Source organism: Mycobacterium gordonae (assembly GCF_017086405.1).
Classification (GTDB): domain Bacteria; phylum Actinomycetota; class Actinomycetes; order Mycobacteriales; family Mycobacteriaceae; genus Mycobacterium; species Mycobacterium gordonae_D.
This window is the reverse complement of the sequence record NZ_CP070973.1, coordinates 5,239,984-5,296,310: the sequence shown is the minus strand read 5'-3', so window position 1 is coordinate 5,296,310 and position 56,327 is coordinate 5,239,984. Positions and strand designations below refer to the sequence as shown.

Below are 56,327 nucleotides of genomic sequence, written 5' to 3'. Positions count from 1 at the left end.
CGACCAGCTCGATCAGCACGCCGCCGGCGTCCTTGGGGTGGATGAAGTTGATGCGCGAGTTCGCGGTGCCACGGCGGGGCTTCTCGTAGACCAGCCGCACGCCCTGCGAGCGCAACTGCTCGCACATGGCATCGAGGTCCCTGATCCGGCAGGCGAGCTGCTGGATGCCGGGTCCGCGCTTGTCGATGAATTTCGCGATCACCGACGTCTCATCCAACGGCGCCATCAGCTGGATCTGTGCGCTGGTGCCCGGGACGGCCAGCATCGCTTCGCGAATGCCCTGGTCATCGTTTATTTCTTCGTGCACCAGGATCATGCCGAGGTGGTCGTTGTACCACTCGATGGCAGCATCAAGATCGGCGACTGCAATGCCGACGTGATCGAGTCCTGTCACCAGTGACGTAGCCAGGGTGGGACGGGCGTCAACTTGATCGGTCGTCATTACATAACGGTAACCTCATCAGAAAGAATCCGCTTCTCCGGGTTGGCCCGATCAGCCGTTCCCGTGCCGTTTAGGAGGTTTCATGACGACGTCGGTGATCGTTGCTGGGGCTCGGACGCCCATCGGCAAACTGATGGGTTCGCTGAAGGACTTCAGCGCCAGCGACCTCGGTGCCATCGCGATCAAGGCCGCGTTGGACAAGGCCTTCCCCAACCAGGAGGCGCCGGCATCGCTGGTCGAGTACGTGATCATGGGCCAGGTGCTGACCGCGGGCGCCGGGCAGATGCCCGCGCGCCAGGCCGCCGTCGCGGCGGGCATCGGCTGGGACGTGCCTGCGCTGACCATCAACAAGATGTGTCTGTCCGGGATCGATGCCATCGCCCTGGCCGACCAGCTCATTCGTGCCGGTGAGTTCGACGTCGTGGTCGCCGGCGGCCAGGAGTCGATGACCAGGGCGCCGCACCTGCTGATGGACAGCCGGGCCGGCTACAAGTACGGCGACGTCACGGTGCTCGACCACATGGCCTACGACGGCCTGCACGATGTCTTCACCGATCAGCCGATGGGCGCGCTGACCGAGCAGCGTAACGACGTCGACAAGTTCAGCCGCCAGGAGCAGGACGAGTACGCGGCGCAGTCGCACCAAAAGGCCGCCGCCGCATGGAAAGACGGTGTTTTCGCCGACGAAGTGGTCCCGGTGGACATCCCGCAGCGGAAGGGCGACCCGCTGCAGTTCAGCGAGGACGAGGGCATCCGGGCGAACACCACCGCCGACTCGCTGGCCGGTCTGAGGCCTGCCTTCCGCAAGGACGGCACCATTACGGCAGGTTCGGCGTCGCAGATTTCCGATGGCGCCGCGGCGGTCGTTGTGATGAACAAGGCGAAGGCCCAGGAGTTGGGGTTATCCTGGCTGGTCGAGATCGGAGCCCACGGCGTGGTGGCCGGGCCGGATTCCACGCTGCAGTCCCAACCCGCCAACGCGATCAAGAAGGCGCTCGGCCGCGAGGGCATCTCGGTCGATCAGCTCGATGTCGTCGAGATCAACGAAGCGTTTGCGGCGGTGGCCCTCGCGTCCACCAGGGAACTCGGCGTCAACCCCGAGATCGTCAACGTCAACGGAGGCGCGATTGCGGTCGGGCACCCCATCGGGATGTCGGGAGCGCGGATCACGCTGCACGTGGCTCTGGAATTGGCGCGTCGCGGATCGGGCTACGGTGTGGCGGCGCTGTGTGGGGCCGGTGGCCAGGGCGACGCGCTGATTTTACGGGCCGGCTGACCGGAGCCATCGGCTCGGCGCGTTTGCTGGGGAAGTGTCGAGGTCAATACTGTCGGTATTACTGTGAGATTGGTCATATCACCGTCCCGGGAGACCAGGAGCGCGAATTCCGGCCACTTTTTGTCGGGCCAGGAGGTCGCCGCGAGCGGATCGTGACGTCGTGACAGACTTGGCGGTGTGACACGTCCCCGACCCTCGATCGGGCCAGCGTTGGCCGGTGCGGTCGACCTGTCCGGTCTCAAGCAACGCGCTCAGCAGAAGGCCAGTGCGCCGCCGGGCGGTCCTGGTGGCCCGGGTGACCCGGGTGGCCCGGGGATCATCCAGGTCACCGAGGCCAATTTCGAGGACGAGGTGATCAACCGGTCCGACGAGATCCCGGTCGTGGTGCTGCTGTGGTCGCCGCGCAGCGAGGTGTGTGTCGACCTTCTCGAGACGCTGGCCGGCCTCGCCGCTGACGACAACGGCACCTGGGCCCTGGCAGTGGCCAACGTCGACGCCGCGCCCGGCATCGCCCGGATCTTCGGCGTGCAGGCGGTCCCGACCGTCGTAGCATTGGCTGCGGCGCAACCGGTTTCAAGTTTCCAGGGTCCACAGCCCCCCGATCAGTTGCGGCGCTGGATCGACTCGCTGATCGACGCCACCGCAGGAAAGCTCAAAGGCGCACCCGGCTCCGGACAACCGGAGAAAGTCGACCCGGTGGTCGCCGCGGCGCGTCAGCACCTGGAGGCTGGTGACCTCGACGCGGCGAAATTGTCCTATGAGGAGGTCCTGGCGGCCGATCCGGCCAGCGCGGAGGCCAAAGCGGCCATCCGCAAGATCGGGTTCCTCGCACGCGCGACCGCGCTTCCGCCGGACTCGGTTCCGGCGGCCGACGCGGCGCCCGACGACATCGACGCGGCCTTCGCCGCCGCCGACGTCCAGATTCTCAACCAGGATGTCACCGGGGCGTTCGACCGTCTGATTGCGTTGATACGCTGTACATCTGGTGATGACCGCAGCACCGTGCGCACCCGGCTGATCGAGTTGTTCGAGCTCTTCGACCCCGCCGACCCTGAGGTGGTTGCCGGTCGCCGCAACCTCGCCAACGCGTTGTACTGACGCCCGATCCGCGAAGTTCCTTTCGCGAGCAGACACAAAAGCACCCGGAGCGTCCGCTCCACGGTGCTTTAGTGTCTGCTCGCCGGGCATCCCGGGGCAATCCGGGACCTAGGCGGGCTCCAGCCAAATCGCCGACGAGGGCGGCAACACCAGCACCGCTGACGCCGGCCGGCCGTGCCACGGGTCGTCGGTTGCGTCGACGCCGCCGAGGTTGCCGATTCCGGTGCCGTTGTAGTCGGTCGCGTCGGTGTTGAGCACCTCACGCCAGCGGCCGGCCTGCGGCAGGCCCAACCGGTAGTTGCTGTGCTCGGCCCCCGCGAAGTTGAACACGCAGGCCAGCGCCGATCCGTCGTCGCCGTAGCGCAGGAAGCTCAGCACGTTGTTGGCCGAGTCGTTGGCGTCGATCCACGAATAGCCCTCGGGTGTGGTGTCCCTGCTCCACAGCGCCGGGTGGGTCGAGTAGATCCCGTTGATGTCGCGGACCAGCCGCAGCACACCGTTGGAGAATCCCTGCTCGTCGAGCTGCCACCAGTCCAGCCCGCGTTCCTCCGACCACTCGGCACGCTGTCCGAACTCCTGGCCCATGAACAGCAGTTGCTTACCCGGGTGTGCCCACTGATAGGCGAGCAGACTGCGTAACCCGGCCGCCTTGGCGTGGTTGTCCCCGGGCATCCGCCCCCACAACGTGCCTTTGCCGTGCACTACCTCGTCGTGGCTGAGCGGCAGCACGTAGTTCTCGCTGAACGCATACAGCATCGAGAACGTCATCTCGTGATGGTGGTAGGTGCGATAAATCGGATCCCGGCTGAAGTAGTCGAGCGTGTCGTGCATCCAGCCCATGTTCCACTTCATCGAAAAACCAAGGCCACCGAGACTCGTCGGACGTGTGACGCCGGGCCACGACGTCGACTCTTCGGCGATGGTGACTATTCCCGGGGCGGCTTTGTGGGCGGTCGCGTTCATCTCTTGCAGGAACTGCACTGCTTCGAGGTTCTCACGTCCGCCGTAGATGTTGGGGGTCCAACCACCCTCGGGGCGCGAATAGTCCAGGTACAGCATCGACGCGACCGCATCGACCCGCAGGCCGTCCACGTGGAACTCCTGCAACCAGTACAGGGCGTTGGCCACCAGGAAGTTTCGCACCTCGGGACGTCCGAAGTCGAATACGTAAGTGCCCCAGTCTAACTGCTCACCGCGCTTGGGGTCGGAGTGTTCGTAGAGCGGGGTTCCGTCGAAGCGCCCCAATGCCCACGCGTCTTTGGGGAAGTGCGCCGGCACCCAGTCGACGATGACCCCGATGCCGGCTTGGTGCAGTGCGTCGACCAAGGTCCGGAATTCGTCGGGCGTGCCGAAGCGTGACGAGGGCGCATAGTACGACGTCACCTGGTAACCCCAGGACCCGCCGAATGGGTGCTCGGCGACGGGTAGCAGCTCGACGTGCGTAAAACCTTGCTCTGCAACGTATTCGGTCAGCTGTACGGCGAGTTCCCGGTAACTCAGACCCGGCCGCCAAGAGCCGAGATGCACCTCGTAGGTGCTCATCGGCTCGAAGACCGGGTTGCCTTGCGCACGCAGCTCCAGCCACTCCTGGTCGTCCCAGGTGTAGTCGCTCACCGTCACCCGCGAGGCGGTCTGCGGCGGCACCTCGGTGCCGAACGCGAACGGATCGGCACGATCGGTCACGGCGCCGTCGGCGCCGTGCACCCGGAACTTGTACAGGCCGTCGATCGGAAAGTCGGGCCAGAACAGCTCCCACACGCCGGACGAGCCCAGCACCCGCATCGGCGCGTCGGTGCCGGTCCAGCCGTTGAAATCGCCGATCAGGCTGACGCCCTTGGCATTCGGCGCCCACACGGCGAACGACACCCCGCTCACCACGCCGTCGGGCGTGGTGAACGAGCGGGGATGGGCGCCAAGTACCTCCCAGAGGCGTTCGTGGCGTCCTTCGGCGAACAGGTGCAGGTCGACCTCGCCCAACGTGGGCAGGAAACGGTAGGGGTCGGCGATGGTGTGGGGTTCCGAACCGTCGTAGGTCACCTCCAGTCGGTAGTCGACCAGGTCAACGAAGGGCAGCGCCACGGCCCATACCCCGGAGTCGATGTGCTGCAGTGCAAATGTGTCTTCGCCGACGAGAACGACGACGCTGGCGGCGTGCGGGCGAAATGCCCGGATGACGGTGTGGTCGTCGTACTCGTGCGCGCCCAGAATGCCGTGCGGATTGTGGTGGGTGCCGGCGGTGAGGCCGGCCAGGTCAGCGGGGTCGGGCGCCAGATGCGTATTGGCGAGTTCATCGGTGCGATTCACTTACCCTCACCTCCTGCGTAGCAGCGTAATTCGGGATTCTTCGGGTACGAGCGGCATGTTGACGACATGGGCGACCGCGCGTCCCGGATCGATGCGGATGTAATTGGATTGCCCCCATTGATATTCCTCGCCGGTGATCTCGTCACGCACCCAGAAACGTTCATAGGGCTCCATGCCCAACGCCGCCATGTCCAGGTGCAGAGTCGCTTGCTCGGGACCGAACGCGTTCAGCGTCACCACCACCAGGACACAGTCGCCGGTCTCCGCGTCGAACTTGCTGTAGGCCAGCAACGCGTCGTTGTCGATGGTGTGGAAATGGATGGTGCGCAATTGCTGCAGAGCCGGATGCAGCCGGCGAATCTCGTTGAGCCGCCCGATGAACGGCTCCAGTGACCGACCTTCGGCCAGCGCGCCCGCGAAGTCGCGGGGACGCAATTCGTACTTCTCCGAGTCCAGGTATTCCTCACTGCCTTCGCGCACCGCCCGGTGCTCGAACAGCTCGTAGCCGGAATACACGCCCCAGGCCGGACTCATCGTCGCCGCGAGCACCGCGCGAATGGCGAACATACCCGGCCCATGGTGCTGCAGCACTTCGTGCAGGATGTCCGGGGTGTTCACGAAGAGGTTGGGGGTGCGGAAGTCGGCGAGTCTGGCGATGTCGTTGCCGAACTCGGTGAGCTCCCACTTGGCGGTGCGCCAGGTGAAATAGCTGTAAGACTGCGTGAAGCCGAGCCTGGCCAGCCCGTACTGGCGTGCCGGCGGGGTGAACGCCTCGGACAAGAACAGCACATCGGGGTCGACGGCCTTCACCTGAGCGATCAGCCAAGCCCAGAAGTCCGGTGGCTTCGTGTGCGGATTATCAACCCGAAACACCTTGACCCCGTGGTTGATCCAGTGCTTTACGATCCGCAGCACCTCGTTGTAAAGCCCGCTGGGATCGCTGTCGAAGTTCAGTGGATAGATGTCCTGGTACTTCTTCGGCGGATTCTCCGCATAGGCGATGGTGCCGTCCGGCAGTTCGGTGAACCAGTTGCGGTGGTCGCGGGCCCACGGATGGTCCGGGGCGCACTGCAGCGCCAGGTCCAACGCCACTTCCATACCGAGTTCTCTTGACGCGGAAACGAAATCGTCGAAATCGCCGATCGTGCCAAGTTCGGGATGGACGGCGTCGTGGCCACCCTCGTCGCTGCCGATCGCCCACGGCGACCCCACGTCACCGGGAGCGGCGGTCGGATTGTTGTTGCGGCCCTTGCGGTGCACCTTGCCGATCGGGTGGATCGGCGGCAGGTACACGACGTCGAAACCCATCTCGGCAATCCGGGGCAGCGCCGCCGCGGCGGTGGCGAAGGTGCCATGCACCGGATGACCGTCGGCGTTCCAACCACCGGTGGAACGCGGGAACATCTCGTACCAGGACCCGAAGCGGGCCAGCGGCCGGTCCACCCAGATCCCGTGCTGCTGGCCACGGGTGACCAGCTCCCGCAACGGGAACTGATCGAGCAACTCCTCGATCTCGGGGGCCAATGCCAGCGCGGTTCTGGTCAAGGGATCACCGGGCTCACGCAGGGCCGCGGCCGCGTCCAGCAGTGGGTGGCGCTGCTGGCGCGGCGTCCCGGTGGCGGCGCGCTCGAAAAGCGCGGCACCCACCAGCAGGTCGTTGGACAGTTCCTTTTCGCCCTGGCCCGCATCGAGTTTGGCAACCAGCCCGTGGCGCCAGGAATCAATCGGGTCACCCCATCCGTCTACCCGGAAAGTCCACAATCCCACCTTGTCCGGGGCGAATTGTCCGTGGAACACAAACGGCTCCAAGCCCATCGTCATTGGAAGATGGCGCGGTTTCACCTTCTCGGCGACCGCCGCATCGGGATCGGCGGCTTGCACGGCCTTCAGTCCGCGGGCGTCGGCGACCCGCGGATAGTGGGTGCCCAGATACCGCACCACCAACGTCGCAGCCACGGCCTCGTGGCCTTCGCGCCACACCGCGGCGCTGACCGGGATCACCTCACCGACCACCGCCTTGGCGGGATACGTACCACACGAGACCACGGGTTGAACGTCGTCGATCTCGATACGACCGGGCACCAATCACTCCATTCCATTGCCCGGCTCCGCGGCGGCCCATCGTTGCACCGCATCGTCGCCGGGGAACTCCGGATCCATCACCCCAGGCGGCCGAACTCTGGTCGTCGTTGAGGTGTCATTCGTCAGCGCGATGTCTGTCGCCTCTTTGCGCCCCATACCCACCCTAGTGTCCGGCTACACCGACGGGTGTTGAAGCGCACTGCACAAGCGGTTGCCGTGGAACGCTGCACGCAGCGAAAACCGCACTAAGGTTGAGATGCGTGAAAGCCCTTCGCCGCTTTACCGTCCGTGCTCACCTTCCCGACCGCCTGGCCGCGCTGGACCAGCTCTCCACCAACCTGCGCTGGTCGTGGGAGAAACCCACGCAGGACCTGTTCGCGACCATCGACCCCGACCTGTGGTTCAAGTGCGGCAAGGACCCGGTTGCGCTGCTCGGTGCGGTGAAGCCCGCCCGGCTCGACGAGCTCGCTGGCGACGAGGAATTCTTGCGCCGCCTCGACGAGCTTGCGGCAGATCTAAACGACTACCTCAGCCGCCCGCTGTGGTACCAGCAACAGGAAGCCGCCGGGGTCCAGATGCCCACCGGAATCGCGTACTTCTCGATGGAATTCGGCGTCGCCGAAGTGCTGCCCAATTACTCCGGTGGTCTCGGGATTCTGGCCGGTGATCATCTGAAGTCGGCGTCGGATCTCGGGTTGCCGCTGATCGCGGTCGGTCTCTACTACCGCTCGGGGTACTTCCGGCAATCCTTGACCGCGGACGGCTGGCAGCAGGAGACCTATCCTGCGCTGGATCCGCAGGGATTGCCGCTGCGGCTGCTCACCGACGCCACCGGTGAGCCGGTGCTGGTGGAGCTGGCTTTGCCGGATTCCGCGCGGCTGCGGGCTCGTATCTGGGTGGCCCAGGTCGGCCGGGTGCCGCTGCTGCTGCTCGATTCCGACGTCCCGGAGAACGAGCATGACCTGCGCAGCGTCACCGACCGCCTCTACGGCGGCGACCAGGAACACCGCATCAAACAGGAGATCCTGGCCGGCATCGGCGGTGTCCGAGCGATTCGCGCCTTCACCGCCGTTGAGGGCCGCCCGGCCCCCGAGGTGTTCCATATGAACGAGGGGCACGCCGGGTTTCTGGGCGCCGAACGTATCCGCGAGTTGGTCACCGATTCCGGATTGGATTACGACACCGCGTTGACGGTGGTGCGGTCCAGCACGGTCTTCACCACCCATACCCCAGTGCCCGCCGGCATCGACCGGTTCCCCGTGGAGATGGTGCAGCGCTACTTCGACGACACAGGCGACAGCGTGAGCACGCTGCTGCCCGGCGTACCGACGCAAAGAATCCTCGCGCTGGGCGCCGAGGACGATCCGGCCAAGTTCAACATGGCCCACATGGGGCTGCGCTTGGCGCAGCGCGCCAACGGGGTGTCGCTGCTGCACGGCCAGGTGAGCCGGGCGATGTTCAACGAGCTCTGGCCGGGGTTCGACCCCGACGAGGTGCCGATCGGATCGATCACCAACGGCGTGCACGCCCGCACCTGGGCCGCCCCGCAGTGGCTGCAGCTGGGCCGCGAGTTGGCCGGATCCGACTCGTTCAGTGAGCCCGCGGTCTGGCTGCGGCTGCAGCAGGTCGACCCTGGGCACCTGTGGTGGATCCGGTCGCAACTGCGCGCGCTGCTGGTCCAGGATGTCCGGGCCCGGCTGCGCCAGTCGTGGTTGGAGCGGGGTGCCTCCGAAGCCGAACTAGGTTGGATCGCAACGGCATTCGACCCCAATGTGCTCACGGTCGGGTTCGCCCGGCGGGTTCCGACGTACAAGCGGTTGACCCTGATGCTGCGCGACCCCCACCGGCTGGAACGCCTGCTGCTCGACGATGAGCGGCCGATTCAGCTGATCGTCGCCGGCAAGTCCCACCCCGCCGACGACGGCGGCAAGGCGTTGATCCAGCAGGTGGTGCGGTTCGCCGACCGGCCGGAGGTGCGGCACCGGATCGCCTTCCTGCCCAACTACGACATGTCGATGGCGCGGTTGCTCTACTGGGGCTGCGACGTATGGCTCAACAATCCGTTGCGGCCGCTGGAAGCCTGCGGCACCTCGGGCATGAAAAGCGCGCTCAACGGCGGGCTGAATCTGTCGATCCGCGACGGTTGGTGGGACGAGTGGTACGACGGGGAAAACGGTTGGGAGATACCGTCGGCCGACGGGGTGGCCGACGAGGACCGGCGCGACGACCTGGAGGCGAGCGCGCTGTACAACCTGTTGGAGCAGGCCGTGGCGCCGAAGTTCTACGAGCGCGACGACCACGGGGTGCCGCCGCGCTGGATCGAGATGGTGCGCCACACCCTGCAGACGCTCGGCCCCAAAGTGCTGGCGTCCCGGATGGTCACCGATTACGTGGAGCGCTACTACACCCCGGCGGCGCAGTCGGTGCGCAGCACCGTCGCAGGCGGGGCGTTCGAGCCGGCGCGCGAACTGACCGCTTACCGCAGGCGGGTCGAGGAGGCGTGGCCGCGAATCGTGGTGAGCGATGTGGACAGCACCGGCCTTCCCGATACGCCGTTGCTCGGGTCGAAGCTCACCTTGACCGCGACCGTGCAGTTGGCGGGGCTAGCGCCCGACGAGGTGACGGTGCAGGCGGTGCTGGGTCGCGTCGACAACGGTGACGAGTTGCTTGACCCGCTGACGGTCGAGATGACGTACACGGGCAGTGCCGAGGGCGGCAACCAGGTCTTCTCGGCGACGACGCCGCTCCCGCTGGCCGGGGCGCTGGGGTACACGGTGCGGGTGCTGCCGCGGCATCCGATGCTGGCCGGCGGCAACGAGCTGGGCCTGGTCACGCTGGCCTGAGTCCAAGCGCGAGCAGACACGAAAGCACCGATTTTCACTCAATAACGGGTGCTTTTGTGTCTGCTCGCGAGGGGGAGTCGCGCAGGCGGCGCAGCGCGGCGCGCACCTTCTCGGTGTTGGTGGTCTGCCAGAACGGCGGCAACGACGCGCGCAGATAGTCGCCATAGCGTGCCGTCACCATGCGCGAATCCAGCACCGCCACCACGCCGCGATCGCTGACCCGGCGCAGCAGCCGACCCGAGCCCTGCGCCAGCAACAGCGCCGCGTGGCCGGCCGCCACTGCCATGAAGCCATTGCCGCCGCGAGCGGCCACCGCGCGCTGACGGGCGCTCAACAGCGGGTCGTCCGGGCGGGGAAACGGGATGCGGTCGATCAGCACCAGCGAGAGCGACGGTCCCGGAACGTCGACGCCCTGCCACAGCGACAGCGTCCCGAATAGTGAGGTCTCGGGATCGTCGGCGAACTGCTCGACCAGTGCTGAGGTGCTGTCATCGCCCTGACACAGCACCGGGGTGGACAGTCGATCCCGCATTGCCTCAGCGGCTGCCCGCGCAGCGCGCATCGATGAGAACAGACCCAGCGTGCGACCCCCCGCCGCGGTGATCAACTCCTCGATTTCGGTCAGTTGCTCGGCCGTGCCGGTGCCGTCGCGACCGGGCGGCGGCAGGTGCGCGGCGACGTAGAGGATGCCGGATCTGGCGTGGTTGAACGGTGATCCGACATCGACACCCCGCCATGCGGTCTCCGCCTCACTAAGGCCCCACGCTTCGGCCATCGCGTCGAACGCGCCGCCGATCGTCAGGGTCGCCGACGTCAGCACCGTCGTTGACCTCGAGAACACCTTGGCGGCCAGGAGTCCGGCCACTGACAACGGTGCCACGCGCAGCACCGCACGTGGCGAACCCCGGTTCTCTTCGTGATCCAGCCAGACGATGTCGGTGCGGTCAGGGATGGCAGGTCCGAACGAGTCGAGGATCCGCGTGGCCGTGTCAGAAATCTCGATCAGCGCGGTCGCCGCCTCGGCGCGTGCCGCCGCCGCCCGCGCGTCGCTGGTGCTCTCGATCGCCGACCGGGCAGCGTTGGCGGCGTCGCGCAGCGCGGTCAGGTACGCCGCCAGCTCGTCGTCGAGGTGGTCGATACGTCCCGACTGGGCGTCGTGGAGGGCCGAGGAGAGCGTGGCCGATGCTGCCTCCAGGCGATCGACCAGTTCCGGGCTGACCAGCCGTGCGACGCGGCGTGCGGCCACGCCCAGGGTCGCTGACGTCAGCTCCGCGGTGGCCACCGAGGTCACCCGGTCGGTCAGCTCGTGCGCCTCGTCGACCACCAGCAGAGAGTGTTCCGGCAACACCGCGGAGTCGGACACGGCGTCGATCGCCAACAGCGCATGGTTGGTGACGACGACGTCCGCGGTACCGGCACGCGCGCGCGCCCGCTCCGAGAAACACTCCGAGCCGAATGGGCAGCGAGCCACGCCGATGCATTCGCGCGCCGAAACGCTGACCTGAGACCAGGATCGGTCCGGCACACCGGGCTTGAGATCGTCGCGGTCGCCGGCGTCGGTTTCCGCCGACCACTCGGTGAGACGCTGCACATCGCGGCCCAGCGCGGTGACGGCCATCGGGTTGAACAGCTCCTCCTGCGGCCGGTCGTCGGTATCGTCGGTCCCGCCGCCGTTGTGAATCTTGTTCAGACACAGATAATTTCGACGGCCCTTCAGCAACGCGAACTGGGGCCGGCGGGGCAACGCGTCTTCGAGCGCATCGGCCAGCCGGGGCAGATCGCGGTCGACGAGTTGACGCTGCAAGGCAATGGTGGCGGTCGACACAACGACTGGTGCGTCGTTGTCGACCGCCTGCACGATCGAGGGCACCAGGTAGGCCAATGATTTCCCGGTACCGGTGCCTGCCTGTACGACCAGGTGCTCACCGGTGTCGAAAGCCCGGGCCACCGCGGTGGCCATGTCGACTTGACCGGGACGTTCGCTGCCACCCAGCGCCGCCACCGCGATCGCCAGTAACGCCGGGACGGAATCGGTCACAGCCACATCAATCGTCAGACCGCAATCGTCTGGGTCGGAATGGCTGGATCGCCAGGCGACAAGGCCAACCCCTCCCAGGGCAGGCTGCGCAGGCCCGACGCCACCAGCTCCCGGGCGGCCGCGAGGTCGTTGTCGGCGAGGATCTCACCGGCACGGACCAACGGCGTCGTCAGCACCCGGTGCGGCTCGCTGATGGTTGGTGGCCGCCCGAAAGGATGCACTACTTCCTCGGTTACGGTGCCGGTCGGCCGAGACAGCCGCAGCCCGGCCTTGCGCCCGCCGTGCGACTCTTTGTGGCTACTGCGCTTCTGCACCGGGATTCCGTCGACCTCCACCAGCTTGTAAACCATGCTCGCAGTCGGCGCACCCGAGCCGGTGACGAGCGCGGTGCCGACGCCGTAACTGTCCACCGGCGCGGCGAGCAACCCGGCGATGGAGAATTCGTCGAGGTCGCTGGACAGCACGATATGCGTCTCGTGTGCGCCCAGCTCATCGAGTTGGCCCCGCACCTGGTGGGCCAGCACCGCAAGATCGCCGGAGTCGATTCGGACCGCTCCCAGCCGCGGGCCTGCCGCGGCCACCGCGTTGGCCACTCCAGTGGTCACGTCGTAGGTGTCCACCAGCAGCGTGGTGTCCGCCCCCAACGCCTCGACCTGCGCCCGGAACGCCGCCAACTCGTCGGGCCCCTCATCGGTGGTGTGCACCATGGTGAAGGCGTGCGCGGCGGTGCCCACCGACGGCACCCCGTATCGCCGCTGCGCCTCGAGATTGGACGTGCCGGCGAAACCGGCGATGTAAGCGGCTCGCGCGGCTGCCACCGCGGCCTGTTCGTGGGTGCGCCGCGAACCCATGTCGATCACCGGGCGGTCGCCGGCAGCGCAGACCATGCGTGCCGCCGCTGATGCGATCGCGGTGTCGTGGTTGAAGATCGACAGGACCAGGGTTTCGAGCAGCACGCATTCGGCGAAGCTGCCATGCACCGACAACACCGGCGAGTGCGGGAAATACAGTTCGCCCTCGGCATAGCCATCGATGTCGCCCTGGAAGCGGAACTCCCGCAGATACCCCACCGTGCCGGCGTCCAGAAATTGCCCCAACAGGTCACACGCGTCGTCGTCGAACCTGAACTGCGGCAAGGTTTCCAGCAGCCGGCCGGTTCCGGCGACCACCCCGTAACGGCGGCCCGCCGGGAGCCGCCGGGCGAAGACTTCCCAGCTGGTGCGGCGGTGCGCGGTACCGTCGCGCAGGGCTGCGGCCAGCATCGTCAACTCGTATTTGTCGGTCAGCAGCCCAGCTAGTACCGAGTCGTTCACATCGCAAAGGTATCGGCTGGCTGCAATGCAGACCTGGCTCGGTATCCTTGGCCCATGGTTGTAGCGATCGCGCCGGCCAAGCCAGGCGGCACCGGGCAACGGGAATCTGCTCCGGTCGAAGCTACGACGAGTCCGTGGGTGACGATCGTCTGGGACGACCCGGTCAACTTGATGACCTACGTGACGTACGTCTTCCAGAAGCTGTTCGGTTACAGCGAGCCGCACGCCACCAAGCTGATGCTGCAGGTGCACAACGAAGGAAAGGCCGTGGTGTCGTCGGGCAGTCGAGAGTCCATGGAGGCCGATGTGTCCAAGCTGCACGCCGCGGGATTGTGGGCGACGATGCAGCAGGACCGCTGAGTTCTGATAGTGCGCAAATGGAAGCGCGTTGACACCCGCAATGGCCCCCGTTTCCGGTCGTCGTTGGCCCCGCATGAGGCGGCGCTGCTCAAGAATCTGGTAAGCGCGATGGTCGGCCTGCTCGACGAGCGTCAGGCCACGTCGCCCTCGGACGAACTCGAAGAGATCACCGGCATCAAGACCGGGCATTCCGAGCGCCCGGCCGACTCGACGCTCGGGCGCCTGTTGCCGGACTTTTACCGCAACGACGAAGGCGATCCGCTGACTCTCGAGGCGTCTGAAGCCCTCAATTCGGCGCTGCGAAGCCTGCACGAGCCGGAGATCATCGCAGCCAAACGTGGTGCTGCACAACAATTGTTGGATACGCTGCCGGCCAACGGCGGCAGGTTCGAGCTGTCCGAGGACAGCGCCAACGCCTGGATATCGGCGGTCAACGATCTTCGGCTGACCCTGGGCGTGATGCTCGAGATCGGCCCGCAGGGTCCGGAGCGGTTGCCCGCCGACCACCCACTGGCCGCGCACTTCGACGTCTATCAGTGGTTGACGGTGCTGCAGGAGTACCTGGTGCTGGTGCTGATGGGGCCACGATGACCCCTACTGCGGCAGACAAGCCGGCCGGATGAGTTCCATCACCGACGTCGGCGGGATCCGCGTCGGCCATCACCACCGGTTGGACCCCGATGCTTGCCTCGGCGCCGGATGGGCCTGTGGGGTGACCGTGGTGCTGCCCCCGCCGGGGACGGTGGGTGCCGTGGACTGCCGCGGCGGCGCGCCGGGAACCCGGGAGACCGACCTACTCGACCCGGTCAACAGCGTGCGCTATGTGGACGCCGTGTTGCTGGCCGGCGGCAGTGCGTTCGGCCTCGCCGCCGCCGACGGCGTCATGCGCTGGCTGGAAGAACAGCAGCGGGGCGTGGCGATGGGCGACGGTGTGGTGCCGATCGTGCCGGGCGCGGTGATCTTCGACCTGCCGGTGGGGGCTTGGAACTGTCGGCCGACGGCCGAATTCGGGTACGCGGCGTGTGTCGCGGCCGACGGGTCCGGTGACGCGGCGCCGGTGGCCGTGGGAACGGTCGGTGCCGGGGTAGGGGCGCGGGTCGGAGTGCTGAAAGGGGGCGTGGGGACCGCATCGGCGACCTTGCCCGTGGGCGTCACCGTCGGCGCGCTGGCTGTGGTCAACGCCGCCGGCGAAGCCCTGAATCCGACCACGGGTTTGCCGTGGATGTCCGAACTGACCGATGAGTTCGGTCTCGCGCCGCCACCTTTGGAGCAGATCGAGGCGCTGGCGCAGCTTCCGTCCCCGTTGAGCGAGCTGAACACCACGATCGCGGTGGTGGCGACCGATGCGGCGCTGAGCCCTGCGGCGTGCCGTCGCGTAGCGATCGCTGCGCACGACGGTCTGGCCCGGACGCTGCGGCCCGCGCACACCCCGCTGGACGGTGACACGGTGTTCGCATTGGCCACTGGCGCCGTCGAGGTGCCCCCGAGTGCCAACACCCCGGCCGCGCTGTCGCCGGAGACCGGTCTGGTCACCGCGGTGGGAGCGGCGGCCGCCGACTGCCTGGCCCGGGCCGTACTGGGCGGGGTGCTTGCCGCGAAGTCGGTGGCCGCGATACCGGCTTATCGCGACGTGCTGCCGGGCGCATTCGGGAATTGACGCGGCGCCGATGTTGGTGATCCGGGCCGATCTCGTCGAGGCGATCGTCGCGCATGCCCGTCGTGATCATCCGGACGAAGCCTGCGGCGTGCTGGCCGGTGCGGCAGGCTCGGATCGGCCGGAGCGGCACATCCCGATGGCCAATGCCGAACGCTCGCCGACGTCCTATCGATTCGACTCCGGTGAGCAACTTCGGGTGTGGCGGGCCCTGGAACGGTCGGATGACGTGCTCGTCGTCATCTACCACTCGCACCCGAGCACCGAGGCGTATCCGAGCCGGACGGACATCGATCTGGCTGCCGAACCGGACGCGCACTATGTGTTGGTGTCCACTCGCGATCCTCATTGCCACGAGCTGCGCAGCTACCGCATTGTCAACGGGGTCGTGAGCGAGGAACCTGTTGACATCGTCGAACAGTACTGAGCTCACACCAGGAGAAAGGCCAGCATGACCGTCAACGTCTCCATTCCGACCATCCTGCGACCCCACACCGGCGGCGAGAAGCGCGTCTCTGCGAACGGCGACACGCTGGGAGCGGTCATCAAAGACCTGGAGGCCAACTACGCGGGAATCTCGGATCGACTCCTCGATAATGACCGGCTGCACCGCTTCGTGAACATCTACGTGAACGACGAGGATGTGCGCTTCTCCGGAGGTCTGGACACCGCCGTCGCCGACGGCGACTCGATCACGATCCTGCCGGCGGTCGCGGGCGGATAGTGGCGTTGACTACCGGTAACCTGGACATTTGGTGGTAGTGCGATGAGGAGCGGCGCAGATGAGCCCGCCGGCGACGATGCAGAGCGGAGCGATGAGGAGGAGCGGCGCAGATGAGCCCGCCGGCGACGATGCAGAGCGGAGCGATGAGGAGGAGCGGCGCAGATGAGCCCGCCGGCGACGATGCAGAGCGGAGCGATGAGGAGGAGCGGCGCAGATGAATAAGCGCGCCCCGGCGACTGAGTCGAACAAGAAGCCTGGCTGGGTGATCGGCGCGACGACGGTCATCACCTTCGTCGCCCTGCTCTACGTCATCGAGCTGATCGATCAACTCAGCGGCGGCCGGCTGGACCGCAACGGCATCCGGCCGCTCACCACCGACGGCTTGTGGGGCATCGTGTTCGCCCCTGTATTGCACGCCAACTGGCAGCATCTGATCGCCAACACCGTGCCGATGCTGGTGCTGGGCTTTCTGATGACACTGGCCGGGTTGTCCCGGTTCGTCTGGGCGACGGCGATCATCTGGATTCTGGGCGGCTTCGGGACCTGGCTCATCGGCAATGTCGGGAGCAGCTGTGGCCCCACCGACCACATCGGCGCCTCCGGCCTGATCTTCGGCTGGCTGGCGTTCCTGCTCGTGTTCGGGATTTTCGTCCGCCACGTCTGGGACATCATCATCGGCTTGGTGGTGCTGTTCGTGTACGGCGGCGTGCTGCTCGGCGCCCTGCCGGTGCTTGGTGTGTGCGGCGGCGTGTCCTGGCAGGGGCACCTGTGCGGCGCGATCGCCGGGGTCGTGGCGGCGTACCTGCTGTCGGCGCCCGAACGCAAATCCCGCGAGCGGAAGAAGGCTCTTCGTTCGCCGCATCCCAAGATATGAGTTCGCCGCTGGCTCCCGTCGGGGTCTTCGATTCCGGCGTGGGAGGGCTCACCGTCGCGCGGGCGATCATCGACCAACTGCCCGACGAGGACATCATCTACGTCGGCGACACCGGCAACGGCCCGTACGGGCCGCTGGCCATCCCCGAGATCCGCGCGCACGCGCTGGCCATCGGTGACGACCTGGTCAGTCGTGGCGTCAAAGCGTTGGTCATCGCCTGCAATTCAGCATCGGCCGCCTGCCTGCGCGACGCACGTGAACGGTACGACGTGCCCGTCGTCGAAGTGATCCTGCCGGCTGTGCGCCGTGCGGTCGCAGCCACCCGTAACGGCCGAATCGGCGTGATCGGCACGCGGGCGACGATCACTTCGCACGCCTACCAGGACGCCTTCGCCGCAGCCCGGGACACCGAGATCACGGCGGTGGCATGCCCCCGTTTCGTCGACTTCGTCGAGCGCGGCGTCACCAGTGGGCGGCAGGTCCTGGGCCTGGCCGAGGGTTACCTGGAGCCGCTGCAGCGCGCCGAGATCGACACCCTGGTGCTGGGTTGTACGCACTATCCGCTGCTGTCCGGGCTGATTCAGCTCGTGATGGGCGAGGAGGTCACTCTGGTCTCCAGTGCCGAGGAGACCGCCAAGCAAGTTGTCCGCGTCCTCACCGAACTCGACCTGTTGCGTCCCCATGACGGCCCGCCGGCTACCCGGCTGTTCGAGGCCACCGGCGACCCCGAGGCGTTCACCAAACTCGCATCGCGTTTCCTAGGTCCCACAGTGGTCGGCGTCGAACCGGCCCGCCAGACTCCCGTCTCGTGAAAATGCCGACGATTCTGATGGCCCAATGCGGCGATGTTTTCCCCATCGTGGTAACGGGCATGGCACAGTGGTGTCCGTGCGACTAACCGTGCTCGGATGCTCCGGCAGCGTGGTGGGTCCGGATTCGCCCGCGTCGGGTTATCTACTCCGGGCACCGGACACTCCGCCGCTTGTCATCGACTTCGGCGGGGGTGTGCTGGGGGCGCTGCAAAGACATGCCGATCCCGGGTCGGTTCATGTGCTGCTGTCGCATCTGCACGCCGACCACTGCCTGGATGTGCCGGGCTTGTTCGTCTGGCGCCGGTATCACCCGACGGCGAAACCCAGCGGCAAGGCGTTGCTGTACGGCCCGAGCGACACCTGGTCGCGGCTCGGGGCGGCCTCGTCACCGTACGGCGGCGAGATCGACGATTGTTCGGACATCTTCGATGTGCGCCACTGGGTCGACGGTGAGCCAGTGACCATCGGCGCGCTGAGCGTCCTGCCCCGGGTTGTGGCGCACCCGACCGAGTCTTTCGGACTGCGGTTCACCGATCCGAGCGGGGCGTCGCTGGTCTACAGCGGTGACACCGGTGAATGCGACCAACTGGTCGAGTTGGCCCGCGGCGCCGACGTCTTCCTGTGCGAGGCGTCGTGGACGCATTCGCCCAAGCACCCACCCGCTCTGCACCTGTCCGGCACCGAAGCCGGGCGGGCCGCGGCGCAGGCCGGCGTGCGGGAGTTGCTGCTGACGCATATTCCGCCGTGGACCTCTCGCGAGGACGTCATCAGCGAGGCCAAGGCCGAGTTCGACGGACCCGTGCATGCGGTCGTTCCCGGAGAGACGATCGAAGTCCGGCGGGCCGGCTGAGTGCGCACACACGCGCCGGGTGGTGCACTGACGGCGCGATTTTCGGCCCAGCGCCGCCGTGGCCGCACCCCCGAAGCAGTGGCCGCACACTGAACGCCGTCATCGCACCACCGATAGGGTGGACGACGTGTCCAAACGAGAAGACGGCCGTCTTGACGACGAGCTTCGCCCCGTAACCATCACGCGGGGTTTCACCGACCATCCGGCGGGTTCGGTGCTCATTGAATTCGGCGGCACGAAGGTCATGTGCACCGCTAGCGTCACCGAAGGGGTGCCGCGCTGGCGCAAGGGTTCGGGCTTGGGTTGGCTCACTGCGGAGTACGCGATGCTGCCGTCGGCTACGCACACCCGATCGGACCGGGAGTCCGTGAAGGGCCGTGTCGGTGGGCGCACGCAGGAGATCAGCCGGTTGGTCGGCCGGTCGCTGCGGGCGTGCATTGATCTGGCAGCGTTGGGCGAGAACACGATCGCCGTCGACTGTGACGTCTTGCAGGCCGACGGCGGTACCCGGACGGCGGCCATCACCGGCGCGTACGTGGCCTTGGCCGATGCGGTCACCTACCTGTCGGCGGCAGGCAAGCTGTCGGATCCCAGACCCCTGTCGTGCGCGATTGCGGCAGTGAGCGTCGGCGTGGTCGACGGCCGGGTCCGCGTCGACCTGCCCTACGAAGAGGACTCCCGCGCGGAGGTCGACATGAACGTCGTCGCCACCGACACGGGCACGCTCGTCGAGGTGCAGGGGACCGGCGAGGGCGCGACGTTCCCGCGGTCGACCTTGGACAAGCTGCTCGATATGGCCCTGGGGGCGTGCGACAAGCTGTTCGCCGCCCAGCGTGAAGCGTTGGCGCTGCCCTATCCGGGCGTGCTTCCCGAGGGGCCGAAGGCGCCGAAAGCGTTCGGGAGCTGACCGGGTCGGTAGGTGATGACCCGCTGCGCCCGGCTTCGCCGCGCTTGCGATCATCACGGCTGCTGGTGGCCAGCCGCAACCGCAAGAAGCTGGCCGAGTTGCAACGAGTGCTGGACAGCGCCGGCTTATCCGGGCTGACGTTGGTGTCGCTGGATGACGTGCCGACGTTCGACGAGGCGCCGGAAACCGGAGCGACTTTCGAGGACAACGCGCTGGCCAAGGCCCGGGACGCGTTCCGCGCCACCGGATTGCCAAGCGTCGCAGATGATTCGGGGCTGGAAGTCGACGCTCTGAACGGCATGCCCGGCGTGCTGTCCGCACGCTGGTCGGGCAGCCATGGCGACGACGCCGCGAACACCTCATTGCTGCTGGCGCAGCTGCGCGACGTGCCCGACGAGCGGCGCGGCGCGGCGTTCGTCTCGGCCTGTGCGCTGGTCTCCGGTACCGACGCGGTCGTGGTGCGCGGCGAGTGGCCCGGCAGCATCGCTCACGAGTCGCGCGGGGACGGCGGATTCGGCTACGACCCGGTCTTCCTTCCCGCCGACGCCGATGGCCGGACGGCTGCGCAACTCAGCCCGGCCGAGAAGGACGCGGTTTCGCACCGCGGTCGCGCGCTGGCCCTGTTGCTGCCGGCGCTGCGGGCGCTGTGAGCGATCAGACGGGGAAGTTCGCCTTGACCTCTTTGGTCTGCCGGTGCTCGACGATGATCCCCAGCAACGGGATGGTGCCGGCGAGCAGCACGCCGATGGTCTTGCCGATCGGCCACCGGACCTTGATCGCGAGGTTGAACGCGGCCAGTACGTAAACGAAGTACACCCAGCCGTGGACGACTTCGATCCACCGGATCTCATGGTGGTAGACCAGGTGCGAGACAACCTCGCCGCACAACACGATCAGCCAGATACCCGTCGTCCACGCCAGCACCCGATACGCCAGCAACGCGGTGCGGATCTTTTCGACGGGGAACGCCGGAGCACTGCGTTCGGGCGTCTCAGGTGTGCTCATGCGGTCGTCCTTTTCTGCTGTGCAGCGTCTTGCTTGGCGAGTTCGGCCAGGTAGGCGTTGTACTCGCGCAGTGCGGGATCATCAGGCTGTTGCGGTTCGGGTTGCGGTCGCTCAGGAAGCAGGCCGGGAGGAATCTCGGTGACCGTGTCCCGCGGGGCCGGTGGCACGTCTTCGTAGCGAACGAATTTACGGTACGCGTAGACGCAGAAGGCGGCGAACATCGGCCACTGCAGCGCATAGCCGAGGTTTTGGTAGCTGCCGGACACCGACTGAAATCGGGTCCACTGCCACCACCCCAGCGCCAGGCACCCGCACGCGGCAAAGACGACCAGAGCTATCGCCGCCGGTCGGCGGCGTCTCGTGCGGACGGGGGTGGACACCCTACGACGGTACCGCGTTGGTGATTTCCGACGGCTCTGAGCGGGGCGTCGAACTCCTCAGCTGATCGCCTGGCCGGGCCCTTGTGGTCACGGGGATGCGGTACAGGCTGTGGAGAGCCACACTGACGATCGGGTGCCCAAGCCGGGCGGTACGATCGGGCAACGTAGCGGGCGTGATGAAATTGGCAGACATGCCGGCTTTAGGTGCCGGTGCTCGTAGAGCGTGTGGGTTCGAGTCCCTCCGCCCGCACTCATCTTGCTAAGCGCTCTGCTCATTTGAGCGAACAAGTGTTTATCGAAAGCTCGGATCGGGAAGTCGGATGGTTACCGTGCTTCAACCGACTCACGGAAGCCTCTGACACCACCGGGGAAGAACTATGGGTTCGACTGTTCGCAGTGTCCTGCGATGGAGCAAAGCGCCCGCAGAAGGCGTTCAAACAGCATCGACGCCGTGGGCGAACGTCGCGCGGGGGCTGGCTGCCCGAGCGACCACGCCCCTGCTGCCCGATGATTATCTGAAATTCCTCAACCCACTCTGGTCGGCGCGTGAGTTGCGCGGCCTGATTGTCGGTGTACAACCGGAAACTGAAGATTCGGCGACCGTGACGATCAAGCCGGGTTGGGGGTTCTCCGGCGATTACACGGCCGGTCAGTATGTCGGCATCGGATTGCGTATCGACGGTCGCTGGCACTGGCGTTCGTACTCGTTGACCTCGGTTCCGCGCCGGGACAACAAGAACATCACCATCACCGTGAAGGCCACGCCCGAGGGCTTCCTGTCCACCCACCTGGTGGACGGCGTCAAACCGGGAACGATTGTCCGACTCGCAGCGCCCAAGGGGGATTTCGCCCTACCGGATCCGCCGCCGGAGAAGATTCTCTTCATCACCGCTGGCAGCGGGATCACGCCGGTCATGGCCATGCTGCGGACCTTCCGGTCCCGCGGGCAGCAGGCCGACATCGTCCACATCCACTCCGCACCGAGCGAAACGGACGTGATCTTCCACGACGAGTTGCGCGAACTCGAGAAGTCCCAGCCTGGTTACCGACTTCATCTACAGCTCACCGAAACTCAGGGGCACCTCGATTTCGACAAGCTCGCAGACATCGCCGCGGATTGGAAGGAGCGGCCAGCCTGGGTCTGTGGCCCGTCCGCGCTGCTGGACGATGCTGAAAAACTCTGGGAGAAAGTCGACCTCGCCGATCAGCTGCACATGGAGCGCTTCACGATCGCCGCTACCGACAAAGGCGGCGAGGGTGGGACGGTCACCTTCTCGATTTCCGATAAGACCATTGAAATCGATGGCGCCACGTCACTTTTGGACGCCGGAGAGAAGGTGGGAATCCAGATGCCCTTCGGTTGCCGGATGGGCATCTGCCAAACCTGCGTCCTGCCACTGGAAGCGGGACACGTCCGCGATTTCAGGTCCGGAACCGAACACCGGGAAGGCGACCGCATCCAGACCTGCATCTCCACCGCGTCCGGCGACTGCACACTCAAAATCTGAAGGAGAAAAGCGTGGCCATCACCGATATCAAGGAATACGCCCACCTGACCGCCGAGGACGTCGAGCAACTCGCCCGAGAGTTGGACGCGATCCGTGCCGAAGTCGAAGAATCCCGCGGCGAACGCGACGCGCGCTACATTCGACGCTCCATCCAACTGCAGCGTGCACTGGCCGCGGGAGGCCGAATTGCGTTGTTCGCCAGTCAAAACAAGTTTGCCTGGCTGGCCGGAACCGGGATGCTCGGTATGGCCAAGATCATCGAGAACATGGAACTAGGCCACAACATCACGCACGGACAGTGGGACTGGATGAACGACCCCGAGATTCACTCCACCGAGTGGGAGTGGGACACTACCTGCCCGAGTGTGCAGTGGAAACATTCGCACAACTTCGTCCACCACAAGTACACCAACGTCGTCGATCTGGACGCCGATGTCGGTTACGGCATCATGCGTGTCACCCGCGACGAGCCCTGGGAGCCCTACTATCTGGGCAACCCGATCTACAACATGCTGCTCGGCACGTTGTTCGAGTGGGGTGTCGCACTGCATCACATCGAGTCGAAGAAGCTGCGCAAGAAGGAGAAGACGTGGGCCGAGGCGCGTAAGGACCTGCGCGTGATCGGCACAAAGGTCGCCAAACAGGCCAGCAAGGACTATCTCGTGTTCCCGGCGTTGACGGGTCGCAATTGGAAGCGAACCATGAAGGCTAACTTCGTGGCCAATCTGATCCGTAACTACTGGGCCTACATGGTGATCTTCTGCGGCCACTTTCCTGACGGCGCAGAGAAGTTCACCGAAGAGGAGTTCGAGAACGAGACGCAGGGCGAATGGTATCTGCGCCAGATGTTGGGCTCGGCCAACTTCAATGCCGGACCGGTGATGGCCTTCATGAGCGGCAACCTGTGTTACCAGATCGAGCACCATTTGTTCCCGGACCTGCCGAGCAACCGCTACGCCGAGATTTCGGTGCGAGTGCGCGAACTGTGCGAGAAGTACGACCTGCCCTACACGACCGGATCTATTGGCCGCCAATATTTCCAGTCTTTCTGGACGATCCTCAAACTCGCGTTGCCGGACAGCATGCTCACCGCGAGCTCCGATGACGCCCCGGAAACCCGCTCGGAGTTGAAGTTTCGCGTGCGCGCCGGCATCAAGGAGAGCTTCGTCGATCCCGAGACAGGCCGGCGGCGCGGGTTACGCACCGCGCTGCGCGAAATGCGTTCGAACGCGGCCTAGCCGGTGCCGCGGCCGGTCCGTTGCTGCAGTTCCTCGATGACCTGGGAAGCTTGGGCTTTGGTCAAGTTGTCGGGGATGTCGGCGCCTGCCTCTTGGGCCAGCGTCTGCACGTAGCTGCGCTGGGGCCCGGTCATCGGTTCGTCACCGGTCACCCAGTCGGCGGGGTCCTTTTCCGGACTCTCCTGGGGGGCCTGCGGTGCCTGGTCGTTGCTCATTGATGTCACCTCCGCACTTCGGATAGCCATCGCACAAACTTTCGAAACCTGCTGACGGGCGGTGAGTCGATACGATCCACATGGGTCGGGTGTTGGCGCAATGCGCCCAAGGAACTGACAGGAGTTCACGTGTCCATTGCACAACGCGAGCGGGCGGCCTTGGTGGAGACCATGCGGGCGGTGGGGCCCGATGCGCCCACTCTGTGTGAAGGGTGGAAGACACGCGATCTCGCGGCTCACCTGGTCGTGCGGGAATATCGGCCGGACGCCGCCCCGGGCATCCTCATTCCCTTCTTTGCCCGGCACACCGAGCGGGTGCAGGACGACGTCGCGGAGCGGAGCGGGTGGAATGAGCTGGTGGACAAGGTCGCGTCCGGTCCGCCGACCCTCTCTCCGTTCAAGCTGCTCGACCCGGTGATCAACGTGGCGGAGATGTTCATCCACCACGAGGACGTTCGTCGCGCCACCACCGGGTGGGAGCCCCGCAAGCTCGAATCGGCCCTGAAGGCCAGGCTCACCAGGACCGTCCCGTTGATGGGCCGCCTGACTCTGGCCAAGGTGCCGGGACGCGTCGCGCTGCGCACTACCGAGGGCAAGACGCTGTTGACCGCCGGCCAGGGGCCGGCCGTGACGGTCACCGGTGAGCCAGAGGAGCTGCTGCTGTTCGCGGTGGGCCGGAAGGCGCGCGTCGACTTCGACGGCGACGAATCGACGGTGCGGGCGGTTCAGCAGGCGCCCAAGGGCTTTTGATCTCACGCACGCCGCCGTTGTCTACGGAAGCCGATGCCGTATGCCTTACAGTCTCCTACGTAGGTCGTAACCAGGCTGGAGGCGTGTGGTGAGTGCCCTGTTGTCCATCCCGCGGTATCCCACCGATGTCACGGCCGAGTGGTTGTCGACGGTGCTCAGCGGGCGCGGCACGCCTGTTGAGGTCGCGGCTGCCGAGGTGGTGGCGATCGGTACCGGGCAGACGGGGGCCACCTACCGGGTGACCGCCACGTACGCATCCGAACCGGACGGCTTACCGCGGACGTTCGTCATCAAGCTGCCGGCTCAGGATGACGCCGTGCGGGATCGCGTCGCCTTCGGCTATCGCAGCGAATGCTCGTTCTACCTCTCCGTGGCGGACCGGGTACAGGTTCCGGTGCCGGAGTGCTTCTACTGTGAGATCACCGACGATGCAATGGAATACGCGTTGTTGCTGGCCGATCAGGCACCCGCGGTGCAGGGCGATCAGATCGCGGGTTGCGGTGAGCGGGAGGCACGATTGTCGGTGACCGCGTTGGCCGGCCTGCACGGACCGACCTGGTGTGATCCGACGTGGCTGGATCTGCCCGGCATCGCCTTCGGACGTCCCGACGAGGATTCGGCCAAGGGCCTCGGTGACGTGGCGCAGATGAGTGCCGACATCACCCTGGACAAGCTCGGCGATCGGATGACTCAGCAGGATCGTGAAACATTTCGCGCCACAATGCGTGTGGTGACGCCATGGCTGCTTTCCGAACATGATCGGTACGCCCTGCTGCACGGTGACTACCGGCTGGATAACCTGCTGTTCGATCCAGATCGCACCCGGGTGAGCGTGGTGGACTGGCAGACGCTGGGCATCGGGCTCCCGACCAGGGATCTGGCCTATTTCACGGCCACCAGCCTCGATCCGCGACTACGCGGGACCATCGAGCAGCGGCTGGTGGACGACTACCACCACGCACTGCTGGGCCACGGTGTCGAAGGCTACGATCGCGAAACCTGCTGGCGTGACTACCGTCTGGGAGTGATTCAGGCGCCGCTTATCTCGGCGCTGGGTTTCGCGTTTGCCTCCTCCACCGACCGCGGCGAGGACATGGTGCTGACGATGCTTACCCGGGGATGTCAGGCAATTCGCGATCTGCAGACTTTGGACCTGATCGCTTGATCGGCACGCGATGCGTACTGGGGGGCGACCATCGCTTGCGCCTGCATGCGGTCCAGCACCACTGTCGACCCGTCAGATAGCCCCAGAATCCGTTCTGTCGCAATGCTATACAGCTTCAGGCGCTTGACCATGTCATCGATTGCCAAACGCCGCGCCCGCGTGTCGGGAATCCCCGTAGATCACGGCCTTGTCAGGGGAGCCCTGACACTCCTATCCTTGTAAGGACGCTCCTGACAACACGGCGGTGATTCCATGGCGACGGTGACGGCTCGAATCTGGTGTTCCTTTTGCGGCAAGCCCAACACCAAGGTCGACAAGCTGGTAGGTGGGCCGGGGGTGCAGATCTGCAACGAATGCGTCGCCGCCGCGGGTGCGATCATCGAGAAGTCTCAGGGCAAGCCGGCCGAACTTCGGCTACCGGTGTGGGAGCCGATGACCGACCGGCAGATGCTCGACCACATCCCGCGGATGGCGGTGGTCGCCCGCCAAGTGGAGACCGACCTGCGCGCCTGGGTGCAGGAGCTACGCCGGCGCGGCGTGACCTGGGCGAAAATTGGTGCGGCGCTGGGTATCACGCGCCAGTCGGCGTGGGAGCGATTCTCCGGCGAGGAGTAGCGCCGCTACCGCTGCACCGCCTTGACGAGGTTGGACCCGATGATCAGTCGCTGAATCTCGCTGGTGCCTTCGTACAGTCGCAGCAGGCGCACATCGCGGTAAATCCGTTCGACGGGAACGCCCCGCATGTAGCCACTGCCCCCGTGCACCTGCACCGCGAGATCGGCGACCTTACCGGCCATTTCGGTGCAGAAGAGCTTGGCGGCGGACGGCGCGATACGCCGGTCGGTGTTGTCGACCCACTGGCGCGCGGTGTCTCGCACCAGTGCGCGTCCGGCCAGCACCCCGGTCTGCTGCTCGGCGAGCATTGCCTGGACCAACTGGAAGTTCCCGATCGGCGTGCCGCCCTGAGTTGCGGTCGCGGCATAGGCGACGGATTCGTCGAGGGCGCGTTGGGCCGCGCCCACCGCGATCGCGGCGATGTGGACTCGTCCGCGTGCCAGAGAGGTCATCGCCGCGCGATAGCCGATGTCTTCATTGCCGCCGATCAACGCCCCTTCGTCGACCCGGACGTCGGTGAAGCTGACATCCGACGTCCACGCCCCTTCCTGGCCCATTTTGGCGTCCTTGGCGCCTATCTCGACACCCGGCGCATCTGACGGGACCAGGAAGACGGCGATGCCCGGACCCTCGTCGTCGGCGGGCCGGGTGCGGGCGAAGAGGATGAACAGACCGGCGACGGGGGCATTGGTGATGAAGCGCTTCTGTCCGTTGATCACCCAGTCTTGTTGATCGCGAACGGCTTTGGTCTTCAAGCCGGCCGGGTTGGAGCCGGCGCCCGGTTCGGTCAGGGCGAAGGACGCGATGGTGTCGCCGGATGCGATCGACTCCAGCCACCGGCTCTTCTGCTGGTCGGTGCCGAAGCCGACGAGCACCTGACCGGCGATGCCGTTGTTGGTGCCGAACATCGACCGCAGCGCCAGCGAGGTGTAGCCCAGCTCCATCGCCATCTCGACGTCCTGCACCAGGTTCAGGCCGAGACCACCGAATTCCTGGGGTATCGCATAGCCGAACAGGCCCATCTTCTTGGCCTGGTCGCGCAGATCGTCCGGCACCCGGTCCTCGTCGAGAATCTCCTGCTCGCGCGGGACGACGGCAGTCCGGATGAAGTGGCGAGTCTGCGCGAGGATTTCCTGGAAATCCTCGTCAGAGACTTCGGGGGCCGCTGAAGTCATGGTGAGGTGCTCCTTCGGACTGGCTTGGCACAGCAATGCAATATCATATATGAAATAAGATATTGGATGATCGGGTGCCCATCAGCGGGCCATGGCGAAGGGTGCGTGAGACAGGTGTCGTTGCTGGAAGGTCAAACCGCAGTGGTCACCGGGGCGGCGCAGGGTCTCGGCTTCGCGATCGCCGAGCGGTTCGTCGCCGAGGGTGCCCGGGTGGTGCTCGGCGATGTGAACCTGGAAGCTACCGAGACGGCGGCCGAGAAATTGGGTGGCGCTGACGTAGCCGCGGCGGTGCGGTGTGATGTCACGAAATCCGAAGACGTACAAGCACTTCTGGACACTGCCGTCGAGCGATTCGGCGGCTTGGACGTCATGGTCAACAATGCCGGGATCACCCGGGATGCGACCATGCGCAAGATGACCGAGGAGCAGTTCGACCAGGTCATCAATGTGCACCTGAAGGGGACGTGGAACGGCACCCGCCTGGCCGCGGCGATCATGCGGGAGAACAAGCGCGGCGCCATCATCAACATGTCGTCGGTCTCGGGCAAGGTCGGGATGGTAGGCCAGACCAACTATTCGGCAGCCAAGGCCGGCATTGTCGGGATGACGAAGGCCGCGGCCAAAGAGCTTGCCTACCTGGGTGTCCGGGTCAATGCGATCGCTCCGGGGTTGATCCGCTCGGCGATGACCGAAGCCATGCCGCAGCGCATCTGGGACTCGAAGGTCGCCGAGGTTCCGATGGGCCGCGCGGGTGAACCCAGCGAGGTGGCCAGCGTCGCATTGTTCCTGGCATCCGACTTGTCGTCCTACATGACCGGCACGGTCATGGAGATCACCGGGGGCCGGCACCTGTGACGGGTGATGCGGCGAGTCGCGCGAGCAGACGCAAAAGCACCCAATTCGGTGCGAATTCGGGTGCTTTTGCGTCTGCTCGGCGGGGTGACGCTCGGCATGGTGCAGTGATCTGCGAACCCGTCAGGACACCTATCGGCCGCTACGGCGGAATCTTCAAGTCACTCAATGCCGTCGAGTTGGGGGTGTCCGCCCTCAAGGGGCTCTTGCAGCGAACCGGGATGGCGCCGGAGGCGGTCCAGGATGTCATCCTCGGCCACTGCTACCCGAGCAGCGAGGCACCCGCGATCGGACGGGTGGTGGCGCTGGATGCCGGCCTGCCTGTGACCGTGCCGGGAATGCAGGTAGATCGTCGTTGCGGCTCCGGACTGCAAGCGGTTATTCAGGCATGCCTGCAAGTGGGCTCCGGCGACAACGACCTGGTGATCGCCGGGGGCTGCGAAAGCATGAGCAATGTCGCCTATTACTCCACCGATATGCGTTGGGGCGCCTCCCGTTCGGGGGTGCGGATGCACGACGGGCTGGCCCGCGGACGTACCACTGCCGGTGGCCGCCGTTACCCGGTGCCGGGCGGCATGCTGGAGACGGCCGAGAATCTGCGCCGACAGTACGGCATCTCGCGCCGCGAGCAGGACGAACTCGCGGTGCGGTCACACCAGCGCGCCGTCGCAGCGCAGCAGAACGGTGTCCTGGCCGACGAGATCGTGCCGGTGACCGTTACCAGCCGCCACGCTGACGACGTGATCGACACCGACGAACACCCACGCGCCGACACCACAGTGGAATCGCTGAGCAAGCTGAAACCCGTTCTCAGCGAACAAGACGCGGAGTCGACCGTTACCGCCGGCAACGCCAGCGGGCAGAATGACGCGGCATCGATGTGTGTGGTGACCACCCCGGAGAAGGCTGCCGACCTGGGTCTGAGGCCGCTGGTGCGGCTGGTGTCCTGGGGCCAGGCCGGGGTGGCGCCCGACGTCATGGGGATTGGGCCGGTGCCCGCCACCGAGGTCGCGCTGGCCAAAGCCGGTCTGGGGCTGAACGACATCGACCTCATCGAGCTCAACGAGGCCTTCGCCGCCCAGGCTCTGGCGGTGATGCGGGAATGGAAGTTCGGCGCCGCCGACCACGACCGCACCAACGTGCACGGATCCGGAATCTCGCTGGGACATCCCGTCGGAGCCACCGGCGGACGGATGCTGGCGACCCTGGCGCGCGAGCTGCACCGGCGCCAGGCGCGCTACGGGCTGGAGACCATGTGTATCGGTGGCGGCCAGGGCCTTGCAGCCGTGTTCGAGCGGGTGACATGAGCGGTTCCGCGCTGCCACTGGCTGGCATCACCGTCATTGAGCTCTCCAGCTTCGTCGCCGCGCCGTTGTGCGGAATGACGCTGAACCAACTGGGCGCGAGGGTGATTCGTGTCGACCCGATCGGCGGCGCGGCTGATGTGCAGCGCTGGCCGCTGACCGACGACGGGACCTCGATCTACTGGACCGGCCTGAACAAAGGTAAGAATTCGGTCACTGTCGACCTGCGCTCGGACCACGGTCGCGCGCTGGTCCAACGACTGGTGGTGGAGTCCGACGGCATCATCGTCACCAATGCCGCCGGCATGACCTGGCTGGGGTACGAGGCGCTGGCGGCGATGCGCTCCGACGTTATTCACGTCCAATTGCTCGGGCGCGGCGATGGGTCCACCGGCGTCGATTACACCGTGAACGCGGCCGTCGGCTTTCCGCTCGTCACCGGTCCCGCCGAGCACGCCGGCCCGATCAATCATGTCCTGCCGGCTTGGGACGTCAGCTGTGGTCTGTATGCGGCGCTGTCCGTCGTGTCGGCGGTGCGCCGTCGCGACCAGACTGGCGAGGGCGCCCGTATCAGCATTGCGCTCGAAGACGTTGCGCTGGCCACCGCCGGAAATCTGGGTCTGCTGACGGAGCCGCAGGTGCTCGGCACCCAGCGGCCACGCGTCGGCAACTCCATCTACGGCCAGTACGGTCAGGACTTCGTCAGCCGGGACGGCGTCAGGTTCATGGTTGTCCTTTTGACGCGGCGGCATTTTCGTGACCTGGTCGAGGTGACGGGCACGGGCGAGGCCGTATCGGCGTTGGCCGAGGCGCTGGGCGCCGACTTCGGTGCCGAGGGCGACCGCTACCGGTACCGCGGCGTGCTGTCGGGCCTGTTCGGCACCTGGTTCACCGACCACGATGCCGAGCAGATCAGTCAGGCACTGGCCGCGACCACGGTGCTGCACGAGAGATACCGCACCTTCGCCGAGGTCGCCGAAGATCCGAAAGTGACCGACAACCCACTCTTTTCCACGCTGCACCAGCCGGGCGTCGGTGACTATCTTGCCCCGGCGATGCCGGCCGCCTTCGATGGTGTGCACCCCGCCAGTGCCCCCGCGCCGGCGCTCGGGGCGGACACCGTCGATGTGCTGACCGAGTACCTGGGCTTGACGGCCGAGGACGTCGCGCGGCTGGCCGACGCGAAAACCATTGCCGGCTGAGAGGAATCAGCGCGTGACCAAACTCGCCCAGACACTCGGCCTGACCGACATTCAGACCGAGATCGTGGCAACAGTGCGCCAATTCGTCGACAAGGAAGTCATTCCCAACGCCCAGGAACTCGAACACAGTGACACCTACCCGCAGGTGATCGTCGACGGCTTGCGCGAGATGGGCCTGTTCGGCCTGATGATTCCGGAGGAATACGGCGGCCTGGGGGAGTCCCTTTTGACCTACGCACTGTGTGTCGAGGAGCTCGCCCGCGGCTGGATGAGCGTATCGGGTGTGCTCAATACGCATTTCATCGTCGCCTACATGCTGCGCCAGCACGGCACCGACGAGCAGAAGCAACGGTTTTTGCCGCGGATGGCCACCGGCGAGACCCGCGGCGCCTTCTCGATGTCAGAACCGGAGCTGGGTTCGGATGTGGCCGCAATCCGCACTCGGGCGGCCCGCAACGACGACGGCACGTACACCATCGACGGCCAGAAGATGTGGCTGACCAACGGGGGTAGCTCGACGCTGGTAGCGGTGCTGGTGCGCACCGACGAAGGCGCGGACAAGCCGCACCGGAATCTGACGGCGTTCCTGGTCGAGAAGCCAACGGGGTTCGGCGAAGTGGTGCCGGGCCTGGTCATTCCGGGCAAGATCGACAAGCTGGGCTATAAGGGCATCGACACCACCGAGCTCATCTTCGACGGCTACGGAGCGAGCGCCGACGACATCCTCGGTGGCGAACCCGGGCAGGGCTTCTTCCAGATGATGGACGGCATCGAAGTCGGCCGGGTCAATGTGTCGGCCCGGGCCTGCGGGATCGCTCTGCGCGCCTTCGAACTCGCGGTGCGCTACGCCCAGCAACGGCAGACCTTCGGCAAGCCGATCGCCGACCACCAGGCCATCGCGTTCCAGCTGGCCGAGATGGCCACCAAAGTGGAGGCGGCCCACCTGATGATGGTCAACGCCGCCCGCTTGAAGGACTCCGGGGAACGCAATGACGTGGCCGCCGGAATGGCGAAGTACCTTGCCAGCGAATTCTGTTCGGAGGTGACCCAGCAGAGCTTCCGCATTCACGGCGGCTACGGCTACTCCAAGGAGTACGAGATCGAGCGGCTGATGCGGGATGCCCCGTTCCTGCTCATCGGGGAGGGGACCAGCGAAATCCAGAAGTCCATCATCAGCAAGCGATTGCTTGACGAGTATCGGGTGTAAGACCATGACGATTCCCGATTTCGGCGCGCGCCCACAGCTTTCGGAGGACATCGCCGGTTTTGTCCGTAAGCGAATCTTCGAGGGCACCTACGCCGCCGGCCAGTACGTGCGGCTGGACCAGCTTGCCCTGGAGTTGGGTGTCAGTGTGACCCCGGTACGCGAGGCGCTGTTCGCGCTGCGTGCCGAAGGCCTTGTCGCTCAACAACCCCGTCGTGGCTTCCTCGTGCTGCCGCTGACCCAGCGCGACCTCGCCGACGTCGCCAACGTCCAGGCCCACGTCGGGGGCGAACTCGCCGCGCGCGCCGCACTGAACATCACCGACGACCAGTTGCGCGAACTCCGGCAGATTCAGACCCAGCTCGAAGCCGCGTACGCTGCTGACGACGACGAGTGCACAGTACGCCTGAACCACGAGTTCCACCGGGCCATCAATATCGCGGCGGACTCGGCGAAACTGGCTCAGCTGATGTCCCAGATCACCCGCTACGCACCCGAGTCGGTGTTCCCGATGATCGAGCACTGGCCCGACCAGGCCGTCAGCGACCATCGACGGGTGCTGGATGCGCTGGGCAGGCACGACGAAGAGCAGGCCCGCGCCGCGATGTCGGAACACCTGGCCGCCAGTGCGGCTCCGCTGATCGAGCACCTCATCGAACGGGGCGTGGTCGTCCGGGCCGCGCCGGCGGATGACCGGGCGTGATCTGTTGTGACCAGGCCGGCTGCGGGCATACGCTGCCCCTGACGGGTCGCCGGACAGGGGCAGCGCATGCAGGCTTTTCTTGCCATCGCCGTATCGATGGCCGGCGTGTCAGCGATCGCGCTGGCACCGCCGGCCGCCGCTGAGCCGCTGGACCCTATTCCGGGCAACGGCGTGTTCGTGGTCGGGCCCGACATAGCGCCCGGCCTGTACCGCACGGCCGGGTCGGCATCGACGTTCGGGGTATGGATCAACAACGTGCCGACACAGGACTCGATGTGCGCGTGGTTCACCTACAGCACACCGGACGCCAACAAGGAGCATGTGCTACAGACGAATATCTCGGTCGGTCCGATGTTCGCCAATGTCAACACCTCGGTCAAAGCGTTCGAGTCGCAGAACTGTCAGCCCTGGACGCGGGTGCCCTGAGCATCCAGCAGCTCACGGAGCTGACGGATGTCGACCTTGCCGGTTGCGCCACGCGGCACGTCGTCATCGGAGTCCAGCAACAGCCACACCGTCGGTCTCTTGAACGCGCTCAACAGTTCTCGCGCCGCGTTCCGCAGTCCGGCGGCGTCGAGGCCACTGCAGAGCACCGCAGCATCCACCTGACCGAACACGTCGGTGACGAAGGCGCTACGGATGCCGTCGATGGTGCGCAGTGCGCGTTCGACTTCACCGGGATAGACGGTGGCCAGAGATCGCCGGCTTCGCGCTGGGCGGCGGTTTCGAGATCGCCTTGATGGCCGATATCTCGGTGATCGCCGGCGACACCGAGATCGGCATGCCGGCGACACGCTTCCTGGGTCCCGCCCCGGGCAGTCTGCACATGTTCTTCCACCGGCTGGGTCCGGTGCTGGCCCGGCGCCTGCTGCTCACCGGCGACATCATCGCGGCCGCGGACGTCGCACATCTCGGAATCTTCACCGAGACATGCGATTCCGGGTCGGTGACGGCCCGTGCCAGGTATTGGGCGGACAAAGCGGCCAAGATGCCGGCTGACGGTGTCGTCATCGCGAAGGAGGCCTTCCGCCTGGTCGAACAGAGCCAGGACCTACCAGGGCGAAGAAGTCGGGAGTTATCTGTTCCACGCCTTCGGCACCAACCTGCAGTTCGCGCCCGGCGAGTTCAAGTTCGTCAAGACGCGCGCGGAATACGGCACCAAGGAGGCGTTCCGGCTACGTGACCGACACTTCCACGTTCCCGAACCCGAAGACTAGCAACCAGTTCGGCCGTCAGCGAGCGGTCTTGCGCGCGGCGGCCTTGCGCGGCCCGGCCTTGGTCGCCTTGGCTGCGCCCACTTCGATCAGCTGACCCGCATGGTCGAGGATGCATTCGAGGCCGTATTCGAAGTTCGTCTCGTCGGGAGCCGCGATCCGGTGCCCCTTGCCGGTGACCTGAGCGATCAGCGGCGTGGTTTGCGGGTCCACCGCCACCGCCTCTTCGATGGAACGCGTTCCGTCCTGCGACGACTGGTTCTTCTCGTGCAATCGATGCAACACCACGGATCCGCGGACGTGCAGCGATATTGCGGAGTAGGTGTCGAACGCGTCCTCGGGCGACAGGCCGGCTTCGACCAGGTTGGCGATGGCCTTCTCCATCTCCTGGGCGCCGACGCGGGCGGCCTTCGGGCTCAGCGCCGCCCGGATCAGGATCAGATCGCAGAGAATCGGGTTGCCCATGAACGTTTTCCGCATCAGGCGCGCGTGATTGCGCAGGGTCTCGCGCCAGTCTTTCGCCTCCACGTAGGGAGTGGCGAACACGTACTTGCTCAGGGCGCGGTCGGTCATCGCGTTGAGTAAATCGTCCTTCTTGCGGAAGTACCAGTAGATGCTGGTGACTCCCACGCCCAGGTGTTTGCCGAGCAGGGGCATGCTGAGATTGTCGATCGAAACTTGTTCTGCCAGTTCGAAAGCGCCACTGATGATGTCATCGGGATTGATGGACCCGCGTTCGCGCCGCTGCCGCTTCTCCGCAGTCGCCTGCTTTGCCACTCCCGGGTACCTCCACTAATATCCACCCGCGTGCGGGTTGTCTGTCTGCTACTGTAATACCTATCGTAGGCTTTTTGATATAGATCGCCGGGCGGGCGGACAGGGACGTGCTGCAGCCATCGAATCAGCCACAGGTTAGGCCATCGCACTGGGCGTGGCGAATGCCACGGCGGCCACTTCGTTGGCAGGTGCCGTGATGGCGACGGCCAGCGAGGCACGGACCTGGGCGCGCGGTGCCCTCCGCGGAATCGGCGACTCCCTGTACACACCTTTCTGCGGCACCGACGGCGACGATATCGACTGGGATGCCTACCGGACGCTGGTGCGCTATTGCGTCGGCGATCTCGGCCATCCGATGCTGTGGTGCACCAGTGGGCTCGCCGAGTTCTGGGCATTGACCCTGGACGAGCGAAAGCGCTTGTTGGAGTTGGCCGTCGACGAGGGTCGGCGGGCGAACCCCGATGTCGTCGTGCAGGCCTGCACTGCGGCTATGAGCGCCAAAGACTGCCTGGAGCTGACACTGCACGCGCAGCAGGTGGGTGCCGACATCGCCTACATTCAAACGCCGATGATGGAGGCCCACGGCGGCGAGGGCGTGCTGCGGTTCTTCTCCTACATCGCGGCCCGCACGGATATCGCCCTCGGCATGTTCAATTCGCCGTCGTCGGGCTACGTGCTGACGCCGGCAGAGGGCGCACGGATCTATGCCGAAGTGCCGGCGGTGTGTGCCACCAAGGAAGGCGCCTTCCGCCCGGAGAGCAGTCGGCGTCTGCACGAATTGGCGCCCGGTCTGGTGCTTTGGGAATGCGATCGAACGGTATACCGGGCCGGCTGGCTGCGCGCCGGCATCGTGTGTCCGGCTCAACTCGGCACCGCCGGCTACCTCCTCGAAACACCGCAGCGCCGGTTGTTCTCCGAGTACTGGGACCTGGTGATGGCCGACAAACTCGTGGAGGCGATGGACTTTGGGCGGGAGTCGGGGCTGGACCAGTTCGATCTGGACATCGGCTCATGGTGGACCTGCTATCCGGGGCGCCCGGACTACTTCACCCACTGGGCGGGGGCGTTCAAGTACGCGGCATCATTGCTGGGGCTGCCGATCGGCTCGTACCCGCATTCGCGACCACCGCAGGCGACGTTGCCCGCCCAGGCCAAATCGCAGATCGAGGCCGCCTATCGCCGGCTGGGGTTGATCGGTTAGGCCGAAATATTCGGTGATGCAATCCAATACATGCCGAAGGCCCGGTCAGACGACCGGGCCTTCCGCACCCGCGCTGGCACCTACTGGTGCGCCTCCTGGCGCGCCTCTTGAACCTTGGCCTCACCGCGGGCCGCCTCGGCCTGGGCCTCGTACTTCGCGGCGTCACGCTGCGCCTCGGCCTTGTCCTGCTGGGCCTTGCCCTCGTCGACCAGGTCGTTGCGGCCGGTGACCGTGCCGATGACCTCCTTGGCCTTGCCCTTGACGTCTTCCACGACACCCTTCACGGCTTCGGCCGGACCGCTGTTCTCGTTCGCCATTGCGCTCTCCTTTTCGTTTGTCGACGCTGCAGGGACTTTTCCCAGTTAGTGGGTCAGTGCAAACGGGATGGCGATGTGTCACTCGTCACGACGTCGGACGGCGGCGCGGGCGGGGGCGTCGCGGTGGCCGCCGTCTGCGTGCCGGCGGTGAGCCGACGGCGTGCCCACAGCGCGATCACGGCCACCCCGCCGATCAGAGCCAGCCAGAACAGGAGCTGGGTGAGCATCCACGCAAGCTGAGCGCGCAGCGCCAGTCCGCGCGCCTGCCCGACGCGATGAGCAACTGCTTTTGTGGTGTTCATGGGTCCTCCTTGAGGCGAGTGAGTTGGCGCGAGCTACCGGTAACCCTGCCAGTGCTACTCCCAAACCCGCGGATTACCACCCAGGAATGGCGGGCATACCCGAGCAGAGTCAGTGCGGCGTCGTTCTTCGCCGTGCGACTCGCCGTCGAAAGGACTGGGAATGCTTACTTTGGGTGTCATCGGCTGGATCATCGTCGGGGGTCTGGCCGGCTGGATAGGCAGCAAGATCATGAAGACCGACGGACAGATGGGCCTCGTCCTGAACATCGTGGTCGGGATCATCGGTGGGCTGCTGGGCGGATTTCTGCTGCGCGGCTTCGGCGTCGATGTGGCCGGCGGCGGGCTGCTCTTCTCGTTTCTCACCTGCTTGCTGGGCGCGGTCGTCCTGCTGACGATCGTCAAGGCCGTCACCGGGCGGCGAGTGTCTCGATAGCAGGCAAACAGGCTGCTCACGCCCACCGCAGGGCGTCCCGCGGCGCTCGTGGAATGAACTACCGATAGGTATACGGTATGGGTGAACAGATCCCCGGTACGCCACGAGGAGTCACTGATGAGCCCAGCGGACGCCGACGACGCGGTGCTGTATGAAGCGACCCCGAGTGGCGTCGCGATCGTCACGCTTAACCGCCCCGACCGACTCAACGCCTGGGCTCCCGACATGGCAGCCGCGTTCTACGCGGCGATAGACCGCGCCGAGCAGGACCCGGCGATCAGGGCCATCGTGGTGACCGGCCGGGGTCGAGCGTTCTGTGCTGGTGCCCACCTGGGTGCGCCCGAGTCGGCCGGTCGCGTGGGCGAATCGCTGGAAAATGCCCGCGGCAAGAGTGTTGCGGACTTGGTGGGGGAACGGCCGCCGCATTTCGTGACCGAGTTGCGCAAGCCGGTGATCGCGGCCATCAATGGACCGTGCGTCGGAATCGGATTCACTCAGGCGCTGATGTGCGATGTCCGATTCGCCGCGGCCGGCGCCAAGTTCGGCGCTGTCTTCGCCCGGCGAGGTCTGATCGCCGAATTCGGCATCTCCTGGATTCTGCCCCGACTGGTGGGCTGGGGCGTCGCGCTCGACCTGCTGTTGAGCGGCCGCACCTTCCTCGCCGACGAGGCGGCCCGTCTCGGTCTGGTGAAGGAAGTCGTGCCGCCCGAAGACCTGATGGGCCGCGTCCTGGAGTACGCCGAGGACATCGCTCGTTTCTGTTCTCCGACGGCGATGGCGGTGATCAAACGTCAGGCATATGGTGACGCCATGCGCGACGTGGTCGCCGCGACGGCGGACGCCGAAGCTCTCATGCGGGAGGCGCTGCCGCGCCCCGATGTCCGGGAGGGAATCGTGAGCTTCCTGCAGCAGCGTCCACCCCAATTCCGTTCGCTCACAGACGTTTAACCTGCGTCGCTCGCTGAGCCTCGGCGACCGTGGCAGCGCGTGTTCACTCGCGGCCGACGTCACCCCAGACCGGCTGGACTAAGCCGTCACTCGTTTGCGCTATGCCATACCCGGTAGGGTATATTTGCGAGAAGTAACGCCAGTGAGGAGACCGAGATGAGGGCACAGACGTCGATGCGGGCGACCGAAGACCGTCAAAACGAGGGTCAAACGACCCTTCCGATGCCTGGCGGCCGGCGCGAGACTCGCTAAGGGCGAGGGCAACGGACCAAGGGGACCATCATGCTCACCTTTCTCAAGCGGGCCTGGATACCGCTTGTCGTTGTGATCGCTGTGGCGTTGGGTGGCATCGCCGTTCAGCGGCTGCGCGGTGTGTTCGGCTCTGACAAGCTGTTTTCGACGACCGGTAGCGCCGTCGAATCGATCGTTCCGTTCAATCCGAAAACCGTGACCTATGAGGTTTTCGGGCCCAGCGAGACGACGGGCAGCCTGAGCTACCTGAACAAGGATGCTCAGGCCGAGCAGGCGAAGTTCAGCAGTCTGCCTTGGACTTACACGATTTCGACGACCAACCCGGCCGTCATCGCCAACGTCGTGGCGCAGGGCGACAGTGACCGTATCGGCTGTCGTATCACCGTCAACGGCGAAATCCGCGACGAACAGTCATCCAACGGTCATCATGCCCAGACCTTCTGTTTGGTGAAAGCCGCATGAGTACCGACACCGACAGCCGACCGCGCTTCATGCGTTTTGTCCGGGCGTTCGCCATTCCGATCATCCTGGTGTGGCTGCTGCTGACGCTTGCGCTCAATCTTCTTGTGCCGCCAATCGAATCGGTGGCCCGTACCCACGCGGTGACGATGTCACCCCAGGACGCGCCCGCGATGATCGCGGCGAAGCGTATCGGCGCCACGTTCCGCGAATCCGATTCGGACAGCATCGTGATGGTGGTTCTGGAGAGCGACAAAGAACTCGGCGATCAGGCGCACACCTATTACGACGGGTTGATCAAGAAACTGGCCGCCGACACTAAACACGTGCAGCACGTTCAGAATCTGTGGGGCGACCGCATCACGGCAGCTGGCTCCCAGAGTGGGGATGGCAAGGCGGCCTACGTTCAGCTCAACGTAGCCGGCAACCAGGGCAGCACGCTGGGGAACGAGTCGGTTGACGCGGTGCGCAAGATCGTCGACGGATCGAAACCGCCTCCGGGGCTGAAGACCTACGTGACCGGCCCGGCAGCACTAACGACGGACATGAACGAGGCCGCCGACAAGAGCATGTTCAAGATGATGGGCGTGACCGGCGTGGTCATCATGATCATGCTTTTCGTGGTGTACCGCTCGGTCGTCACGGTGCTGCTGGTGCTGGTGATGGTCGGTTTCGAAATGGGCACGGCGAGAGGGTTGATCGCGCTCCTGGGTCGCTACGACCTGTTGGGCTTCTCGACCTTCGTCGTCGCGATGCTGTCGTCGCTGGCGATCGCGGCCGGCACCGATTATGCGATCTTCCTGATCGGACGCTATCAAGAGGCTCGTCAGAACGGCCAGGACCGAGAAGCGGCCTATTACACCATGTTTCGCGGTACGTATCACGTCATTCTGGGCTCCGGCCTGACGATTGCCGGGGCGTCATTCTGTCTGCACTTTGCGCGCCTGTCGTATTTCAAGGCGCTCGGAATCCCCTCGGCCCTGGGGTTGCTCGTGGTGATCGCAGGGGCGCTGACCGCCGCGCCGGCGATCGTCGCCGTGGCGACCCGATTCGGCCTGCTCGATCCCAAGCGGATGATCAAGACGCGGGGATGGCGGCGGATGGGCACCGCGACCGTTCGCTGGCCCGGGCCGATCTTCGTCGCGTCGCTGCTCATCGCACTGGTCGGGCTGCTGATCGTGCCGACCATGTCGATCAGCTACAACGACCGCTACTACATTCCGTCTAGTCTGCCGTCCAACGTCGGATACAACGCCGCGGAAAAACATTTCAGTGCGGCCCGGCTCAATCCCGACATCCTCATGGTCGAAGGCGATCATGACATGCGGAACTCGAGCGACATGATCATCCTGGACCGCATCGCAAAGGATATTTTTCGAACGCCCGGAATCGCCCGCGTGCAAAGCATCACCAGACCGTTGGGCGGGCCGATCGAGCACAGCTCGATCCCGTTCCAGGTCAGCATGCAGTCGCTGCCGATCCAGCAGAATCTGCAGTTCATGAAGGATCGCATGGCCGACATGCTCACCATGAGCGACGATCTCGGCGTCATGGTCGGTTCGATGCAGCGCATCCAGGGGCTGATGAGGCAGATGAGTGGCACGACTCATCACATGGTAGGCGACATGGGAGCAATGAAGGCCACGCTGGACGAGATGCGGGACCATCTGGCCGACTTCGACGATTTCGCCCGGCCGTTCCGCAGCTATTTGTATTGGGAGCAGCACTGTTTCAACATTCCAGCCTGCTGGGCGGCCAAGTCGGTGTTCGAGGCCATCGACGGCGTGGACAAGTTCAGTGCGGACATGACCACGCTGCTCGGCGATATGAACAACATCGACGCGCTGCTACCCAAGATGCTCGCCGAATTTCCACCGATTATCGCGGCTGCCCAGTCCATGCAGGGGACACTGCTGACCCTGCACAGTAGTTTCTCCGGTCTGGTCACTCAGATGTCGCGGATGACCGACACCGCAAGCGCTATGGGCCAGGCGTTCGACTCCTCCAAAGCCGACGACTACTTCTATCTGCCACCGGAGGCGTTCGACAATCCCGACTTTCAGCGGGGCCTGAAGCTGTTCTTGTCGGCGGACGGGAAGGCGGCACGGTTCATCATCACTCACGACGCCGACCCGGCGACGCCCAAAGGCATTGCGGCCGTGAAGCCGGAACTCAATGCCGCGCACGAAGCGGTGAAAGGCACTCCGCTGGCGAACGCCAAGTTCTATCTGACCGGTACGGCCGCGGTGTACAACGATATCCAGACCGGCTCCCAATTCGACCTGTTGATCGTCGGGATCGCCGCCCTGACTCTGATCTTCGTCGTTATGGTGGTCATCACCCGGGCGCTGGTCGCGTCGCTGGTGATCGTCGGCACCGTGCTGTTGTCGCTGGGGGCGGCTTTCGGGCTGTCGGTCCTGGTGTGGCAGCACATCCTCGGTCTGGAACTCAACTGGATCGCACCGGTCTTCGGCCTCATCATCCTGTTGGCCGTCGGTTCCGACTACAATTTGCTGCTCGTCTCGCGATTCCAGGAAGAGATCGGCGCGGGCCTGCGGACCGGGATCATCCGCTCGATGGGGGAGACCGGCGGTGTCGTCACCGCCGCAGGGCTGGTGTTCGCCTTCACGATGATGTCCATGGCCGCCAGTGACTTGAGCTCGATCGGCCAGGCGGGCAGCACGATCGGACTCGGCCTGCTGTTCGACACGCTGATCGTGCGCTCCTTGATGACACCATCGATCGCCGCCCTATTGGGCAGGTGGTTCTGGTGGCCGCTCAAGGTGCGGCCGCGCCCGGCCAGCGTCATGCTCCGGCCGTTCGGGCCGCGCCGGCTGGTGCGTTCGCTGCTGTTGGGCGAGCAGGCGGACGTGGCAAAGCCCGTCGAACACCGCCAGCCGGCTGGGGTATAGGCGCCGGTGGAATACCCATAGGGGTATTTGGGTTAAAGACGGTGGGAGCGGCTTGCCGGCCGCAGCGTACCTACTACGCCCGAAGGAGCAACAATGACCGTCAAGAACCTTACCGCCGCCGATTTCGAAGCCACGATCGTTGCGAACCCGATTGTGCTGGTTGACTTCTGGGCCCCATGGTGCGGGCCGTGCCGAGGCTTCGCGCCGGTCTTCGAACGGTCCGCGCACAACCACGCCGACGTCGTCCACGCGAAGGTGGACACCGACGCGGAGCGGGAACTGGCCGCGACGGTCGGGATCCGCTCGGTGCCGACCATCATGGCGTTCCGCGACGGGATTCTTGTCTACAGCCAGGCCGGGGCGATGCCGCCCGCGGTCCTGGAAGACCTGGTGACCAAGGTCAAGGGCCTGGACATGGATGTGGTGCGCACCAAGATCGCGCAGCGCAAGGCCGCGGCCAGCACCTGAGAGGGTCGGGTCAGGCGATGGCTCCCACGTCTTTCAGTCGGGAGATGCGGTCCCAGTCCATCCCGATTTCCATCAGCACGATCTCGGTGTGCTCGGAGGCTTGGGGTGCCCGAGTGGTCTCCAACGGTTCGTGGTTGAACTGAACCGGGCCGCGCACCACCTTGAATGGCGCCCCGCCACTGGCGACTTCGACCTCGCAGACCATGTCGTTGGCGATCGCCTGCTCGTCCTGGGCCAGATCGAGCAGGCTCTGAAAGGGTGCCCACTGTCCCTTCATGGTCTTCAGATGCTCCCGCCAGTAGACAAATGGCTTGCCGGCGAACGCGTCAGCGATGAGCTTGCCGGCGGCGTCAGCATTCTGGATCAACGGCAGCACCTCGGAGAAGCGGGGATCGTCGGCGGCTTCGGGGATTCCGAGGTGCTCAAAGGTATCCCGGATCAGCCCGGTCGGACTGATGATGCAGAGGTTGATGGTGCCGCCGTCTGAGGTCAGGTAGTTGCCCATGAACGGATTCACCGAGGGTGCCAGGGATCCGGGCATGGGCGTGCGCATCACCTGACCGGTCTCCATGCCCTGGGTGACGCTTGCGCCGGCCGCCCACCAAGCGGTGCTCAATAGCGACACGTCGAGTTCGACGGCTTCGCCGGTACGTTCGCGGTGCAGCAGTGCCGCCGATATGCCGCCAGCGATGAACATGCCGCCGATGGAGTCGCCGAACGCGGGAATGCCCTGTCCCAGTGCGCCGCCCCGTTCCTCCGGCGTCAGGGCGTAGCCGACGCCGCTGCGGGTCCAGAATGCGGTGCCGTCGTACCCGCCGGTACCGCGCTCGGGACCCTTGTCGCCGTAGGCCGAGCCGCGGGCGTAGACGATGTCAGGGTTCGCCGCACGGATGTGTTCGACGTCGAACTTGTTCTTCTGCCGCTGCGCGGGCAGGTAATTGGTGAGGAAGACGTCGGAAGCCTTCGCCAGCTCGTAGAGCACTTCCTGACCGCCGGGCGTGGACACGTCGATGCCGACGCTGCGCTTACCCCGGTTGGGATGTTCCATCAGCGGATGGCGGTCGGGATCGATCTGGATGCCACCCATGTTCACGAAGCCTCGTTGGGTGTCTCCGCGCGCGGGATGCTCGACCTTGATGACGTCGGCTCCCCAGTCGGCGAGGATTGCTCCGGCGGCCGGAACAAAGGTGAACTGCGCAACCTCGAGGACTCGAATGCCCTGCATCACTTTGATCATCTACCCGCCTGCCTTCGTTGCGCGTGTGCTCATTCCACGCCGGTCAGGTTACCTACTGTAATCGCCACAGTAAGAACATACGTGGCATTCGGTGGCCGATCGATCCTGGGTTCGGGGCCGAAAGTGCTCACTGACAGGCGTTTTGAGCAGGGACGCACTGGATGTCCGGTGGCCGTCGGGAGCATTGCAGAAAGCAGTACCGATAGGTATACAGTATGTACTGTACGGTTGCCGGCTGGGGGACCGCACAATGCGCCTCGCGCGAAGAAGGATTTGGGAGGACGTCCACGATGGCAACGTTGGGCTACCGGGCGATCGACGTCGACAATCATTACTACGAACCGATCGACTCCTTCACCCGCTACCTGCCGAAGGAATTCAGGCGCCGGGGTGTGCAGATGCTGCGCGACGAGAAACGCACCTGGGCAGTCATCGGCGAACGCATCAATCAGTTTATCCCGAACCCGACCTTCGACCCGATCATCGAGCCCGGCTGCCTCGATCTGCTCTTCCGCGGCGAAATTCCCGAGGGCGTCGACCCGGCGTCGCTCATGAAAGTCGACCGGCTGGGCAATCACCCCGAATACCAGAACCGGGATGCCCGGGTGCGGGTAATGGACACCCAGAACCTGGAGACGGTGTTCATGCTGCCAACCTTCGCCTGTGGCGTCGAGGAGGCCCTCAAGAGCGACGTCGACGCCACGATGGCCTCGGTGCACGCCTTCAACCAGTGGCTGGATGAGGACTGGGGATTCGATCGGCCCGATCGCCGCATTGTCTCGGCGCCGATCATCGCACTGGCCGACCCGGACAAGGCGCTGCAGGAGGTCGAGTTCGTGCTCGGCCGGGGCGCCAGACTGGTGCTGGTGCGTCCCGCGCCGGTGCCTGGTCGGGTCAAGCCGCGATCGCTTGGCGACCCGTCGCACGATCCGGTGTGGGCACGGCTGGCCGAAGCCGGTGTTCCCGTGGGATTCCACCTCAGCGACAGTGGGTATCTGGCGATCAACGCACTGTGGGGCGGTAAGGCCACCTTCGAGGGATTCGGCAAGAAGGACCCGCTGGACCAGGTACTCCTCGACGACCGGGCGATTCACGACTCGATGGCCGCGATGATCGTCCACCAGGTATTCACCCGCCATCCCACCCTGAAGGTCGCCAGCATCGAGAACGGTTCCTACTTCGTGTACCGGTTGATCAAGCGGCTCAAGAAGGCGGCCAACACCGCGCCCTACCACTTCAAAGAAGACCCGGTCGAGCAACTGAAGAACAACGTCTGGATTGCGCCGTATTACGAGGACGATGTCAAGTTGCTCGCCGAGACGATCGGCGTGGACAAGATCCTGTTCGGTTCGGATTGGCCACACGGCGAGGGGCTCGCCGAGCCCATGTCGTTTGCCGCCGACATTCCGCAGTTTCCCGAATTCAGCCCGGAGGACACCCGCAAAGTCATGCGCGACAACGCCTTGGACCTGCTGGGTGCCAACACACCGGGCGCGACGGTGGCCGCTGCCAAGCGACACGCAGTGCGGACGGCGCCGGATTCACACTCGCGACGCGCGTCGGTGTAGCCGGCCCGATGACCGAATGGACCATCGGAGCGGTGCTGGACGCAGTGGCCGACGCCGTGCCCGATCGGGAGATGACCGTCTGCGGCACCCGCCGTAGCACCTTCGCCGAATCCGCAGACCGCACGCGTCGACTCGCTGACTACTTGGCTGCCAAGGGTTTCGGTGCGCACACCGAACGCGCAGCGCTGGGTAACTGGGAGTGTGGCCAGGACCGGGTGGCGCTTGTCATGCACAACGACCTGTACCCCGACATGGTCATCGCCTGCCTGAAGGCCCGGGTGGTGCCCGTCAACGTCAACCACTACTACACCCCGCGGGAAGTGGCTGACCTGCTGGCCTACGTCAAGCCGCGCGGCGTCATCTACCACCGCGGCCTGGGCGCCAAGATCGGCGACGCGGCCGCCGAATTACTCATTGCCATCGACGACGGCAGCGGCGCACCAGAACTCGATGGTGGCGTCCGGCTCGAAGACGTGCTGGCGCAGGGTGATTCCGGCCGGGTCGGCGCGGGCTCGCCGGACGATTTGTTGATGATCTGCACCGGTGGCACCACCGGCCGCCCCAAGGGCGTGCTGTGGCGACAGGCCGACATGTACGTGGCGTCGATGAACGGTGAGGATCACGCGGACGTGGGCGAGATCCATCGGCGAGCGCAACGCGGTGGCGCGCCCTGGTTCGCGGTGTCGCCGCTGATGCACGCCGCCGGTATGTGGACCGCCTTCTCGGCGATCCTGTCCGGACAGACGGCCGTCCTCTACGACACGCGGCAGAAGTTCGATCCAGCAGCGGTGCTCCGGATTGCCGAACGCGAGAAGGTCGGACTCATGACGATGGTGGGCGACGCTTACGCAGCTCCGCTCGTCGACGAACTCGGCCGGGACAGCTATGACCTGTCCGCGCTTGTCGCGATCGGCGCCGGGGGAGCGGCCACCAACGTCAAACATCAGCAGGCCCTGTTGGAGTACCTGCCGCACATCACGGTCATCAACGGCTACGGGTCTTCGGAGACGGGGAACATGGGGTTTGGGCACAGCCGCCAGGGCGCCCAGGCTGACACCTTCACGATCCGGACCGGCGGCCTGGTATTGGCGCAGGACCGCAGCAGATTTCTCGAACCGGGTGACCCGGAGATCGGCTGGGTGGCCCGCCAGGGACGTATTCCGTTGGGCTACTTCGACGATGAGGCCGCCACCACCGAGACGTTCCCGGTTGTCGACGGGCAGCGAGTGGTGATCTCCGGTGACCGTGGCGCGCTGGTGGCCGACGGCACGCTCCGGTTGTTCGGCCGGGACTCGTTGGTGGTCAACACCGGTGGGGAGAAAGTCTTCGTCGAAGAGGTCGAGGAAGTGCTGCGTGCGCATCCCCTCGTCGCCGATGCCCTGGCGGTGGGTCGCCCCAGCGAGCGGTGGGGGCGGGAAGTGGTCGCACTGGTCCAACCGCGCGACGGGAGCCGGCCCGACACCGACGCGCTTCGGGCGCGCTGCTCCGACGAGTTGGCAGCTTTCAAGGTGCCCAAGGCGTTCATCGTGGTAGACCGGGTGCGTCGGCTCGGCAACGGCAAGGCCGACTATCGATGGGCCGCCTGTCACGCCGAAACCGTTAGCACCGCAGGGACGATGCAACGATGACGCTACCTCCCGCCCGGCCGGTCATCGACTGTCTCGTCAACGTGCATTTCGGCGAAACCAAAACCCAGCCCGAGTTCATGACGAAGGTGCGCGACGACTACTTTAAAGGTCCGCAGTCGATGTTCGATCCCGTCGACCTCGCCGAACTGCTCGAAGAGATGGACGAACACGGGGTGCGCAAAGCCATCCTGATGGACAACCTGGCCCAACCCTCGACCACCGCCCGGAAATTCGTCGACGAACGACCAGATCGTTTCGCCCTGGCCATGGGGGGGATAAATCTGCTGCGTCCGGTGAAGTCGTTGCGGGAGTTGACGGCGGTCGCCGGTGACCTGCCGGTGGCCTATGCGGTGGTCGGTCCCAGCTTCTGGGCCGACGGCCAGTATCCGCCGAGCGACGCGGTGTACTACCCTCTCTACGCCAAGTGCGCCGAGATCGAGCTGCCGCTGTGCGTCAACACCGGGCTGCCCGGGCCGCCGATCCCCGGTGAGGTGCAGAACCCGATCCATCTGGACCGGGTGTGCGTGCGATTCCCGGAGCTGAAGCTGTGCATGATCCACGGCGCCGACCCGTGGTGGGACATCGCGATCCGCATGCTGATGAAGTACCGCAACCTGCGGCTGATGACCTCGGCCTGGTCACCGAAACGACTGCCGGACAGCCTGATCCACTACATGCGCACCCGTGGCCCCGACAAGATCATCTTCGCCTCCGATTGGCCGGTGCTGCGCCAACGCCGGGTGGTGCCCGAGGCACATGCTCTCGACCTGCCGGCGGATGTCCTCGACAACTACCTGTACAACAACGCCAACGAATTCTTCTTCGGCGCCGACACAGATCAGGAGCGCTAAGGCATGGATCGCTACGAACTACGCCGCGTCGACTACAGCCTGACGGAGGACCACAAAGCGCTGCAGTCCGCCTACCGTCAACTGCTGGACACCCACTGCCCGATCGAGACCGTGTGGGCCGCTCAGGAGACCGGATTCGACGAGAGCCTCTGGGAGCGGTTGTGCGCCATGGGCGCCACCTCGATGGCAGTGAGCGAGCATGCGGGCGGAGACGGGGCAACACTGGTCGACCTGGCGTTGGTCGCCGAGGAAATGGGACGGGCGTTGGCGCCGGTGCCGTGGATCGACCATGTCTGTGCGTCGCGTCTGGCCGAGCGACTGGGCGCGCTGACATCCGCGGTCGTCGAAGGCAACCGGATCCTCGGCCTGGATATCGCCCCGGAACCTGCCGCGGGACGGCGTCTCATCGCATCTGCGGCCGTCGCCGACGGGCTGATCGTGCGCGACGGGGACGACATCGTCCTGGTGAGTTTCGTTGCGCGCCCCGAGCGCGTGCCCAATCTCGGCCAGCTGCCCATGGCGTGGGTGGATCCCGGCACGACCGAGTCGCGGGCGGTTCTAGGCACCGGCGCGTCGGCGATCGCGGCCTACCGCCGGGCCATCGACGAATGGCGGGTGCTGACCGCCGCGGCGCTGACCGGTCTGGTCGAGCAGACGATGACCATCGCGGCCGAGTTCGCCAAGTCGCGCTACACGCTCGGGGTGCCCATCTCGACGCTGCAAGCGATTTCGCACCCGCTGGCCAACATGTCGATCGCGGTGCAAGGTGGCCGCAACCTCGCCCGGCGCGCCGCCTGGTTCCTCGACAACGAACCCGACGAGCGACCCGAATTGCCTGGGTGCGCGTTCGTGTTCATGGCCGAGGAGGCGCCCAAGGCGGCGACCATGGCGGTACACATCCAGGGCGGTCTCGGGGTATCGGTCGAAGCCGCCGCGACGGCTTATCTGGTTCGGGCCCGCGGCTGGGTGCTGGCCGGAGGCGATCCGGGTGTGACGGCCAGGCATGTCGGGCGGCTCGTCGCCGAGCGGGAAAGTGCTTAGGGGCAATGGATTTCAGTCTGGTAGCACTCAGTGACGACGACCAGGACTTTCTCCTGGAGGTTCGTGCCTTTCTCGCTGAACACGTCACTGACGACGTTCGCCGCCGTGACCGGGAAACCGGTGATAACTTCGACGAGGGCGTGCACTTGGCGATCGGCGCGGCCGGGTACCTGAAGAAGGAGTGGAAGCCGTTGTCCGACGGCGGTTTCACCCGGGTCCGCCGTCGCATCTGGGAACTGGAGAAGCGTCGTGTGCACACCCCATGGGTGACCTGGGGAACCACGGCCATGGTGGCGCGAGCCGTTGCCGCATTCGGCAAACCCGAACTCGTCGACGAGGTGTTGCCGAAGGTTTTCACCGGTGAGGTGCGAATGTGCCTGGGTTACACCGAACCCGAGGGCGGCTCGGACATCGCGACGTGCAAGACGCGCGCGGTGCCGGAGGCGGACGGGTCGAGCTGGATCATCAATGGCTCGAAGATGTTCACCACCGGCGCGCACAATTGCCAGTATGTTTTCCTGATCACCAACACCGATCCGGATGCGCGAAAGCACAAGAGCCTGACCATGTTTCTGGTCCCCCTGGATCTACCCGGCATCGAGATCCAGGGCATCCGCACCGTCGACGGTGACCGAACCAACATCGTCTACTACAGCGACGTGCGCGTTGACGACAAGTATCTCCTCGGTGAGGTTAACGGCGGATGGACCGTGTTGCGCGGGCCGTTGGATGCCGAGCACGGTGCGGTGGCCGCCGCATCGGACGGGTTGCAGGACCTCGCCATCATGCAGCACCAGACCGGATTCATGTCCGCCGCGCTGGACGCCGTGGCAGGCCGGGTCGGACAACCCGATTCGGGCGGTGTACGCGCGATCGACGATGAGTCGATCGCCTATCGGCTGGGCCGCAGCGCCGCTCGCCTGGAGGCGGCCCTGTCGACACCGAGCATCTTCGGTCGCGTCGCGCAGGCGCAGACCATGCGCGACATCGGGGGGGACCTGATGGACATCGCCGGGCCGGCATCGGTGCTTCCCGTCGAGACCGACGGCGCTGCCGACAACGGTGCGTCGGAATACCTCTACCGCTTCGCTCCGCTGGCCGGGATCTACGGGGGCACGCTCGAGGTGTTCCGCAACATGATCGCTCAGCGCGTGCTGGCCCTGGGCAAGCCGAACTACTCACCACCTGTGGCGAGCGGACAGTGAAATCCCTGAAATCGCGCTGCTTCGGGCACCTTTGCGGCTGCTCGGCGGGAAGGTCAGGTGTGTGACGTAGGGCTTTGCGTCGACTCCCATTTCGATTCCAGTGACCTCGCCACAGGGGTGCCGGCTGCGATGTCGACCTGGAACGTTTCACCGTTGTCGCCCTCGAGCGTGACGACATAGCCCGAGTCGGTGGAGTCCTTGAAGACGACCTTGTACGGCTTTTCACCCGATCCGCGGTCGATGGCGATGACGTCACCGGCGGCGACGTCGTCGATGCGATCTTTTCCCGAGATTTCGGCCATACTTCGACCGTAGACGATGTGACGGTGACGCCGGCAGCGCTGCGCCCCGGGCTGAGTTCAGGTGGCCGCGAAAACTGACCGGTCTGCCTGCGGTCACGCTGCCGAGCAGGCGGGTGCGGGAAGCGTTTGAGCCTTCGGCATTTGCGGTCATTCGCGGCGGCCGCGGGTACGGCGTAACCAGCGTCCGCGCCTGATGTCCTTGCGCTGGGCGGCGGCGCTTTTCTCGAGGACGCGAGTGTCTTTGGGGGGCAGCTGCAGTTCGTGTTCGGCCTCGATTCCGGCCTGCAGCTGCCGGCCCCGCTCCAACTCGGCGTCAAGCTCGGCGCCGAATAGCAATGCCAGATTCGTGATCCACAGCCACAGCAGGAACACGATCACGCCGCTGAGTGCGCCGTAAGTCTTGTTGTAACTGCCGAAGTGGCTGACGTAGAAGCCGAACCCGACCGAGGCGGCAGCCCATACCACGATGGCGACCGCCGCACCGATGCTGAGCCAACGAAACTTCGGCTGCTGGACGTTGGGCGTTGCGTAGTAGAGGATCGCCACGACGAGCGTGACGATCGCCAGGATGGCAGGCCACTTGACGATCGCCCAGGCGGTCTGGGCGGCGCTTCCCACGCCGGCGGCCCGCCCGACGGCTTCGGTGACCGGACCACTGATGACCAGCATGAACGCCACCGCGGCGGCCAGCACCAGTCCGGCAAGCGTCAGCACCAACTGCAGCGGCCGCAGCTTCCATACCGGGCGTCCCTCGCCGATCTCGTAGACACGGTTCATCGCCCGTCCGAACGCGCCGACATACCCCGAGGCCGACCACAACGCGGCAAGCGCACTGAACACCAGTGCAAGCCCGGCCGAAGGGTTGTCAACCACCTGCTGAATCGGCTGGCGCAGCGTGTCGACCGTGGACGCGGGAGCCACCCCGCCCACCACCTCGAGCAGGGCGTCGGTGGTACGCCGGCCCTCACCGACAACACCGAGCAGCGAAACCAGCACCAGCAGCGCCGGAAACAGCGACAGCACCGCGTAGTACGTGAGTCCCGCGGCGAGGTCGAGGCACTGATCCTTGGTGAATTCGGATGCGGTCTTTCGCAGCACGAACAACCAGGACGCTCTGGTCAGGTCGTCCGGGGAGTCCGGCTTGCTCGGGTCATCTGGATCGGGGGCGTGTCTGCGCTCTGTCCCCGGTGTGCGATCGGTGTCATAGCCGGCCATACCCTCCGATTCCCGCCGACGCGCTGAACCACACCTCTGCTTTGGCAGAACGCGTCGCGCGCGGCCCCAAGACTCGCCCAAGAATCCTCCAAGGCCGCGCCACCAGCATTGGCGTCAGCTCGCAGGTAGCCCAGCACGCGGCGACCGACTGGCCGATCCCCGGGGGAGGAAAGCGAATGTCCGACAAGGTTCCGACACTTCCAGGGCGCCTGCTCGCATATTGCGGGGCGTTGGCGTTCAACGCCGGCCTGGTGAATGCGGTAGCGCTCATGATTCTGGCCGTGCCGGTGGGCAACCTCACCGGGGTGACCACCCAGCTCAGCATGGATACCGCCAATCCGTGGCGATACGAGAGCCACGTACTCCTCGCCATCTTGCTGGGGTTCCTGATCGGCTCGGCCATCGCGGGGGCGCTGCTGACCTCGACCCGAGTCGCACTGGGTCCACGTCACGCCATCGTGCTGACCGCACAGGCAGCGCTGCTGTTGCTGGCCGCCGCCGGAGTGGAAGAAACCGCGGTCGATACCGGCGTACAGGCGCTGCTGGCAGCGGCGGCTCTCGGCCTACAGAACGGGCTGACCTCCAGCTTCCGCGGAATGGCCGTGCGCACCACGCATTTCACCGGCACCATCACCGATCTGGGGCTGATGATCGGGCGCAGCCGCAAGCATGGCATCGACGCATGGAAGGCCGCGATGCTCGCGGTGACGCTGTTGCTGTTCCTCGGCGGCGGGGTGGCCGGGATTCTGGCCGGCGCGCGGTTCGGCGGATACGCGCTGCTCATTCCCGCCGCCATCTGCGTGTCGTTGGGCAGCGTCTACGTCGTGCAGCACCGCCGCACCGCTGCTGTCAACGGGGCCGTTCTGCGGCCGGTTACGCACCCCGTCGGGCGGCTCGAAGTCGGTAGCCAGGCTTCGTTGACAGTCCCTACGAGACGTACCGCCGGATGCGCGACGTCGCTCCCGTCTATTACAGCGAGCAATACGACTTCTACGCGCTGACCCGCCACGACGACGTGGCAGCAGCGTTCACGGTGTGATCTCGCTCGAGTGCGCACGGGGCAGGCGACCGAGCACGGCTCGATCATCGCGATGGACCCCCGGCGCACCGTCGCATGCGCGGGTTGCTCAACAAGGTCTTCAACCCGCGGGCCATTCAGGCGCTGCGGCCGCTGGTGACCAGGTGGTCGACAAGTATCTGGCCGTGGCACACCGGGATGGCTTCGACTTCGGCAAGGATTTCTCCGCGCTGTTTCCCGTCGACGTGATAACCACCTTGCAAGGTGTGCCGCGGGTCAACATGCAGAACGTGGCCGGCTGGAGCCATGTGCCGGTCCGCGTGCTGGACTAACCCTGGCGGCCGCGGTCTCGGCGCCAGACCAACGTGTTGTGCGTGGTGCCCGCGGCAGAAGTCAGGCTCGCCGACAGCGTCAATCGGTCTCCGTCAACGCGCGCGTGCCGAATCTGGGGCTGCTGCAACAACTCCGGCATCGTGGCGATGATCACATGGTGGGTGACCGTTGCTGCCGCCTCGTCGACCTCGAAGCGACCTCCGTAGGAGACGAATTCGCCGGGATCCGGAGTCAACTGCGCGGACATGTGGCCGTCGGTGGTGTAGAGGATCAGGCCAGACGGATGCTTGCCGAACGGATAACGGATGGAACCGGTTTCAGCCTGGCGGGACACGAACGACTCCAACAGCCAACCGCCCGGCAGTTCCTCGCTCAGCTTCACGGGTTGAGGGCCTGCTCGCGCGCCCAGCGGTAGTCGGCCTTGCCCGACGGACTGCGCTGGATCACGGTGCGGAACACGACCGCCTTGGGCAACTTGTAGCGGGCCAGCGATTGACCGGCATGCGTTACCAGGTCCGCCGCGTCGGCACGGGCGCCTTCGGCCAGAGCAACGACGGCGACGACCTCCTGGCCCCAACGCTCGCTCGGCCTACCGGCGACAACGACGTCGGCCACCGCAGGATGGGACGCGATCGCAGTCTCGACCTCCTCGGCAAAGATCTTCTCGCCGCCCGAGTTGATCGTCACCGAGTCCCGTCCCAGTAACTCGATGTGGCCGCCCTCGTGGTGGCGCGCACGGTCACCGGGAACCGCGTAGCGCACGTCGTCGATGACTGGGAATGTGGCGGCCGTCTTGGCGGCATCGCCCTTGTAGCCCAACGGAACATAGCCGCGCTGAGCCAGCCAGCCGATCCCGTCGTGACCAGGCGGCAGGATGGACGCGAGGTCCTCGGCGGCGACGAACGTGTCCGGTCCGGCGTTGAAAGTGCCTGTCGAGACCGCACCCGCGGTCGACATGTGGTGCATCTGGGCGCCGGTCTCCGAGGAGCCGACTCCGTCGACGATCATCGCGTTGGGCAGGGCATCGATCAGGCGCTGCTTGACGTACGGCGTCAGCAGGGCGCCGCCGTTCGCTACGACGAACAATGACGAGACGTCGGCGATGCCTTTCTCGATCGCGGCGACCAGTGGACGGGCTATCGCGTCGCCGACGACCGTCACCACCGCCACGCCCTCGCGATCGATGGTGCGCACCACGTCGTCGGCATCGAGATGATCGACGACAGTGGGGAATACGATGGTCTGCCCGGTGGTCACGGCCATCATCACGGTCCACTGCGCGGCTCCGTGGATCAACGGCGGCAACACCATCACTTTGGTCCCGGGGCCGGCCGTCACGCGCGCCACGATCTCGTCGACGGAACTGACGAACTGACCGCTCATCAGGTCACGCCCGCCGAACGATGTCATGAAAATGTCGTGCTGGCGCCACAGCACGCCCTTGGGCATGCCGGTCGTACCGCCGGTGTAGAGCACATACAGGTCATCGGGGGAATGCCGGACCGGCGGTGGCTCAGCGGCGGTGGACACGATGTTCTCGTAATCGACTGCGCCGTGGATCAGTTCGTTCCCCGAGTCGTCGGCGATCTGAATCAGCACACGCAGATCCGGCAGATCCGGCAGCACCTCGGCCACCCGTGGTGCGAATGCCGCGTGGTAGAGCAATGCGGTCGCCCCGGAGTCCGCCAACAGGTACTGAAGCTCGCTCTTGACATAGCGGTAGTTGACGTTGAACGGAGCCACCCGCGCCGCGAAGCTGCCGAACAACGTCTCGACGAACTCGGATCCGTTGTAGGCGTAGATGCCCAGCAGGTCCTGCCCGGCTTCGTGGCCGGCAAGTGCGGAGCGCTCGGTGTGGCAGCCCAGCCCTTGTGAGTGCAGGTAGGCGGCCAACCGGTTGGATCGCTCGACGATTTGCGAGTACGTGAAGCGCTTGTCTCCGTGGACCACCAGTTCGCGGTCAGGTATCGCGGCGGCGACGGCCGCGGCGACAGCAGGCACAGTGAATTCAGGCACAACGATCCTTCGATGTCACGGTTGGTGGGGGAGCAGGCGAACCATCAGGCCGCTCGCTTCGGTGAGTACCGCACCATCGGAGCTTGTCATGCTCGCGGTGATGAATACCTTCCGGCCCTCGACACGGTCGATGCGGCCGTGCGCGGCCAGCGGTGCGTCGATCGGTGTGATCTTGCGGTAGTCCACATGCAGGAATGCCGTGCGGGTGGGGCGGATGTCCGCACCGGTGACCACCATGCCGAACAGCCAGTCGTAGAACAACGGGATCATGCCGCCGTGCACCGCACGGTTTCCGCCGACGTGGGAGGCGGTGAAGTGCCCCCGCATCCGGACTCCGTCGGATCCCATTTCACTCAGACTCCACGGCGGCATGAGCGGATGGCCCAATCCAGGAATTTCCAGGATCCGGCCGGCCGGCACCTCGATCTCCGGAGCCCGATGGGAATCCAGTACGGCGCAGGCGCTTTCGAGATGCTCACTGGCGGTGTCCCACGCCGAAACATCCGGTTTGGTGGAGACGGTCAAATCTTGCAGGCGGCGCAGGGCGGTGATGTAGCGCTCCAGCCCAGGTGGTGCGTCCAGTGGCCGGACGTCGGGGAGACCGCCCCGGATCTCGCTGGTGGTGTCTGTCATGGTGCCCCATCGGCCCAGGCATTGGGCAGCGTGTCGGTGGTGGTGATGGTGGTGAGCAGCGACAGGGTGTCGGCGATGACGGCGCCCCGGCACCCCTGAGTGACGACGCCGGGTGCCCAGGGGCCACGATTTCGTGGACACCTCCCCGCGCTCTGATACTAAATTCGTTACAGTATAGATTTCAGCAGTTCGGCACCACCCATCCGGTGTCGCAAGGAGCGAGATGACTGAAGCGGCGCTGCGATGAAATCCGCCACCGGCTACACCGGTTTCACGTTGAGGTAGGTGATTGGTCATGTCGTGGGCAGCGCGGGGGCTGGGTATCACCCGAGAGCTGGGCATGGTGCTGCCACGGACGGTGGCCGGCTTCAACGAGTCGACCCGAACAGTCCCCGAGTCTCCGCGCGGTGTCCGCCAGTTCGGTGAAGTCTTTCTCGATGAGCTTGTGCTGACTGGTTTTTCAGTGCTCGGGGGCGGCGTGCCGCGAAGCGTCCGCTCGCTGGAGGCCTGTGCCGCGGCCGCCGAGGAGCTGTCGGTGCTGGGCATCGATGGCGCACATGCCGCGCCGGCGCCGCTGCGGGTGCGCGCCATTAAGCGTCGGCGCATCGCCGGGCTGTCCTATGAGCGGATGTCGTTCGAGCACGATCCCGCACTGCCGCGCGTCCTGGTCAACGAAGGATTCGGCGGCCCGGCCCGCGCGGCGGTGCACCTGTGCCGGCATCGCTCACCCGGTCCGGATGGTCGGCGGCCCTGGTTGATCTGGATTCACGGCGCCGGTCAGGGCGGGGCCGAAGACATGCTGATGTCCCGCATCGACCGGATTTACCGGGGGCTGGGGTATAACGTCGCGATGCCGATTCAGCCCGGCCACGGGAGTCGCCGGGGCCACTGGCCGAGCTATCCGGACATGGATCCACTGGGCAACGTCGCCGGCATGATGCGCTCGGTGTCGGAGATCCGCGCGGTAGTCCGCTGGGTGAGGCGGCAAGCCAGCGCCGTTGTGGTGGCAGGTGTTTCGATGGGCAGCCCGGTGGCCGCATTGGTGTCACACCTCGAGCGCGACGTTGATGCGGTGGCGCTGTACACGCCGATCCTGGGACTCAA

At 65.6% G+C, this 56,327-nt stretch carries 55 protein-coding genes, 1 tRNA gene and 3 pseudogenes (2 of these 59 only partly in view); 40 read left to right on the top strand and 19 right to left on the bottom strand.

Annotation, left to right across the window (positions count from 1 at the left end):
• Nucleotides 1-442, bottom strand: partial view of a methylmalonyl-CoA epimerase gene (mce, locus tag JX552_RS22475; protein ID WP_055580730.1) — the 5' portion only. It extends 17 nt beyond the left edge of the window; 442 of the gene's 459 nt are visible here — the first part of the coding sequence; it begins with the start codon at nt 440-442; the stop codon falls past the left edge of the window.
• Between the two features lie 82 nt (nt 443-524).
• On the opposite strand from mce, the gene JX552_RS22470 reads away from it, so the two are divergent.
• Both JX552_RS22470 and JX552_RS22465 read left to right on the top strand, forming a co-directional pair.
• Nucleotides 525-1,718, top strand: coding sequence for an acetyl-CoA C-acetyltransferase (locus JX552_RS22470; protein WP_205874075.1), 1,194 nt, complete (start codon nt 525-527; stop codon nt 1,716-1,718).
• A 177-nt stretch (nt 1,719-1,895) separates the two neighbouring features.
• Nucleotides 1,896-2,816 carry a tetratricopeptide repeat protein gene (locus JX552_RS22465; protein ID WP_205874074.1) on the top strand — a complete coding sequence of 307 codons (921 nt, stop codon included), beginning with the start codon at nt 1,896-1,898 and terminating at the stop codon, nt 2,814-2,816.
• Between the two features lie 108 nt (nt 2,817-2,924).
• Here the strand turns inward: JX552_RS22465 and glgB are convergent, their stop codons facing one another.
• Nucleotides 2,925-5,120, bottom strand: coding sequence for a 1,4-alpha-glucan branching protein GlgB (glgB, locus tag JX552_RS22460; RefSeq protein WP_205874073.1), 2,196 nt, complete (start codon nt 5,118-5,120; stop codon nt 2,925-2,927).
• 6 nt (nt 5,121-5,126) lie between these two features.
• Entirely contained in the window at nt 5,127-7,202 is a 2,076-nt protein-coding gene (locus tag JX552_RS22455; protein WP_205874072.1) for an alpha-1,4-glucan--maltose-1-phosphate maltosyltransferase, read from the bottom strand.
• Between the two features lie 260 nt (nt 7,203-7,462).
• Between JX552_RS22455 and JX552_RS22450 the strand changes: the two genes are divergently transcribed.
• Nucleotides 7,463-10,045 carry a glycosyltransferase family 1 protein gene (locus JX552_RS22450; RefSeq protein ID WP_205874071.1) on the top strand — a complete coding sequence of 861 codons (2,583 nt, stop codon included), beginning with the start codon at nt 7,463-7,465 and terminating at the stop codon, nt 10,043-10,045.
• 34 nt (nt 10,046-10,079) lie between these two features.
• Here JX552_RS22450 and JX552_RS22445 read toward each other — a convergent pair whose 3' ends face one another.
• Together JX552_RS22445 and JX552_RS22440 are read right to left on the bottom strand one after the other, a co-directional pair.
• Nucleotides 10,080-12,095, bottom strand: coding sequence for an ATP-dependent DNA helicase (locus JX552_RS22445; RefSeq protein ID WP_205878620.1), 2,016 nt, complete (start codon nt 12,093-12,095; stop codon nt 10,080-10,082).
• Between the two features lie 2 nt (nt 12,096-12,097).
• A complete protein-coding gene (locus tag JX552_RS22440; RefSeq protein ID WP_205874070.1) occupies nt 12,098-13,396 on the bottom strand; it encodes a nicotinate phosphoribosyltransferase in 1,299 nt (432 codons plus the stop codon).
• Nucleotides 13,397-13,450: 54 nt separating this feature from the next.
• Here JX552_RS22440 and clpS point away from each other — a divergent pair, with 54 nt between their 5' ends.
• From clpS to rdgB, 10 genes are all read left to right on the top strand, one after another.
• Nucleotides 13,451-13,756 (top strand): ATP-dependent Clp protease adapter ClpS, encoded by a 306-nt coding sequence (gene clpS / locus JX552_RS22435; protein ID WP_205874069.1) that lies wholly within the window; start codon nt 13,451-13,453, stop codon nt 13,754-13,756.
• A gap of 9 nt (nt 13,757-13,765) precedes the next feature.
• On the top strand, nt 13,766-14,347 hold the full coding sequence (aosR, locus tag JX552_RS22430; RefSeq protein ID WP_205874068.1) for an oxidative stress transcriptional regulator AosR: 582 nt from the start codon (nt 13,766-13,768) through the stop codon (nt 14,345-14,347).
• A 28-nt stretch (nt 14,348-14,375) separates the two neighbouring features.
• Nucleotides 14,376-15,413, top strand: a complete 1,038-nt coding sequence (locus tag JX552_RS22425; protein WP_205874067.1) for a P1 family peptidase — start codon at nt 14,376-14,378, stop codon at nt 15,411-15,413.
• 10 nt (nt 15,414-15,423) lie between these two features.
• Entirely contained in the window at nt 15,424-15,837 is a 414-nt protein-coding gene (locus JX552_RS22420; RefSeq protein WP_205874066.1) for a M67 family metallopeptidase, read from the top strand.
• 24 nt (nt 15,838-15,861) lie between these two features.
• Nucleotides 15,862-16,134 carry a MoaD/ThiS family protein gene (locus JX552_RS22415; protein WP_205874065.1) on the top strand — a complete coding sequence of 91 codons (273 nt, stop codon included), beginning with the start codon at nt 15,862-15,864 and terminating at the stop codon, nt 16,132-16,134.
• Nucleotides 16,135-16,348: 214 nt separating this feature from the next.
• Entirely contained in the window at nt 16,349-17,008 is a 660-nt protein-coding gene (locus tag JX552_RS22410) for a rhomboid family intramembrane serine protease (RefSeq protein WP_205874064.1), read from the top strand.
• Nucleotides 17,005-17,820: a glutamate racemase gene (gene murI, locus JX552_RS22405; RefSeq protein WP_205874063.1), complete on the top strand. Its 816-nt coding sequence runs from the start codon at nt 17,005-17,007 to the stop codon at nt 17,818-17,820. The genes JX552_RS22410 and murI overlap by 4 nt, the downstream gene beginning before the upstream one ends.
• A gap of 70 nt (nt 17,821-17,890) precedes the next feature.
• On the top strand, nt 17,891-18,670 hold the full coding sequence (locus JX552_RS22400; RefSeq protein ID WP_205874062.1) for a cyclic nucleotide-degrading phosphodiesterase: 780 nt from the start codon (nt 17,891-17,893) through the stop codon (nt 18,668-18,670).
• A 127-nt stretch (nt 18,671-18,797) separates the two neighbouring features.
• On the top strand, nt 18,798-19,577 hold the full coding sequence (gene rph, locus JX552_RS22395) for a ribonuclease PH (RefSeq protein WP_205874061.1): 780 nt from the start codon (nt 18,798-18,800) through the stop codon (nt 19,575-19,577).
• 44 nt (nt 19,578-19,621) lie between these two features.
• The gene (gene rdgB, locus JX552_RS22390) at nt 19,622-20,227 is read left to right on the top strand and encodes an RdgB/HAM1 family non-canonical purine NTP pyrophosphatase (RefSeq protein WP_205874060.1); all 606 of its coding nucleotides are present in this window, start codon (nt 19,622-19,624) and stop codon (nt 20,225-20,227) included.
• A gap of 4 nt (nt 20,228-20,231) precedes the next feature.
• Here the strand turns inward: rdgB and JX552_RS22385 are convergent, their stop codons facing one another.
• Nucleotides 20,232-20,582 (bottom strand): DUF3817 domain-containing protein, encoded by a 351-nt coding sequence (locus tag JX552_RS22385; protein WP_205874059.1) that lies wholly within the window; start codon nt 20,580-20,582, stop codon nt 20,232-20,234.
• Entirely contained in the window at nt 20,579-20,962 is a 384-nt protein-coding gene (locus JX552_RS22380) for a hypothetical protein (protein ID WP_205874058.1), read from the bottom strand. The genes JX552_RS22385 and JX552_RS22380 overlap by 4 nt, the downstream gene beginning before the upstream one ends.
• Nucleotides 20,963-21,129: 167 nt before the next feature.
• On the opposite strand from JX552_RS22380, the gene JX552_RS22375 reads away from it, so the two are divergent.
• The 3 genes from JX552_RS22375 (at nt 21,130) to JX552_RS22365 (ending at nt 23,708) form a co-directional block, all read left to right on the top strand.
• Nucleotides 21,130-21,212, top strand: a tRNA-Leu gene (locus tag JX552_RS22375).
• A 127-nt stretch (nt 21,213-21,339) separates the two neighbouring features.
• Complete coding sequence (locus tag JX552_RS22370; RefSeq protein WP_205874057.1) at nt 21,340-22,470, top strand: ferredoxin reductase; 1,131 nt, start codon at nt 21,340-21,342, stop codon at nt 22,468-22,470.
• A gap of 11 nt (nt 22,471-22,481) precedes the next feature.
• The gene (locus tag JX552_RS22365) at nt 22,482-23,708 is read left to right on the top strand and encodes a fatty acid desaturase family protein (protein WP_205874056.1); all 1,227 of its coding nucleotides are present in this window, start codon (nt 22,482-22,484) and stop codon (nt 23,706-23,708) included.
• Here JX552_RS22365 and JX552_RS22360 read toward each other — a convergent pair.
• Nucleotides 23,705-23,923 (bottom strand): DUF3072 domain-containing protein, encoded by a 219-nt coding sequence (locus JX552_RS22360; protein WP_205874055.1) that lies wholly within the window; start codon nt 23,921-23,923, stop codon nt 23,705-23,707. The two genes, JX552_RS22365 and JX552_RS22360, sit on opposite strands and share 4 nt — an antisense overlap.
• Nucleotides 23,924-24,052: 129 nt before the next feature.
• Here JX552_RS22360 and JX552_RS22355 point away from each other — a divergent pair, with 129 nt between their 5' ends.
• The 3 genes from JX552_RS22355 to JX552_RS22345 all read left to right on the top strand — a co-directional run bounded on the left by JX552_RS22355 (nt 24,053) and on the right by JX552_RS22345 (nt 26,453).
• On the top strand, nt 24,053-24,673 hold the full coding sequence (locus JX552_RS22355) for a TIGR03085 family metal-binding protein (protein WP_205874054.1): 621 nt from the start codon (nt 24,053-24,055) through the stop codon (nt 24,671-24,673).
• A gap of 97 nt (nt 24,674-24,770) precedes the next feature.
• Nucleotides 24,771-25,838 carry a phosphotransferase family protein gene (locus JX552_RS22350; RefSeq protein ID WP_205878619.1) on the top strand — a complete coding sequence of 356 codons (1,068 nt, stop codon included), beginning with the start codon at nt 24,771-24,773 and terminating at the stop codon, nt 25,836-25,838.
• Nucleotides 25,839-26,090: 252 nt separating this feature from the next.
• Nucleotides 26,091-26,453 (top strand): ClpX C4-type zinc finger protein, encoded by a 363-nt coding sequence (locus JX552_RS22345; RefSeq protein ID WP_205874053.1) that lies wholly within the window; start codon nt 26,091-26,093, stop codon nt 26,451-26,453.
• Nucleotides 26,454-26,458: 5 nt separating this feature from the next.
• Here the strand turns inward: JX552_RS22345 and JX552_RS22340 are convergent, their stop codons facing one another.
• Nucleotides 26,459-27,628: an acyl-CoA dehydrogenase family protein gene (locus JX552_RS22340; protein ID WP_205874052.1), complete on the bottom strand. Its 1,170-nt coding sequence runs from the start codon at nt 27,626-27,628 to the stop codon at nt 26,459-26,461.
• Nucleotides 27,629-27,694: 66 nt separating this feature from the next.
• On the opposite strand from JX552_RS22340, the gene fabG reads away from it, so the two are divergent.
• The 6 genes from fabG to JX552_RS22310 all read left to right on the top strand — a co-directional run bounded on the left by fabG (nt 27,695) and on the right by JX552_RS22310 (nt 33,319).
• Nucleotides 27,695-28,483: a 3-oxoacyl-ACP reductase FabG gene (gene fabG / locus JX552_RS22335; protein WP_205874051.1), complete on the top strand. Its 789-nt coding sequence runs from the start codon at nt 27,695-27,697 to the stop codon at nt 28,481-28,483.
• Nucleotides 28,484-28,587: 104 nt separating this feature from the next.
• Complete coding sequence (locus tag JX552_RS22330) at nt 28,588-29,787, top strand: acetyl-CoA C-acetyltransferase (protein ID WP_205874050.1); 1,200 nt, start codon at nt 28,588-28,590, stop codon at nt 29,785-29,787.
• Entirely contained in the window at nt 29,784-30,986 is a 1,203-nt protein-coding gene (locus JX552_RS22325) for a CoA transferase (RefSeq protein WP_205874049.1), read from the top strand. Before JX552_RS22330 ends, JX552_RS22325 begins: the two co-directional genes overlap by 4 nt.
• A gap of 13 nt (nt 30,987-30,999) precedes the next feature.
• On the top strand, nt 31,000-32,193 hold the full coding sequence (locus tag JX552_RS22320) for an acyl-CoA dehydrogenase family protein (protein ID WP_205874048.1): 1,194 nt from the start codon (nt 31,000-31,002) through the stop codon (nt 32,191-32,193).
• 4 nt (nt 32,194-32,197) lie between these two features.
• The gene (locus tag JX552_RS22315) at nt 32,198-32,893 is read left to right on the top strand and encodes a GntR family transcriptional regulator (RefSeq protein WP_205874047.1); all 696 of its coding nucleotides are present in this window, start codon (nt 32,198-32,200) and stop codon (nt 32,891-32,893) included.
• Between the two features lie 66 nt (nt 32,894-32,959).
• Entirely contained in the window at nt 32,960-33,319 is a 360-nt protein-coding gene (locus JX552_RS22310) for an Rv1352/Rv1906c domain-containing protein (protein ID WP_205874046.1), read from the top strand.
• Here the strand turns inward: JX552_RS22310 and JX552_RS22305 are convergent.
• Nucleotides 33,295-33,585: pseudogene (locus JX552_RS22305) on the bottom strand (long-chain fatty acid--CoA ligase); the annotation flags it as partial. The gene JX552_RS22310 and the pseudogene JX552_RS22305 overlap by 25 nt on opposite strands.
• Nucleotides 33,586-33,587: 2 nt before the next feature.
• Between JX552_RS22305 and JX552_RS22300 the strand changes: the two are divergent.
• Nucleotides 33,588-34,110: pseudogene (locus tag JX552_RS22300) on the top strand (enoyl-CoA hydratase-related protein); the annotation flags it as partial.
• Between the two features lie 15 nt (nt 34,111-34,125).
• Here JX552_RS22300 and JX552_RS22295 read toward each other — a convergent pair.
• Nucleotides 34,126-34,884 carry a TetR/AcrR family transcriptional regulator gene (locus tag JX552_RS22295; protein ID WP_205874045.1) on the bottom strand — a complete coding sequence of 253 codons (759 nt, stop codon included), beginning with the start codon at nt 34,882-34,884 and terminating at the stop codon, nt 34,126-34,128.
• A 196-nt stretch (nt 34,885-35,080) separates the two neighbouring features.
• Here JX552_RS22295 and JX552_RS22290 point away from each other — a divergent pair, with 196 nt between their 5' ends.
• Entirely contained in the window at nt 35,081-36,085 is a 1,005-nt protein-coding gene (locus JX552_RS22290; RefSeq protein ID WP_205874044.1) for a dihydrodipicolinate synthase family protein, read from the top strand.
• Nucleotides 36,086-36,165: 80 nt separating this feature from the next.
• Here the strand turns inward: JX552_RS22290 and mbp1 are convergent, their stop codons facing one another.
• Both mbp1 and JX552_RS22280 read right to left on the bottom strand, forming a co-directional pair.
• On the bottom strand, nt 36,166-36,402 hold the full coding sequence (gene mbp1, locus JX552_RS22285; RefSeq protein ID WP_205874043.1) for a microaggregate-binding protein 1: 237 nt from the start codon (nt 36,400-36,402) through the stop codon (nt 36,166-36,168).
• A 53-nt stretch (nt 36,403-36,455) separates the two neighbouring features.
• Entirely contained in the window at nt 36,456-36,704 is a 249-nt protein-coding gene (locus JX552_RS22280) for a hypothetical protein (RefSeq protein ID WP_205874042.1), read from the bottom strand.
• A gap of 160 nt (nt 36,705-36,864) precedes the next feature.
• Here JX552_RS22280 and JX552_RS22275 point away from each other — a divergent pair, with 160 nt between their 5' ends.
• From JX552_RS22275 to trxA, 5 genes are all read left to right on the top strand, one after another.
• Entirely contained in the window at nt 36,865-37,137 is a 273-nt protein-coding gene (locus JX552_RS22275) for a GlsB/YeaQ/YmgE family stress response membrane protein (protein WP_205874041.1), read from the top strand.
• A gap of 117 nt (nt 37,138-37,254) precedes the next feature.
• On the top strand, nt 37,255-38,085 hold the full coding sequence (locus tag JX552_RS22270) for an enoyl-CoA hydratase (RefSeq protein ID WP_205874040.1): 831 nt from the start codon (nt 37,255-37,257) through the stop codon (nt 38,083-38,085).
• A gap of 282 nt (nt 38,086-38,367) precedes the next feature.
• Nucleotides 38,368-38,799 (top strand): MmpS family transport accessory protein, encoded by a 432-nt coding sequence (locus JX552_RS22265; RefSeq protein WP_205874039.1) that lies wholly within the window; start codon nt 38,368-38,370, stop codon nt 38,797-38,799.
• Nucleotides 38,796-41,708 (top strand): MMPL/RND family transporter, encoded by a 2,913-nt coding sequence (locus tag JX552_RS22260; protein ID WP_205874038.1) that lies wholly within the window; start codon nt 38,796-38,798, stop codon nt 41,706-41,708. Before JX552_RS22265 ends, JX552_RS22260 begins: the two co-directional genes overlap by 4 nt.
• Before the next feature lie 93 nt (nt 41,709-41,801).
• Nucleotides 41,802-42,176: a thioredoxin gene (trxA, locus tag JX552_RS22255; RefSeq protein ID WP_205874037.1), complete on the top strand. Its 375-nt coding sequence runs from the start codon at nt 41,802-41,804 to the stop codon at nt 42,174-42,176.
• A 10-nt stretch (nt 42,177-42,186) separates the two neighbouring features.
• Here trxA and JX552_RS22250 read toward each other — a convergent pair whose 3' ends face one another.
• Complete coding sequence (locus JX552_RS22250) at nt 42,187-43,401, bottom strand: CaiB/BaiF CoA transferase family protein (RefSeq protein WP_205878618.1); 1,215 nt, start codon at nt 43,399-43,401, stop codon at nt 42,187-42,189.
• 302 nt (nt 43,402-43,703) lie between these two features.
• Here JX552_RS22250 and JX552_RS22245 point away from each other — a divergent pair, with 302 nt between their 5' ends.
• Genes JX552_RS22245 through JX552_RS22225 form a run of 5 tightly spaced genes read left to right on the top strand, consistent with a single transcriptional unit; the run spans nt 43,704 to nt 49,706 of the window.
• Nucleotides 43,704-44,981 (top strand): amidohydrolase family protein, encoded by a 1,278-nt coding sequence (locus tag JX552_RS22245; protein WP_205874036.1) that lies wholly within the window; start codon nt 43,704-43,706, stop codon nt 44,979-44,981.
• A gap of 8 nt (nt 44,982-44,989) precedes the next feature.
• The gene (locus JX552_RS22240) at nt 44,990-46,609 is read left to right on the top strand and encodes an acyl-CoA synthetase (RefSeq protein WP_205874035.1); all 1,620 of its coding nucleotides are present in this window, start codon (nt 44,990-44,992) and stop codon (nt 46,607-46,609) included.
• Entirely contained in the window at nt 46,606-47,460 is an 855-nt protein-coding gene (locus JX552_RS22235) for an amidohydrolase family protein (RefSeq protein ID WP_205874034.1), read from the top strand. The genes JX552_RS22240 and JX552_RS22235 overlap by 4 nt, the downstream gene beginning before the upstream one ends.
• A 3-nt stretch (nt 47,461-47,463) precedes the next feature.
• Nucleotides 47,464-48,501, top strand: coding sequence for an acyl-CoA dehydrogenase family protein (locus JX552_RS22230; protein WP_205874033.1), 1,038 nt, complete (start codon nt 47,464-47,466; stop codon nt 48,499-48,501).
• 5 nt (nt 48,502-48,506) lie between these two features.
• Nucleotides 48,507-49,706, top strand: a complete 1,200-nt coding sequence (locus JX552_RS22225; protein ID WP_205874032.1) for an acyl-CoA dehydrogenase family protein — start codon at nt 48,507-48,509, stop codon at nt 49,704-49,706.
• A 53-nt stretch (nt 49,707-49,759) separates the two neighbouring features.
• Here the strand turns inward: JX552_RS22225 and JX552_RS22220 are convergent, their stop codons facing one another.
• Together JX552_RS22220 and JX552_RS22215 are read right to left on the bottom strand one after the other, a co-directional pair.
• On the bottom strand, nt 49,760-50,008 hold the full coding sequence (locus JX552_RS22220) for a hypothetical protein (protein ID WP_205874031.1): 249 nt from the start codon (nt 50,006-50,008) through the stop codon (nt 49,760-49,762).
• A 147-nt stretch (nt 50,009-50,155) separates the two neighbouring features.
• Nucleotides 50,156-51,223 carry a YihY/virulence factor BrkB family protein gene (locus JX552_RS22215; protein WP_205874030.1) on the bottom strand — a complete coding sequence of 356 codons (1,068 nt, stop codon included), beginning with the start codon at nt 51,221-51,223 and terminating at the stop codon, nt 50,156-50,158.
• A 176-nt stretch (nt 51,224-51,399) separates the two neighbouring features.
• Between JX552_RS22215 and JX552_RS22210 the strand changes: the two genes are divergently transcribed.
• Complete coding sequence (locus JX552_RS22210) at nt 51,400-52,224, top strand: YoaK family protein (protein ID WP_205874029.1); 825 nt, start codon at nt 51,400-51,402, stop codon at nt 52,222-52,224.
• Nucleotides 52,170-52,513, top strand: a pseudogene (locus JX552_RS34260) (cytochrome P450); the annotation flags it as partial. The gene JX552_RS22210 and the pseudogene JX552_RS34260, both read left to right, overlap by 55 nt.
• A 56-nt stretch (nt 52,514-52,569) precedes the next feature.
• Here JX552_RS34260 and JX552_RS22200 read toward each other — a convergent pair.
• From JX552_RS22200 to JX552_RS22190, 3 genes are read right to left on the bottom strand one after another with little or no spacing between them, the layout of a single operon-like run.
• Nucleotides 52,570-52,956 carry a lipocalin-like domain-containing protein gene (locus tag JX552_RS22200; RefSeq protein ID WP_205874027.1) on the bottom strand — a complete coding sequence of 129 codons (387 nt, stop codon included), beginning with the start codon at nt 52,954-52,956 and terminating at the stop codon, nt 52,570-52,572.
• Nucleotides 52,953-54,590 carry an acyl-CoA synthetase gene (locus JX552_RS22195; RefSeq protein WP_431195883.1) on the bottom strand — a complete coding sequence of 546 codons (1,638 nt, stop codon included), beginning with the start codon at nt 54,588-54,590 and terminating at the stop codon, nt 52,953-52,955. The genes JX552_RS22200 and JX552_RS22195 overlap by 4 nt, the downstream gene beginning before the upstream one ends.
• Before the next feature lie 15 nt (nt 54,591-54,605).
• Nucleotides 54,606-55,223, bottom strand: a complete 618-nt coding sequence (locus tag JX552_RS22190) for a PaaI family thioesterase (protein ID WP_205874026.1) — start codon at nt 55,221-55,223, stop codon at nt 54,606-54,608.
• A 295-nt stretch (nt 55,224-55,518) separates the two neighbouring features.
• On the opposite strand from JX552_RS22190, the gene JX552_RS22185 reads away from it, so the two are divergent.
• A protein-coding gene (locus JX552_RS22185) for an alpha/beta hydrolase family protein (RefSeq protein ID WP_205874025.1) crosses the window boundary here: on the top strand, nt 55,519-56,327 show its 5' portion. 337 nt of this gene lie beyond the right edge of the window; the window shows 809 of its 1,146 coding nt (coding positions 1-809); its start codon is at nt 55,519-55,521; its stop codon lies beyond the right edge, outside the window.

What these genes read in the sequence shown, in the direction of transcription:
- JX552_RS22470 (WP_205874075.1), top strand. Translation starts at nt 525, where the DNA reads ATGACGACGTCGGTGATCGTTGCTGGGGCTCGGACGCCCATCGGCAAA.
- clpS (WP_205874069.1), top strand. Translation starts at nt 13,451, where the DNA reads ATGGTTGTAGCGATCGCGCCGGCCAAGCCAGGCGGCACCGGGCAACGG.
- JX552_RS22425 (WP_205874067.1), top strand. Translation starts at nt 14,376, where the DNA reads ATGAGTTCCATCACCGACGTCGGCGGGATCCGCGTCGGCCATCACCAC.
- JX552_RS22420 (WP_205874066.1), top strand. Translation starts at nt 15,424, where the DNA reads ATGTTGGTGATCCGGGCCGATCTCGTCGAGGCGATCGTCGCGCATGCC.
- JX552_RS22415 (WP_205874065.1), top strand. Translation starts at nt 15,862, where the DNA reads ATGACCGTCAACGTCTCCATTCCGACCATCCTGCGACCCCACACCGGC.
- JX552_RS22410 (WP_205874064.1), top strand. Translation starts at nt 16,349, where the DNA reads ATGAATAAGCGCGCCCCGGCGACTGAGTCGAACAAGAAGCCTGGCTGG.
- murI (WP_205874063.1), top strand. Translation starts at nt 17,005, where the DNA reads ATGAGTTCGCCGCTGGCTCCCGTCGGGGTCTTCGATTCCGGCGTGGGA.
- JX552_RS22385 (WP_205874059.1), bottom strand. Translation starts at nt 20,582, where the DNA reads ATGAGCACACCTGAGACGCCCGAACGCAGTGCTCCGGCGTTCCCCGTC.
- JX552_RS22370 (WP_205874057.1), top strand. Translation starts at nt 21,340, where the DNA reads ATGGGTTCGACTGTTCGCAGTGTCCTGCGATGGAGCAAAGCGCCCGCA.
- JX552_RS22360 (WP_205874055.1), bottom strand. Translation starts at nt 23,923, where the DNA reads ATGAGCAACGACCAGGCACCGCAGGCCCCCCAGGAGAGTCCGGAAAAG.
- JX552_RS22345 (WP_205874053.1), top strand. Translation starts at nt 26,091, where the DNA reads ATGGCGACGGTGACGGCTCGAATCTGGTGTTCCTTTTGCGGCAAGCCC.
- JX552_RS22340 (WP_205874052.1), bottom strand. Translation starts at nt 27,628, where the DNA reads ATGACTTCAGCGGCCCCCGAAGTCTCTGACGAGGATTTCCAGGAAATC.
- fabG (WP_205874051.1), top strand. Translation starts at nt 27,695, where the DNA reads ATGATCGGGTGCCCATCAGCGGGCCATGGCGAAGGGTGCGTGAGACAG.
- JX552_RS22325 (WP_205874049.1), top strand. Translation starts at nt 29,784, where the DNA reads ATGAGCGGTTCCGCGCTGCCACTGGCTGGCATCACCGTCATTGAGCTC.
- JX552_RS22315 (WP_205874047.1), top strand. Translation starts at nt 32,198, where the DNA reads ATGACGATTCCCGATTTCGGCGCGCGCCCACAGCTTTCGGAGGACATC.
- JX552_RS22310 (WP_205874046.1), top strand. Translation starts at nt 32,960, where the DNA reads ATGCAGGCTTTTCTTGCCATCGCCGTATCGATGGCCGGCGTGTCAGCG.
- JX552_RS22290 (WP_205874044.1), top strand. Translation starts at nt 35,081, where the DNA reads ATGGCGACGGCCAGCGAGGCACGGACCTGGGCGCGCGGTGCCCTCCGC.
- mbp1 (WP_205874043.1), bottom strand. Translation starts at nt 36,402, where the DNA reads ATGGCGAACGAGAACAGCGGTCCGGCCGAAGCCGTGAAGGGTGTCGTG.
- JX552_RS22280 (WP_205874042.1), bottom strand. Translation starts at nt 36,704, where the DNA reads ATGAACACCACAAAAGCAGTTGCTCATCGCGTCGGGCAGGCGCGCGGA.
- JX552_RS22275 (WP_205874041.1), top strand. Translation starts at nt 36,865, where the DNA reads ATGCTTACTTTGGGTGTCATCGGCTGGATCATCGTCGGGGGTCTGGCC.
- JX552_RS22270 (WP_205874040.1), top strand. Translation starts at nt 37,255, where the DNA reads ATGAGCCCAGCGGACGCCGACGACGCGGTGCTGTATGAAGCGACCCCG.
- JX552_RS22265 (WP_205874039.1), top strand. Translation starts at nt 38,368, where the DNA reads ATGCTCACCTTTCTCAAGCGGGCCTGGATACCGCTTGTCGTTGTGATC.
- JX552_RS22260 (WP_205874038.1), top strand. Translation starts at nt 38,796, where the DNA reads ATGAGTACCGACACCGACAGCCGACCGCGCTTCATGCGTTTTGTCCGG.
- trxA (WP_205874037.1), top strand. Translation starts at nt 41,802, where the DNA reads ATGACCGTCAAGAACCTTACCGCCGCCGATTTCGAAGCCACGATCGTT.
- JX552_RS22250 (WP_205878618.1), bottom strand. Translation starts at nt 43,401, where the DNA reads ATGCAGGGCATTCGAGTCCTCGAGGTTGCGCAGTTCACCTTTGTTCCG.
- JX552_RS22245 (WP_205874036.1), top strand. Translation starts at nt 43,704, where the DNA reads ATGGCAACGTTGGGCTACCGGGCGATCGACGTCGACAATCATTACTAC.
- JX552_RS22240 (WP_205874035.1), top strand. Translation starts at nt 44,990, where the DNA reads ATGACCGAATGGACCATCGGAGCGGTGCTGGACGCAGTGGCCGACGCC.
- JX552_RS22235 (WP_205874034.1), top strand. Translation starts at nt 46,606, where the DNA reads ATGACGCTACCTCCCGCCCGGCCGGTCATCGACTGTCTCGTCAACGTG.
- JX552_RS22230 (WP_205874033.1), top strand. Translation starts at nt 47,464, where the DNA reads ATGGATCGCTACGAACTACGCCGCGTCGACTACAGCCTGACGGAGGAC.
- JX552_RS22225 (WP_205874032.1), top strand. Translation starts at nt 48,507, where the DNA reads ATGGATTTCAGTCTGGTAGCACTCAGTGACGACGACCAGGACTTTCTC.
- JX552_RS22220 (WP_205874031.1), bottom strand. Translation starts at nt 50,008, where the DNA reads ATGGCCGAAATCTCGGGAAAAGATCGCATCGACGACGTCGCCGCCGGT.
- JX552_RS22215 (WP_205874030.1), bottom strand. Translation starts at nt 51,223, where the DNA reads ATGGCCGGCTATGACACCGATCGCACACCGGGGACAGAGCGCAGACAC.
- JX552_RS22210 (WP_205874029.1), top strand. Translation starts at nt 51,400, where the DNA reads ATGTCCGACAAGGTTCCGACACTTCCAGGGCGCCTGCTCGCATATTGC.
- JX552_RS22190 (WP_205874026.1), bottom strand. Translation starts at nt 55,223, where the DNA reads ATGACAGACACCACCAGCGAGATCCGGGGCGGTCTCCCCGACGTCCGG.